At 70.7% G+C, this 55,048-nt stretch carries 58 protein-coding genes and 4 pseudogenes (2 of these 62 cut by a window edge); 37 read left to right on the plus strand and 25 right to left on the minus strand.

The features are described from left to right. On the minus strand, positions 1-322 hold the 5' portion of the coding sequence (locus G9272_RS42545; RefSeq protein ID WP_253268298.1) for a hypothetical protein. The gene continues 14 nt to the left of window position 1, outside the view; 322 of the gene's 336 nt are visible here — the first part of the coding sequence; its start codon is at positions 320-322; the stop codon falls past the left edge of the window. 4 nt (positions 323-326) lie between these two features. On the opposite strand from G9272_RS42545, the gene G9272_RS42550 reads away from it, so the two are divergent. The 3 genes from G9272_RS42550 to G9272_RS42560 all read left to right on the plus strand — a co-directional run bounded on the left by G9272_RS42550 (position 327) and on the right by G9272_RS42560 (position 1,816). Next, the gene (locus G9272_RS42550; RefSeq protein ID WP_367398577.1) at positions 327-578 is read left to right on the plus strand and encodes a cupin domain-containing protein; all 252 of its coding nucleotides are present in this window, start codon (positions 327-329) and stop codon (positions 576-578) included. A gap of 98 nt (positions 579-676) precedes the next feature. After that, positions 677-1,048: an iron chaperone gene (locus G9272_RS42555; RefSeq protein ID WP_171401537.1), complete on the plus strand. Its 372-nt coding sequence runs from the start codon at positions 677-679 to the stop codon at positions 1,046-1,048. Positions 1,049-1,237: 189 nt separating this feature from the next. Beyond that, entirely contained in the window at positions 1,238-1,816 is a 579-nt protein-coding gene (locus tag G9272_RS42560) for a dihydrofolate reductase family protein (RefSeq protein ID WP_171401538.1), read from the plus strand. A 164-nt stretch (positions 1,817-1,980) separates the two neighbouring features. On the opposite strand, the gene G9272_RS42565 is transcribed toward G9272_RS42560, so the two are convergent. After that, entirely contained in the window at positions 1,981-2,775 is a 795-nt protein-coding gene (locus G9272_RS42565; RefSeq protein WP_171401539.1) for an SDR family NAD(P)-dependent oxidoreductase, read from the minus strand. 965 nt (positions 2,776-3,740) lie between these two features. Between G9272_RS42565 and G9272_RS42570 the strand changes: the two genes are divergently transcribed. From G9272_RS42570 to G9272_RS42615, 10 genes and pseudogenes are all read left to right on the plus strand, one after another. After that, entirely contained in the window at positions 3,741-5,321 is a 1,581-nt protein-coding gene (locus G9272_RS42570) for an ATP-binding protein (protein WP_171401540.1), read from the plus strand. Continuing rightward, a complete protein-coding gene (locus G9272_RS42575) occupies positions 5,318-5,725 on the plus strand; it encodes a roadblock/LC7 domain-containing protein (RefSeq protein ID WP_020126464.1) in 408 nt (135 codons plus the stop codon). The genes G9272_RS42570 and G9272_RS42575 overlap by 4 nt, the downstream gene beginning before the upstream one ends. Further along, positions 5,722-6,069 (plus strand): DUF742 domain-containing protein, encoded by a 348-nt coding sequence (locus tag G9272_RS42580; protein ID WP_171401541.1) that lies wholly within the window; start codon positions 5,722-5,724, stop codon positions 6,067-6,069. The genes G9272_RS42575 and G9272_RS42580 overlap by 4 nt, the downstream gene beginning before the upstream one ends. After that, on the plus strand, positions 6,050-6,676 hold the full coding sequence (locus tag G9272_RS42585; RefSeq protein WP_437184350.1) for a GTP-binding protein: 627 nt from the start codon (positions 6,050-6,052) through the stop codon (positions 6,674-6,676). Before G9272_RS42580 ends, G9272_RS42585 begins: the two co-directional genes overlap by 20 nt. Next, complete coding sequence (locus tag G9272_RS42590) at positions 6,673-7,890, plus strand: cytochrome P450 (protein WP_171401542.1); 1,218 nt, start codon at positions 6,673-6,675, stop codon at positions 7,888-7,890. The genes G9272_RS42585 and G9272_RS42590 overlap by 4 nt, the downstream gene beginning before the upstream one ends. 2 nt (positions 7,891-7,892) lie before the next feature. Beyond that, the gene (locus tag G9272_RS42595; protein WP_171401543.1) at positions 7,893-9,128 is read left to right on the plus strand and encodes a cytochrome P450 family protein; all 1,236 of its coding nucleotides are present in this window, start codon (positions 7,893-7,895) and stop codon (positions 9,126-9,128) included. A gap of 766 nt (positions 9,129-9,894) precedes the next feature. Continuing rightward, positions 9,895-10,038: pseudogene (locus tag G9272_RS42600) on the plus strand (NF041680 family putative transposase); the annotation flags it as partial. Positions 10,039-10,138: 100 nt separating this feature from the next. Beyond that, positions 10,139-10,783, plus strand: coding sequence for an SMI1/KNR4 family protein (locus tag G9272_RS42605; RefSeq protein ID WP_171401544.1), 645 nt, complete (start codon positions 10,139-10,141; stop codon positions 10,781-10,783). 91 nt (positions 10,784-10,874) lie between these two features. Next, positions 10,875-11,246 carry a hypothetical protein gene (locus tag G9272_RS42610; protein WP_171394578.1) on the plus strand — a complete coding sequence of 124 codons (372 nt, stop codon included), beginning with the start codon at positions 10,875-10,877 and terminating at the stop codon, positions 11,244-11,246. 75 nt (positions 11,247-11,321) lie between these two features. Then, a pseudogene (locus G9272_RS42615) lies at positions 11,322-11,863 on the plus strand (aldo/keto reductase). 689 nt (positions 11,864-12,552) lie between these two features. On the opposite strand, the gene G9272_RS42620 reads toward G9272_RS42615, so the two are convergent. The 4 genes from G9272_RS42620 to G9272_RS42635 form a co-directional block, all read right to left on the minus strand. Beyond that, positions 12,553-13,731 (minus strand): NAD(P)/FAD-dependent oxidoreductase, encoded by a 1,179-nt coding sequence (locus G9272_RS42620; RefSeq protein WP_171401545.1) that lies wholly within the window; start codon positions 13,729-13,731, stop codon positions 12,553-12,555. 600 nt (positions 13,732-14,331) lie between these two features. Continuing rightward, complete coding sequence (locus G9272_RS45670; protein WP_171401546.1) at positions 14,332-14,886, minus strand: TIGR03086 family metal-binding protein; 555 nt, start codon at positions 14,884-14,886, stop codon at positions 14,332-14,334. After that, positions 14,883-15,449: an SRPBCC family protein gene (locus G9272_RS45675; protein ID WP_171401547.1), complete on the minus strand. Its 567-nt coding sequence runs from the start codon at positions 15,447-15,449 to the stop codon at positions 14,883-14,885. The genes G9272_RS45670 and G9272_RS45675 overlap by 4 nt, the downstream gene beginning before the upstream one ends. Further along, positions 15,446-15,808 (minus strand): ArsR/SmtB family transcription factor, encoded by a 363-nt coding sequence (locus G9272_RS42635; protein ID WP_171401548.1) that lies wholly within the window; start codon positions 15,806-15,808, stop codon positions 15,446-15,448. The genes G9272_RS45675 and G9272_RS42635 overlap by 4 nt, the downstream gene beginning before the upstream one ends. 594 nt (positions 15,809-16,402) lie before the next feature. Here G9272_RS42635 and G9272_RS45680 point away from each other — a divergent pair. Further along, positions 16,403-16,738, plus strand: a complete 336-nt coding sequence (locus G9272_RS45680) for a hypothetical protein (RefSeq protein ID WP_253268111.1) — start codon at positions 16,403-16,405, stop codon at positions 16,736-16,738. A gap of 298 nt (positions 16,739-17,036) precedes the next feature. On the opposite strand, the gene G9272_RS42645 is transcribed toward G9272_RS45680, so the two are convergent. Next, complete coding sequence (locus G9272_RS42645) at positions 17,037-17,735, minus strand: hypothetical protein (protein ID WP_253268287.1); 699 nt, start codon at positions 17,733-17,735, stop codon at positions 17,037-17,039. Positions 17,736-17,781: 46 nt separating this feature from the next. Beyond that, positions 17,782-18,600, minus strand: a complete 819-nt coding sequence (locus G9272_RS42650) for an acyl-CoA dehydrogenase family protein (RefSeq protein ID WP_437184351.1) — start codon at positions 18,598-18,600, stop codon at positions 17,782-17,784. A 72-nt stretch (positions 18,601-18,672) separates the two neighbouring features. Here G9272_RS42650 and G9272_RS42655 point away from each other — a divergent pair, with 72 nt between their 5' ends. Further along, a complete protein-coding gene (locus G9272_RS42655; RefSeq protein WP_171401551.1) occupies positions 18,673-19,299 on the plus strand; it encodes a TetR/AcrR family transcriptional regulator in 627 nt (208 codons plus the stop codon). Between the two features lie 89 nt (positions 19,300-19,388). Here G9272_RS42655 and G9272_RS42660 read toward each other — a convergent pair whose 3' ends face one another. Both G9272_RS42660 and G9272_RS42665 read right to left on the minus strand, forming a co-directional pair. Then, complete coding sequence (locus G9272_RS42660; RefSeq protein ID WP_171401552.1) at positions 19,389-19,547, minus strand: hypothetical protein; 159 nt, start codon at positions 19,545-19,547, stop codon at positions 19,389-19,391. 120 nt (positions 19,548-19,667) lie between these two features. Then, on the minus strand, positions 19,668-20,576 hold the full coding sequence (locus tag G9272_RS42665; protein ID WP_171402414.1) for a GlxA family transcriptional regulator: 909 nt from the start codon (positions 20,574-20,576) through the stop codon (positions 19,668-19,670). A gap of 130 nt (positions 20,577-20,706) precedes the next feature. On the opposite strand from G9272_RS42665, the gene G9272_RS42670 reads away from it, so the two are divergent. Further along, entirely contained in the window at positions 20,707-21,300 is a 594-nt protein-coding gene (locus G9272_RS42670; RefSeq protein WP_171401553.1) for an MBL fold metallo-hydrolase, read from the plus strand. Between the two features lie 146 nt (positions 21,301-21,446). Here the strand turns inward: G9272_RS42670 and G9272_RS42675 are convergent, their stop codons facing one another. Genes G9272_RS42675 through G9272_RS42690 form a run of 4 tightly spaced genes read right to left on the minus strand, consistent with a single transcriptional unit; the run spans position 21,447 to position 24,971 of the window. After that, the gene (locus G9272_RS42675; protein WP_171402415.1) at positions 21,447-22,070 is read right to left on the minus strand and encodes a response regulator; all 624 of its coding nucleotides are present in this window, start codon (positions 22,068-22,070) and stop codon (positions 21,447-21,449) included. Next, positions 22,067-23,266, minus strand: a complete 1,200-nt coding sequence (locus G9272_RS42680) for a sensor histidine kinase (RefSeq protein ID WP_171402416.1) — start codon at positions 23,264-23,266, stop codon at positions 22,067-22,069. The genes G9272_RS42675 and G9272_RS42680 overlap by 4 nt, the downstream gene beginning before the upstream one ends. Beyond that, positions 23,263-24,108 carry an ABC transporter permease gene (locus G9272_RS42685; protein WP_171401554.1) on the minus strand — a complete coding sequence of 282 codons (846 nt, stop codon included), beginning with the start codon at positions 24,106-24,108 and terminating at the stop codon, positions 23,263-23,265. Before G9272_RS42685 ends, G9272_RS42680 begins: the two co-directional genes overlap by 4 nt. Continuing rightward, positions 24,105-24,971, minus strand: a complete 867-nt coding sequence (locus tag G9272_RS42690) for an ABC transporter ATP-binding protein (protein WP_171401555.1) — start codon at positions 24,969-24,971, stop codon at positions 24,105-24,107. The genes G9272_RS42685 and G9272_RS42690 overlap by 4 nt, the downstream gene beginning before the upstream one ends. A 360-nt stretch (positions 24,972-25,331) precedes the next feature. On the opposite strand from G9272_RS42690, the gene G9272_RS42695 reads away from it, so the two are divergent. Beyond that, the gene (locus G9272_RS42695; RefSeq protein ID WP_301272177.1) at positions 25,332-26,189 is read left to right on the plus strand and encodes an oxygenase MpaB family protein; all 858 of its coding nucleotides are present in this window, start codon (positions 25,332-25,334) and stop codon (positions 26,187-26,189) included. Positions 26,190-26,288: 99 nt separating this feature from the next. Here the strand turns inward: G9272_RS42695 and G9272_RS42700 are convergent, their stop codons facing one another. The 3 genes and pseudogenes from G9272_RS42700 to G9272_RS45685 form a co-directional block, all read right to left on the minus strand. After that, positions 26,289-26,798 (minus strand): SRPBCC family protein, encoded by a 510-nt coding sequence (locus tag G9272_RS42700; protein ID WP_171401556.1) that lies wholly within the window; start codon positions 26,796-26,798, stop codon positions 26,289-26,291. A gap of 170 nt (positions 26,799-26,968) precedes the next feature. Further along, positions 26,969-27,289 (minus strand): hypothetical protein, encoded by a 321-nt coding sequence (locus G9272_RS42705; RefSeq protein ID WP_171402418.1) that lies wholly within the window; start codon positions 27,287-27,289, stop codon positions 26,969-26,971. Between the two features lie 189 nt (positions 27,290-27,478). Then, positions 27,479-27,598, minus strand: a pseudogene (locus G9272_RS45685) (LysR substrate-binding domain-containing protein); the annotation flags it as partial. A gap of 63 nt (positions 27,599-27,661) precedes the next feature. Here G9272_RS45685 and G9272_RS42715 point away from each other — a divergent pair. From G9272_RS42715 to G9272_RS42725, 3 genes are all read left to right on the plus strand, one after another. Further along, on the plus strand, positions 27,662-28,519 hold the full coding sequence (locus tag G9272_RS42715; RefSeq protein WP_171401557.1) for an alpha/beta fold hydrolase: 858 nt from the start codon (positions 27,662-27,664) through the stop codon (positions 28,517-28,519). 76 nt (positions 28,520-28,595) lie between these two features. Continuing rightward, positions 28,596-29,366, plus strand: a complete 771-nt coding sequence (locus tag G9272_RS42720; protein ID WP_171401558.1) for a class I SAM-dependent methyltransferase — start codon at positions 28,596-28,598, stop codon at positions 29,364-29,366. A 52-nt stretch (positions 29,367-29,418) separates the two neighbouring features. Next, a complete protein-coding gene (locus G9272_RS42725) occupies positions 29,419-29,961 on the plus strand; it encodes a GNAT family N-acetyltransferase (RefSeq protein ID WP_171401559.1) in 543 nt (180 codons plus the stop codon). A 272-nt stretch (positions 29,962-30,233) separates the two neighbouring features. Here G9272_RS42725 and G9272_RS42730 read toward each other — a convergent pair whose 3' ends face one another. The 3 genes from G9272_RS42730 to G9272_RS42740 are packed head-to-tail and all read right to left on the minus strand — an operon-like array spanning position 30,234 to position 33,792. Beyond that, entirely contained in the window at positions 30,234-32,528 is a 2,295-nt protein-coding gene (locus G9272_RS42730; protein WP_171401560.1) for an ABC transporter permease, read from the minus strand. Positions 32,529-32,530: 2 nt separating this feature from the next. Beyond that, on the minus strand, positions 32,531-33,280 hold the full coding sequence (locus G9272_RS42735; protein ID WP_171401561.1) for an ABC transporter ATP-binding protein: 750 nt from the start codon (positions 33,278-33,280) through the stop codon (positions 32,531-32,533). Then, a complete protein-coding gene (locus tag G9272_RS42740) occupies positions 33,277-33,792 on the minus strand; it encodes a PadR family transcriptional regulator (protein WP_171401562.1) in 516 nt (171 codons plus the stop codon). The genes G9272_RS42735 and G9272_RS42740 overlap by 4 nt, the downstream gene beginning before the upstream one ends. A gap of 124 nt (positions 33,793-33,916) precedes the next feature. Here G9272_RS42740 and G9272_RS42745 point away from each other — a divergent pair, with 124 nt between their 5' ends. The 7 genes from G9272_RS42745 to G9272_RS42775 all read left to right on the plus strand — a co-directional run bounded on the left by G9272_RS42745 (position 33,917) and on the right by G9272_RS42775 (position 41,733). Continuing rightward, positions 33,917-35,185 carry an ABC transporter substrate-binding protein gene (locus G9272_RS42745; RefSeq protein WP_171401563.1) on the plus strand — a complete coding sequence of 423 codons (1,269 nt, stop codon included), beginning with the start codon at positions 33,917-33,919 and terminating at the stop codon, positions 35,183-35,185. 224 nt (positions 35,186-35,409) lie between these two features. Further along, entirely contained in the window at positions 35,410-37,041 is a 1,632-nt protein-coding gene (locus tag G9272_RS42750; RefSeq protein ID WP_171402419.1) for a glycoside hydrolase family 13 protein, read from the plus strand. A gap of 55 nt (positions 37,042-37,096) precedes the next feature. Beyond that, positions 37,097-38,425: an ABC transporter substrate-binding protein gene (locus G9272_RS42755; protein WP_171401564.1), complete on the plus strand. Its 1,329-nt coding sequence runs from the start codon at positions 37,097-37,099 to the stop codon at positions 38,423-38,425. A gap of 6 nt (positions 38,426-38,431) precedes the next feature. Next, positions 38,432-39,790: an ABC transporter permease subunit gene (locus G9272_RS42760; RefSeq protein ID WP_171401565.1), complete on the plus strand. Its 1,359-nt coding sequence runs from the start codon at positions 38,432-38,434 to the stop codon at positions 39,788-39,790. Continuing rightward, positions 39,787-40,632: a carbohydrate ABC transporter permease gene (locus G9272_RS42765; RefSeq protein ID WP_171401566.1), complete on the plus strand. Its 846-nt coding sequence runs from the start codon at positions 39,787-39,789 to the stop codon at positions 40,630-40,632. Before G9272_RS42760 ends, G9272_RS42765 begins: the two co-directional genes overlap by 4 nt. 206 nt (positions 40,633-40,838) lie before the next feature. Continuing rightward, positions 40,839-41,201: a GNAT family N-acetyltransferase gene (locus G9272_RS42770; RefSeq protein WP_253268113.1), complete on the plus strand. Its 363-nt coding sequence runs from the start codon at positions 40,839-40,841 to the stop codon at positions 41,199-41,201. A 157-nt stretch (positions 41,202-41,358) separates the two neighbouring features. Next, the gene (locus tag G9272_RS42775) at positions 41,359-41,733 is read left to right on the plus strand and encodes a gas vesicle structural protein GvpA (protein WP_171401567.1); all 375 of its coding nucleotides are present in this window, start codon (positions 41,359-41,361) and stop codon (positions 41,731-41,733) included. Here the strand turns inward: G9272_RS42775 and G9272_RS42780 are convergent. Beyond that, positions 41,721-41,897 (minus strand): annotated as a pseudogene (locus G9272_RS42780) (dihydrofolate reductase family protein); the annotation flags it as partial. The gene G9272_RS42775 and the pseudogene G9272_RS42780 overlap by 13 nt on opposite strands. Positions 41,898-42,042: 145 nt before the next feature. Here G9272_RS42780 and G9272_RS42785 point away from each other — a divergent pair. From G9272_RS42785 to G9272_RS42795, 3 genes are read left to right on the plus strand one after another with little or no spacing between them, the layout of a single operon-like run. Continuing rightward, positions 42,043-42,894, plus strand: a complete 852-nt coding sequence (locus G9272_RS42785; protein ID WP_171401568.1) for an RNA polymerase sigma factor SigF — start codon at positions 42,043-42,045, stop codon at positions 42,892-42,894. Between the two features lie 42 nt (positions 42,895-42,936). Next, positions 42,937-43,359: a hypothetical protein gene (locus G9272_RS42790; RefSeq protein ID WP_171401569.1), complete on the plus strand. Its 423-nt coding sequence runs from the start codon at positions 42,937-42,939 to the stop codon at positions 43,357-43,359. Positions 43,360-43,376: 17 nt separating this feature from the next. Next, a complete protein-coding gene (locus G9272_RS42795; protein ID WP_171401570.1) occupies positions 43,377-43,745 on the plus strand; it encodes a low affinity iron permease family protein in 369 nt (122 codons plus the stop codon). Positions 43,746-43,886: 141 nt separating this feature from the next. On the opposite strand, the gene G9272_RS42800 is transcribed toward G9272_RS42795, so the two are convergent. From G9272_RS42800 to G9272_RS42810, 3 genes are read right to left on the minus strand one after another with little or no spacing between them, the layout of a single operon-like run. Further along, complete coding sequence (locus G9272_RS42800) at positions 43,887-45,245, minus strand: MFS transporter (RefSeq protein WP_171401571.1); 1,359 nt, start codon at positions 45,243-45,245, stop codon at positions 43,887-43,889. Positions 45,246-45,300: 55 nt separating this feature from the next. Then, positions 45,301-46,221 (minus strand): amidohydrolase family protein, encoded by a 921-nt coding sequence (locus G9272_RS42805; protein WP_171401572.1) that lies wholly within the window; start codon positions 46,219-46,221, stop codon positions 45,301-45,303. A gap of 5 nt (positions 46,222-46,226) precedes the next feature. Further along, positions 46,227-47,252, minus strand: a complete 1,026-nt coding sequence (locus G9272_RS42810) for an amidohydrolase family protein (protein ID WP_171401573.1) — start codon at positions 47,250-47,252, stop codon at positions 46,227-46,229. Positions 47,253-47,429: 177 nt separating this feature from the next. Here G9272_RS42810 and G9272_RS42815 point away from each other — a divergent pair, with 177 nt between their 5' ends. From G9272_RS42815 to G9272_RS42830, 4 genes are all read left to right on the plus strand, one after another. Further along, positions 47,430-48,098 (plus strand): response regulator transcription factor, encoded by a 669-nt coding sequence (locus tag G9272_RS42815; RefSeq protein ID WP_171401574.1) that lies wholly within the window; start codon positions 47,430-47,432, stop codon positions 48,096-48,098. A gap of 11 nt (positions 48,099-48,109) precedes the next feature. Further along, on the plus strand, positions 48,110-49,522 hold the full coding sequence (locus G9272_RS42820) for a sensor histidine kinase (RefSeq protein WP_171401575.1): 1,413 nt from the start codon (positions 48,110-48,112) through the stop codon (positions 49,520-49,522). Further along, the gene (locus G9272_RS42825) at positions 49,519-50,511 is read left to right on the plus strand and encodes a TAXI family TRAP transporter solute-binding subunit (RefSeq protein ID WP_171401576.1); all 993 of its coding nucleotides are present in this window, start codon (positions 49,519-49,521) and stop codon (positions 50,509-50,511) included. The genes G9272_RS42820 and G9272_RS42825 overlap by 4 nt, the downstream gene beginning before the upstream one ends. A gap of 82 nt (positions 50,512-50,593) precedes the next feature. Then, positions 50,594-51,514: a Clp protease N-terminal domain-containing protein gene (locus G9272_RS42830; RefSeq protein ID WP_171401577.1), complete on the plus strand. Its 921-nt coding sequence runs from the start codon at positions 50,594-50,596 to the stop codon at positions 51,512-51,514. A 123-nt stretch (positions 51,515-51,637) separates the two neighbouring features. Here G9272_RS42830 and G9272_RS42835 read toward each other — a convergent pair whose 3' ends face one another. Continuing rightward, the gene (locus G9272_RS42835) at positions 51,638-52,501 is read right to left on the minus strand and encodes a helix-turn-helix transcriptional regulator (protein WP_216377863.1); all 864 of its coding nucleotides are present in this window, start codon (positions 52,499-52,501) and stop codon (positions 51,638-51,640) included. Positions 52,502-52,632: 131 nt separating this feature from the next. Between G9272_RS42835 and G9272_RS42840 the strand changes: the two genes are divergently transcribed. The 3 genes from G9272_RS42840 to G9272_RS42850 form a co-directional block, all read left to right on the plus strand. Then, on the plus strand, positions 52,633-53,583 hold the full coding sequence (locus G9272_RS42840) for an NAD(P)-dependent alcohol dehydrogenase (protein ID WP_171401578.1): 951 nt from the start codon (positions 52,633-52,635) through the stop codon (positions 53,581-53,583). Between the two features lie 182 nt (positions 53,584-53,765). Then, a complete protein-coding gene (locus G9272_RS42845) occupies positions 53,766-54,044 on the plus strand; it encodes a hypothetical protein (RefSeq protein ID WP_171401579.1) in 279 nt (92 codons plus the stop codon). A gap of 205 nt (positions 54,045-54,249) precedes the next feature. After that, positions 54,250-55,048, plus strand: partial view of a PP2C family protein-serine/threonine phosphatase gene (locus G9272_RS42850; protein ID WP_171401580.1) — the 5' portion only. It continues 395 nt past the right edge of the window; the window shows 799 of its 1,194 coding nt (coding positions 1-799); it begins with the start codon at positions 54,250-54,252; its stop codon lies beyond the right edge, outside the window.

A 55,048-nucleotide genomic window follows, 5' to 3' on the forward strand; every position in this document is an offset into this window, starting at 1 on the left:
CGGCCGTGGGCTGCGAGGCGCGCGCCACGACGAAGAGGAACAGTCCGCAGGCCGCGACGAGCAGCCATCCTGGATGCGACGCGGCGGCGAGGCCGGTGGGGCCGGCGCCCGCGACCAGGCCCCCGGCGAGGGCGATACCGACCGCCGCACCGACCTGGCGCGCGGTGGAGGTGATCGCCCCTGCCACGCCGGCCCGGGAGAGCGGCAGACCGCTGACCGCGGTGTTGGTGAGGGGGGCGTTGGCGAAGCCGAACCCGACGCCGATCAGCAGGTGGGCGAGGAGGATGCTGACGCAGTAACCGGGCCGGGTCCAGGTCTTCAAGCAGGTGCTCGCGCACCGCGAACCGAGACTGGTGACCCACTCCGGCCACGAATGGCTCTACGTGCTCGCCGGCCGGCTCCGCCTCGTCCTCGGGGAGCGCGAGATCATCCTCCGGCCGGGCGAAGTGGCCGAGTTCGACACCGGTGAACCCCACTGGTTCGGCCCCGCCGACACCGAAGCGGTGGAAATCCTGCACCTGTTCGGCCCCCACGGCGACCAGGCCGTCGTCCGCACCGGCCCGACAGCGAACGACTGAAGGGCACCCCCTGGTGGCAGGCGGGGCCGAGTACGCCACCTGGCCACCGTGGACTCCAGTTGCCGACCATGAAGGGTGGGCGGTGCCACACTGGCGCCATGGGAAAGCCGCAGACGATCGATGAGTACATCGAGGGCTTCGCGGGGGAGGGCCGCGAGGTGCTGGAGCAGGTACGGGCGCTGGCCGTCGAGGCGGTTCCCACGGCGAGCGAGGCGATCAAGTGGGGCCATCCCGCGTGGGTTCACCCGTCCGGGACGATCCTGTTCATGGTCAGCGGCCACGCGAAGCACGCGAACGTCGTGTTCACCCCCAGCACCCGCGAGGCGTTCGACGCCGACCTCGCCGACTTCGCCACTGGCAAGGGCTCGGTCAAGCTCCCGTACGGCCGGCCCGTGCCGAGCGACCTGCTGCGCCGGATGATCGCGTTCCGGGTGCGCGAGCACGAGGACGACGGCGTGCTGTGGATGTGACGGCCGTGGAGGCGAAGCGAGGCTTCCGACGGGCGGCCGCTGTGAGTGGCCATCGAGCCCCTTGAAGGGGGCACCTCGGGCGCGGGCATGCGCGGCCGGACTCCAGGAGTCCAAGAGCGGCGATGAGTCTCGCCGTGGTCGCCGGTCTGTATTACCAACACGCGATCCACCGCACTCGAGGAGAACATCATGACCGCCACCTACACCTTCGACGTCTTCTCCAGCCTCGACGGCTTCGGCGCCGCGGGCGGCAACTGGACCGGCTACTGGGGCAAGCAAGGCCCCGAGCTTCTCGACCACCGCCTCGACCTGTACCGCGAGGAGCAGCGGATGGTCTTCGGGGCCAACACGTATCGGGCGTTCGCGCGGATGCTGGCCTCGAGCACCGAGGAGTCCGAGGTGCGTGACCCATGGGTCACACGGATGAGGAGCCTGCCGGCGACGGTGGTGTCGACCACCCTGGAAGGATCCCTCGACTGGCCGGATGCGAACGTCGTGAGCGGCGATGCCGTCGACGTCGTCGCTCGGCTCAAGGAGGAGTCCGACGTACCGTTGCGCTCGCACGGCAGCCTGTCGATGAACCGGGCGCTGATGGCCGCCGGTCTGGTCGACCGCGTCCAGGTGACGCTCTTCCCTGTGATCACCGGTCGGACCGGGCTGGACCCGATCTTCCAGGGTGCGGCCGACTTCGACCTCGAGCTGATCGAGCACCGGACGCTCGACGGCCACACCCAGGAGCTCATCTACCGGCCCACCCTGCATGTCTGAGTCCGTGCATGCACCCGGACCCGTCAAGCAGCCCAGCCTGACCGGAAGTTCCCGCTGACCGACACGCCGACCGATCTCATGACCGCCCTGGTCACGCGGCTGCTGACCGCCTCCTGATGCGTCGGGTCGTTCGACGAGCCGGCCGTTCCTGGAACCCCGCGTCGTCAGGGCAGGATCGAGTCGACGTATCCGCCGTCGACCCGCAGGGCGCCGCCCGTCGTGGCCGAGGCCTGGTCGGAGCTGAGGTAGACGACCATGTGGGCGATCTCCTTGGGCTCGATCAGCCGCTGGAGGAGGGACTGCGGCCGGTGCTTCCGCATGAATTCGCGCTGGGCCTCGTCCCAGGGCAGGTCGCGGTCGACGAGTTCGTAGACGAAGTCCTCGACGCCGCCCGTGTGGGTGGGGCCGGCGATGACCGAGTTGACCGTCACCCCCGTGCCCGCCGCCTGCTTCGCGAAGCCGCGGCCGACGGCGAGCAGCGCGGTCTTGGACATGCCGTAGTGGATCATCTCGGCAGGGATGACGACCGCCGAGTCGCTGGCGATGTACTGGATCCGGCCCCAGCCGCGCTCCGTCATGCCGGGAAGGTACAGCCGGGTCAGCCGTACCGCGGCCAGCACGTTCACCTCGAAGTAGCGCCGCCACTCCTCGTCGCTGATCTCCAGCGGGTCGGCGGAGCCGAAGATGCCGAGGTTGTTGACGAGGATGTCCACCTCCGGCAGGGCCTCCAGGACACGCCGTGCGCCCTCCTCGCTCGCCACGTCGGCGACCACGGGCACGAAGGAGGCACCAGGCACCTCCGCCGCCAGCCGCGCCACGCCCTCCGCGACCCGCTGCTCGTCTCGGCCGTTCACCCCTACACGGGCGCCGGAGCGCGCGAGCCCGGCGGCGATCGCCGCGCCGATGCCCTGCGTCGAGCCCGTCACCAGGGCGGTGCGCCCCGCCAGATCGATATGCATGTGGAACCAGTCCTCTTGTGCGTCTGTCCGTTCTGCGTGCCGGCACGTCTGTCGTCAGCCTGGCGGCAGGGCGATCGGCTCGCCACTCCGGCCGATGCCGACGGTCTCGGCTGCGTATGCCCACTCGGCGACGGGGGACACTCGGGTCGGACGCGTGTCGCGTGGGATCCGCGGCTCTCGGCCGCGGCGGCGGCAGTGGACGGATGCTCCGGCAGCAGGCAGTCCGCGAGCAGCATGACGAGGCTGGTGTGATCGCCGCGCCAGGCCGTGACGAGGTCCTGGGTCATGCGGATCGCGTCGTGGCGGTCGCCAGGTCAAGGCTGTGGAGCTGTTCGGTGAGCAGGGCCGTGCGTTCGGGTGCCCGGGCGTCCGGCACCGCGTGGAAGGTGCGCAGCCGAGACGTGGTCGGCGCGTGGACACGGTTGTGCCGCTCGAGGTCCTTGAACGCGGCGGCTGTCGCATGCCGGCGCGCCGGGTTTCCGCCGTGCTGCCTACATGACGTGAAGGAGCGTTGCCGCTGTGAGCGCGGTTGCGGGTGGTCAGGGGCGTGACGGAGTGAACGCAGGCGCATGCGTCGCACGATGTCGTCCTCGGCCGGAAAACCGAGGACGCCGCTGCTTGTCGGGCCGTATCCGTTTCGGAGGCGCGGGGCGCGCGACCTGTCGGTCAACGCCGACGGCGAGGTTTCCGGCCGGGCCGCGCGGCCGCACAACTCGCACAGCCCGCACAAAGAGTCTCTGGTCAGCCGGGGGAGGAAGCCGTCGAGTCGCGTCGTCCAGCGCCGACATACCGGCCCCCTCGATGGGGAGTTTGCGAACTGCGCTGGTCGAACACTGTTCGGGGTGATCGAAACTCTCGTATAGTGACGCCCGGTTGATCACCGACTACAGACTTCTGTGCATTATCTGCCCCTTAAGGACAACACAAGGGTCGCGTTCCCGAGCGGCCACCCGAGGACCTGAGCGATGACCGCGCCCGCCCCTTCCGGCGACCGATCCACCATCCGTTCGCTGCTTCCCCTACCCCTGCTGACCGCTGCCCTGTCCGCCCTTGCCGTCCTATGGGCCGTCACATCCGTACCCGAGTCGGCGCAGACGGTCGTGGGCGGCGGTGGCGCCACCGCCGCGGTCCTGCTGTGTGTGTCCGTCACCGTCGCCGTGCACGCCCGGCGCGCCGGGCGCTCCGTACGTGCCGCGCTGCGGACGGCGACCGCCGAGGCCGAGCGGGCCGCCCAGGAGCGCGACCTCCAGGCGGAGCGATGGCGCCGCGAACACCAACGGCACACCGACGCCACCGCACACGAACGAGCCCGGCTCGCCGAGGAGTTCACCAGGGAACGCGCTGTGCGTGCCCAGGAGACCGAGGCCGAACGGGCCCGGCTCGCGGCCGAGGTGCGCAGGCTCTCCGAGCAGCTCGACCGCGCCCTCGGCGACCGCGACACCGCGATCGCCGCGACCGCCAACGCCGCGGCCAGGATGCAGGCACTGGCCACCGGCACCCTGGCCGACCTGCGCGCCATGGAGGAACGGCACAGCGACGAGGACGTCCTCGCCGACCTGCTGCACCTGGACCACCGCACGGCCCAGGCCGGCCGTCTCGCCGACTCCGTCGCCGTCCTCACCGGCGCGCGTTCGGGACGCCGTTGGGCGCGCCCCATCGCCATGGAGTCCGTTCTGCGCGGCGCCATGGGCCGGATCAGCGGTTACCAGCGCATCCGCCTGCACTCCGTCAGTGACACCGCGGTGGCAGGACACGCGGCCGAGGGCGTGATGCACGCGCTCGCCGAAGTGCTGGACAACGCCGCCAACTTCTCGCCTCCCAATGCCGAGGTGCACGTCTACGTCGAGGAAGTGCCGGCGGGCGCCATCGTCTCGGTGGAGGACAGCGGGCTCGTCATGAGCGACGTCCAGCTGCGCCGAGCGGAAAAGGCCGTCTCCGGCGACGCGGGCGGACTCGGCGGACTCACCGGCACCCGGCTCGGCCTCGCCGTGGTGGGGCGCCTCTCGCGCAAGCACGGCATGAAGGTGTCCTTCCGGCCCTCCGCGCGGGGCGGCACCGGTGTGCTCATGCTCATCCCCCAGGACATCCTCACCCCGGCGCCGTCCCCTGCGCGACGCCCGGCGGACTCGCCCGCGCGCAGCGCCCCGACGCGCGCCCCGCAGCCGGACCCCGGTGCGCCCGCTCCCGCCGAGATCGCCGCGCCCTCGGAGCAGGTCAGGCCCCAGGAGACCGGCGTCGACGCCCCGCCGACAGGCGACGGGCTGCCCAAGCGCCGGCGCGGTCGCACCCTGGCCGCCGCCGAGAGCGCACGCGCCGCCGCCCAGAGCGCCGAGCGCCGCACGGATCCGCCCGAGGACATCCGCACCCGCGCCAACCGCTTCGGCGCCTTCCGCCAGGCGGTACGCGCCGCCGGCCCGGCGCAGCGCACGGGCGGGCACCCGCTGCCGGCCGTCCCCGACGACTCGCACGCCACGCCGTCCCCGCAGACCGAGACGGCTCCCGGCAGTCCCACCCCCTCGCACCCGGAAGGCGACACCACCTCATGACCGGCACGACCACCGCCGACGAGAAGCTCACCTGGCTCATAGAAGGACTCCTTGAGCGCACCCCGGGCGCCCGGCACGCTCTCGTGCTCTCCCGCGACGGGCTGAAGCTGTGCCGTACCCCGGAACTGACGGTCGACCAGGCCGACCAGCTCGCCGCCATCGCCGCCGGCATCCAGTCGCTGTCGCACGGCGCCTCGGTCGAGTTCGGCGACGGCAGCGGAGGCGTGCGTTCCTCGATGACCGAGTTCTACGGCGGCACGCTGTTCATCGTCGAGGCCGGTGAAGGCGCGCACCTGGCCGTGGTCACCACCGAGGAGGCCGAACCCGGACTCGTCGGGCACAACATGAGCGAGCTGGTGGAACAGCTCGGCGAGCACCTGACGGCCCCGCCCCGCACGGCGTGAAGCGCCCAGGCAGGGACGACGCCCCCGACCGGCTCTACACCCTCACCGGGGGACGCAGCCGCTCGGGGCCCGACTGTCCCTTCGACCTGGTGACGCTGGTGGTGGCCGAGAGCGACCCCACCGTCGGCATGCAGTCCGAGCACGCGGCGGTCCTCAGACTGACGCAGGCGCCCACCGCCGTGGTGGAGGTCGCCGCCGAACTGGGACTTCCCGTGAGCATCACCAAGATCCTGCTGTCCGACCTGCTCGCCGCCGGCCGGGTCAGCGCCCGTCACCCCCGCAACTCCGCCCTTCCCGATCCCGACGTCTTGGAGCAGGTGCTCGTTGGACTCCGCAACCTCTGACGTGCGCACCCCCCTGGGTGCCACCGCCGACAACGGTCTGAAGATCGTGGTCGTGGGCGGCTTCGGCGTCGGAAAGACGACCATGGTCCGTTCGGTCAGCGAGATCCGTCCCCTCAACACCGAGGAGACGATGACGAGGGCCGGCGAGACGGTCGACGACATCAGCGAGATCCGCGGGAAGACCGCGACCACCGTGGCCTTCGACTTCGGCCGGATCACCCTCGACGAGCGCAACGTGCTGTACCTCTTCGGCGCGCCCGGCCAGGAACGCTTCTGGTTCCTGTGGGACCGGCTGTTCTCCGGCACCCTCGGCGCGGTCGTCCTGGTCGACACCCGGCGCATCGACGACTCCTGGTACGCCATCGACCGTCTGGAGCGCCACGGCACGCCGTTCATCGTGGCCTGCAACGACTTCGGCGGCGCCCGCCACGCGCACAGCGACGTCCGCGAGGCCCTCGACCTCGATCCGCGGGTGCCCCTGATCGACTGCGACGCCCGTACCCGGGAGTCCAGCAAGCAGGTCCTCATCACGCTCGTCCAGCACATCCAGAGCCGGTACGCCGGGCAGCGGGCCCACGCCGCCGCTTCACCACGGGAGTTCGTGTGAGCACCGACGCCGTTCCGCTCAGCGGTCCGCGCTTCCAGACCGACCCCGCCCGGCTGTACCGGGAGATGCGCGCGCAGCACGGCGCCGTCACCCCCGTCCTGCTGGACGGCGGCGTCCCGGCCTGGCTCGTCCTCGGTTACCGCGAACTGCACCAGGTCACGGGCGACCCCGTCCTGTTCAGCCGCGACTCGGAGTTGTGGAACCAGTGGGACACGATCCCCGGCGACTGGCCCCTGCTGCCGATGATCGGCCGCAAGCAGCCGTCGATCCTCTACACGGTCGGTGAGCGGCACCGCGAGCGGGCCGCCATGATCAGCAACGCGCTGGAGGCGAGCGACCCGACCCGGCTGCGCCGCCACGCCGAGCGGTTCGCCGACGAGCTGATCGACGCCCTGTGCGCCGAGGGAACGGCCGATCTCGTCGGCCAGTACGCCATGCTGCTGCCCGTACGCGTCCTGGCGCAGCTGTACGGCTTCTCCGACGAGGACGGCCCGGGCCTGGTCACCGCGCTCAACGACATGATCGACGGCCGGGAGCGCGCCCTCGCCGGACAGAGCCATCTGGCCTCCTCCATGGGCGAGTTGCTCGCCACCCGACGGGCCGCGCCCGCCGACGACGTGGTCTCCCGCATGCTGGCCGACCCCGGTGGTTTCACCGACGAGGAGATCGCCCAGGACCTCATGGTGATGATGGCGGCCGGGCACCAGCCCACCGCCGACTGGATCGGCAACTCGCTGCGGCTGATGCTCACCGACGGTCGGTTCGCCGCCTCGCTCTTCGGCGGCCGCAACAGCGTCGCGGAGGCGATGAACGAGGTGCTCTGGGAGGACACGCCCACCCAGAACGTCGCCGGCCGCTGGGCATCGCGGGACACCCACCTGGGCGGGCAGCACATCCGGGCCGGAGACCTGCTCCTCCTCGGCCTCCAGGCAGCCAACTCCGACCCCCAGGTGCGTCCCGTCGGAGACGAACTCACCGGCGGCAACAACGCCCACTTCTCCTTCGGCCACGGTGAGCACCGCTGCCCGTTCCCGGCCCAGGAGGTCGCCGAGGTGATCGCCCGGACGGGGATCGAGGTCGTCCTGGACCGGCTGCCCGACATCGATCTCGACGTCCCGGCCGAATTTCTGACCCGCCGACCCTCGCCCTGGCTGCGCGGGCTGACGGAACTGCCCGTGCGGTTCACACCCACCCCTGCCCTGGGAGGCAACTGATCATGACGTCCGGAACCGAAGAGCTGCGGATTCCCCTGGATCCGTTCGTCACCGACCTGGACGGGGAGAGCGCCAAGCTGCGGGCGGCGGGACCGCTGGCCGCGGTCGAACTGCCTGGCGGCGTTCCGGTGTGGGCAGTCACCCGGCACGCCGAGGCCAGGGCCCTCCTGACCGACCCCAGGCTGGTCAAGGACATCAACGTGTGGGGCGCCTGGCAGCGCGGCGAGATCCCGCCCGACTGGCCTCTGATCGGCCTGGCCAACCCCGGCCGCTCCATGCTGACCGTGGACGGCGCCGACCACCGCAGGATGCGCGGCCTCGTCGCCCAGGCCCTCACCCCGCGCCGGGTGGAGGCGATGCGGGAGCGGATCACCGAGCTCACCGGGCGACTGCTGGACCGGCTGCCCGCCGACGCCGACGTCGTCGACCTCAAGGCGGAGTTCGCCTACCCCCTGCCGATGTACGTCGTCGCCGACCTGATGGGCATCGAGGAGAGCCGGCTGCCGCGGCTGAAGGTGCTGTTCGAGAAGTTCTTCTCCACCCAGACCCCGCCCGAGGAGGTCGTCGCGACCCTCGTCGAGCTGGCGGGGATCATGGCCGAGACCGTCGCCGCCAAGCGTGCCGAGCCCGGTGACGACCTGACCAGCGCGCTCGTCCTTGCCTCGGAGGACGGCGACCGGCTCACCGACGAGGAGATCGTCTCCACCCTCCAGCTCATGGTCGCCGCCGGCCACGAGACCACCATCTCCCTGATCGTCAACGCCGTCGTCAACCTCTCCGCCCACCCCGACCAGCGGGCACTGGTCCTGTCGGGCGCGGCGGACTGGTCCGCGGTGATCGAGGAGACCCTGCGCTGGTCGACGCCGACGTCGCACGTGCTGATCCGGTTCGCGACCGAGGACGTGCCGGTCGGCGACCGGGTCATCCCGGCGGGCGACGCGCTCATCGTCTCCTACGGCGCGATAGGCCGCGACGAAGAGGCGCACGGCCCCTCGGCCGGCGACTTCGACATCACCCGTGAGACACGGACCCGCCACATATCCTTCGGCCACGGCCCGCACGTCTGCCCCGGCGCCGCCCTGTCCCGTCTGGAGGCGGGCGTGGCGCTGCCCGCGCTGTACGCCCGCTTCCCCGGACTGGACCTGGCGGTGGCGCCGTCGGCCCTGCGCAACAAGCCGGTGGTGACCCAGAACGACCTCTTCGAGCTCCCCGTACGACTCACCTCATCGACGGTCTGAACCGCTCCCGAGGGCCACTTCCACACCCGTGCATCCGTACGGCCGTGATGCGAAGAAGAAACAGGTGACGAGCTCCCGTCCCGTGCCCCCCGAGCCGGGACGGGAGCCGTTCTGATTTGCCGGCGCCGTTCTCCCCGACCTCCACGCCCGCCTGCCCCATACAACCGGACTGACCACGACCGGGTTTCCCAACGACCATGGCGCGGAGAAGATACGGGCCCCCAGGGCGACGTCAACGGTTCGACGTCGGTGTGCCGACTGGCGTGTGGACGGGGAGCGCAGCGCCTTGGCCACCTTGCGGCCGGCACCGAGCATCCGCCGGATCGGCGCCGACTGGGAGTCGGCTGTACTGGTCGGCACCATGGGGATCCGCGTCGTGGAGTCGGCGCGGGCGCAGTTCAGCCGCCGAGCCGGCGCGTGGCTCCCTAGGTGAGAAGTGAGACCAGCCGGAAGGTGAGTTCTGACTCCGGTGGCAGGGTGGTGGTCGGAGTATCCGGGTGCTGGTCGGTCTGAAGGACGAAGAACAGGCGTGGCGGAAGACCGCGCCCGCGTTCACCATGCAGCCCACCAGGGCTTCGCCCTCTGCCATCTCGCCCTCAGCCGTCATGTCGATCACGCTACCGTCAGGTCGATCACGCGTGGGACGGTCCCGGAGTGCGCTTCGAACTAGGTCGCTCACCTGGACATTTACCGGACGCCGGGACGGCCTTCGCCTGATCATGTGCTCCGACCAAGGACACACGTGACCACGACGAAGGCCGTGAAGGTGAGTTTGCTGCCTGATCATGTTCCGGGGGAAGCGTTCGCGAAAGCGTCATGCTTCCGGGAGGACCTGTTCGACTGCCTCACCGCGCGCGGGGACGAACTGTTCGACCTCGCCGACGCGTTGCTGGGCCCAACTGCTTCGCCCAACTGCCCCCGGCCCCCGGCAGCAACCTGAAGGCGTACCTGGGCGAACGCGGCTCACCGACCGATGGTGCGATGCATTCTCGTCCCCATACCGTGGGCGAATGTCTGAACGAATTGATGAGGTCGAGCGGGTCGCCGCCGTGTGGCAGCAACTGACCGGCTGGCTGAAAGAGAACGCCCCCACCTCATACGCTTCCCTGCTACCGCCTGCTCCGGAAGAAGAAATCCACGCTGTCGAGGCCCACCTGATGCAGTACGTCGGGTACGGGTTACCAGCAGAACTGGTCGCTTTGTGGCGGCTGTGTGGCGGCGTGGAGCACCAGTACATCAAGGAGAACGAGGACGAGGGTGATGTCGGCTCCGGGGCGTTTCTGCCGGACGGGGTGCTGTTCGCCCCGGCCGAGGCGATACGGCCGCGGCTTCCCAGGTACGGTGAGCGCGACTACTGGGGCGGGGCCCAGGTGGTTCCGTGGCTCACGCGGGACGAGGCCGGCCCCGAGTACGGCCAGTACGTGTCAGCGGCCGGTGTTGGCCACTGGTCGACGATGGACGGGACAGTGGTGTCCGAGCCGCGCTACCCGTCGATGGCCGCCTATCTGGAGTCTGTCCACCGCACCCTGACTGTGGGGCCGGCCGACTTGATGGGGTCCGAAGTTCCCGGCATCGTGTGGGGCTGCCTGGTGTGGGAGGACCTCGAGTGCCCGGTTCTGGACGACGCTCTGAAGCACTGGGCGCCCATCCACTGAGCGAGCGGGCCCCGCACCTCGAAGGGTGGGGGCCCGAACAGCGAGTCTCAGTGCTGCTGCACAAGTACGCGGCACGATCCCCGAATACCTCATGCGCCGTACCGACGCCGTCGTCGGTCTGCTGGAACGCCTCATCGAGGACGGCTGCCAGGAGGCCGAGGCCGAGGCGGTCAGGGAGGTGTTCGAGGAGGTGGTGCGGAAGGTCGACGGGGGTGGGGATGGCGAGGCGGTTGTCCTTGCTCAGTCGGATGAGGGGGACGTGTCGCACCCCCGCCGGCGGCTCCCCCTGAAAACCGCGGTCTGCCGCCAGTATCGCGGGGCGAGCAAGCTGAATGTCGACGGCGGTGGCCAGACTGATCGGCCCCTCGCGACGGACCAGCGGTGGATTGCCGACGTCTCCGGCGTCTTCGCGCACCTGCGGGATCCGGCGCGTGGACGCCGGGACGCCGCGCACATTCAGTAACGGACGGAGCAGCACCATGAGCACCTCAAGCTGGGCGGCCTCGAAGTCTCCGGTATCGGCCTGGGCGCGATGCCCATGAGCGACTCCCTGTACACCGGCGTGGGGAAGGACGAGGCCGAGTCGATCCACACCGCTCACCGCGCGCTCGACCTCGGCGTGAACTTCATCGACACTGCCGAGGTATACGGCCAGTACACCAACGAGGAGATCGTCGGGCGGGCAGCAGCTGCGAGAGCATCCGGGTCGCGGTCGAGGGATCCCTCGAGCGGCCGGGCACGGACTACATCGATCTGTACTACCAGCACCGTCTCGACCAGGCCACGCCGATCGAGGAGACGGTGGGCGCACTGGTCGAGCTGATGGACGAGGGCAAGATCCGCGCATATGGCCTGTCGGAGGTGGGGGCCGACACGGTCCGCCGCGCGCACGCGGCGCACCCGGTGGCGCTACAGACCGGGTTGCACGCTTGGAGGTGCCGCAGGCTACTACGGAGCGGACATCCTCACCTACGGGTAAGGAATTCCATTCTCGGCCCAAAAGGCTCCCTACGAATGCGACGAAGGGTTCATCGATGGATGACGCAATACGAGGAGTGCGAACCTTTTCTGCGGTTTTGATCGTAGGAGGGATATGTGCGTGCGTTGCAGGGACGGCTACTGGCGATGCTGTGCCGCTCACCCTCGGAGTGATCGCCGCAGTCAGTGGAGTGGTTCTGGCGGTGTTCGCCTTCCTGGCCCATCGGAAGAATCGCTCCTGACGCGATGTTCGGCTTCGATTACCGCGACGCGAATCTCGGCCGCTTCACCCAGCCCGACCCTTCCGGTCAGCAACAGAATCCCTGCCTCTACGCCGAAGGCGTCCCCGTCAACCGCATCGACCCCATGACTGCTCGGCTTCTCGGATGTGCTGGACGTTGCCGCTGTACTGCCTTCCCTTCGTGCACTGGTGGGGCAGGACCGTCGGCAAGCGCCTCTTCGGGCTGCGGCCTTCTTGTCGATTCCGGTGCTGAACCTCTTGGCCGGTGCGATTCTGCTGATGCAGATGGCGAAAGACCGGGGGGACTTACCATCAGAGCAAGTACGACCGTGCGGCGCGCATCGTTGTAGTGCGGGACTGACTCTCCTGCCGAACTCGTCGCAGGGAAGCCCAGTACCTCCCTCGGCGCCTGCGGCGTCTCCGTCGCTGGCGCAATTTCGAGCAGGGCTGTAGACAGCCGTGCCCGGGGTGGAAGTTGAGCGTCATGTTGCCAGCGCCGTAACCAGGGCGGCAGGGCCCGAGATCATGGCGCTGGGAGCCTGTGCGCCTGTCATCCCGCGGGCTTGCGGGTGGCGCGGCCGCCTCTGGAGACGATGGTGGTGACGTTCATGCGCTTGCTGAGTCGGTAGGTCGTGAGCGGGCTGCCGCTGACCATCTCCTTGTACGCGACGGCGCTCCGGCCGGTGAGGTGCATGCGGCGGGGGGTTTCGTCGGCCTTGGTGAACTGGATGACGGCGTCACGGCGGCCGAGGCTGACCGGCTGGTGGAAGTAGCCGAAGCGGAACGGCTTGACGGCCTTGCCGTGCACGAGCCGCGCGATGGTGTCGGCGGTGTACTGGGCGGTGGGCAGGCCGCTCTGGCAGGTGCCGTGGATCTGTCCCCAGGCCAGCCGGACGGCGGCGGCGTCGCCGATGGCGTGGATCTCCGGGTGGGAAACCGAACGCAGGGTGGCGTCGACGAGGATGAGGCCGCGGTCGTCGGTGGCGATCCCGGCGGCAGCGGCGAGCGGCGACACCTTGACGCCGGTGGTCCACAGGCACGCGTCGGAGCGGACGAGTCGGCCGTCGGCCAGCTCGACGGCGTCGGGCAGCACCTTGGTGACGCGGTCGCCGGTCTCAAGAGTGACGCCGAGGCGGTCCAGCGCGCCGTGGAGGTAGGTGCGGGCCTTGGCGCCCATCATGCCGCCGGGCTCGTCCAGGCTGATCAGTGTGACGTCCAGGCCGGGGTGGCTCTCGGCGATCTCGGTGGCTGCCTCGATGCCGGTCAGGCCGCCGCCACAGACGGTGACCGTGCCGCCGGATGCGGCGACCTCGGTGAGCCGCGTGGCGAACCGGCCGGCGATCTCCGGGTTGTTGAGGGTGAACGCGTGGGTGTCGGCTCCGGGGACCTGGCCGGTGTCGGTCGAGCTGCCCAGCGCGTAGACGAGCGTGTCGTACCCGAGGGTCTCGGCGCCGTCGACGGCGATCTGCCGGGCCTCGGGGTCGATGGCGGTGGCGGTGCCCTGGACGAACGTGACGCCGGTCCCGACGAGCAGGTCGGGGATCTGATGGTCGGCCAGCTCCTGCCCGGCGGCGATCTGGTGCATCCTCAGCCGCTCGACGAACCGGCTCGACGGGTTGACCAGGGTGATCTTCACGTCGGTCCGGCGGGTGCGGTGGGCCAGCCGGATGGCGCTGAACAAGCCCGTGTAGCCGGCGCCGAGGACGACGATGTGGTGGCCGCTGTTCATCGGATCTCCCAAGGTCGGGCACCGGCATCGGTGTCGGTGACGCCCATGGGACAGGCAACCTGCACAGGACGTGACAGGCCGCAGATGTGATCCACATCACATCACGCGCGCCGGACTCCGCCGGCGACTCCCATGGAGGGTCCTCGACGCCGCAGACGGGCAGGTGCCCACGCCCAGCTCGACGCGCAGACCCGCCCTGGGTGTTCCATCCCGCGGTGATCTTCGGCGGGACCCCGACCTCGACTGCGGCCGACTGTCAGGCGAATCCGGAGGTGCGCCGTTCCAGTGCAGGTCAGCTAGCCGCCGGTCTCGGGAGGGCAGCCGGCGGCCCGGGCCTTCAGGGAAGTCGGGGGCATCCCAGACGCCCCAGAACTCGGTGTGCCGAGCACCTCCCGGGCGGCCTACAAGTAGCGGGGCCACGCGTCCGCGGCCTCGTCGAGCGCATGGTCACTCTCGGCGGGGTCGGTCCTCGGGCAGTGGCTTCCAGCCGGGCAGCGCACCAGACGTCGATACGGCAGTGCTTTCAGGCCGGTTCATGGTCATCGAACTGCCGAGGTACCACGCAGGCTGAACTCGATTCGGCGGTCCCGGGCGCGTCGCTCAGGGCGTGCGCCCGATGAAGGCGAGCAGGCGCGTCTGCACGTCGGCGCTCTCGGGAATCTCGACCTTAGGTCCGTACTGCCCGCTTTTGCGGAGCACGTCGTCCAGCGGCAGCATCCCGTCGAGCAACCGGGCACACCTGACGGGGTCGAGGGTCTCCTCCTGGCCACTGGCCCGCGCAAGGTCCCAGGTGTGCATGAAGACGTCGGCCGTATAGAAGCGGTCGACCGCCTGGTCGAGCGGAACCCTGCCGATGTGGGGGTTCGACAGGACCTTGCCCGCTGTGGCCGGGTCGTCGAGCAGCGCCTGCACCCCGTCGCAGTGGACCGTCCAGGCCGCGACCGGATCGTCGTCGACCGAGGGCCCCTGGGGAAGTTCGACGCCGGCACCGGACTTCAGGAAGGCTGGGAACCATTCGACGAGGTGGCGCACCACGTCCCGGGCGACCCATCCTTCGCATGGCGCCGGGTTGTCCCATGCCGCCGGGCTCACGCCGCGCACGCGCTCCGTGAAAGCTCCTGCGATGATTCGGTGTTCATCGGTTGCGCTCGTCATGGGTTCAGGCCCCTCCCGTCGGTCCGAAGCTCCTCTGCGGAGTCGGTGCTGTGGTCACCCTTGCCGTCCTCACGGCCCGCGAGCAGTTCGTCGAGCCGCTCGTATCCCTGGCGGACGCCGTCCTGCATGCCACTCTTGATGATCGCGTCGCGGGCCTCGACGGACTCCATGACCGATGTCGTGGTGACGCGGGTCCGGCCGCCGAGGTCCTCGAAGACGGCCTTCTCCAGGCTGACGCTGTCCGGGAAACCGTCGTAGGCGAAGGTCTGCACGATGCGTTCCTGGGGGCGTACCTCGTGGAACACGCCGCGGAAGCCGTACTCGGTGCCGTCGTCCTCGAGATGCACGTAGCGGTACGCGCCGCCGCTGCGGGCGTCGTACTCGTCGATCCGCATGGTGAGCCGGCGAGGGCCGAGCCACCGGACGAGGAGGTCGGGGTCGGTATAGGCCGTGAACACTCGGTCCCGCGAGGCGTTGAACTCGCGGGTGATGACAATGGTCGGCAGCGCCGGGTCGGCCTCGATCCTCGTCTCGAGCCGGCCATGGGCCTCTGTGGTGCTCATGATGCTTCCTCCCTGGGCATGTCGTCCTGCGCGGGCCGTTCCTCCATCTGCTCGAGCACGGCGTCCAGTCGACGGAAGCGGTCCTCCGCCTCGCGGCGGTACCGCTCGATCCACTTCGTCATCAGGTCGAACACCTCACCTTCGAGGTGGCAGGGCCGCCGCTGGGCGTCCCTGGTGCGGCTGACGAGGCCGGCATCCTCCAGGACCTTGATGTGCTTCGACACGGCCTGGACGGTCACGTCATAGGGCTCGGCCAGTTCGTTCACCGTGGCGTCGCCACCGGCCAGCCTCGCGACGATGTCGCGCCGGGTCGGGTCGGCCAGCGCGGAGAACGCCCGGGACAGTCGGTCGTCGACCACTCCCACCTCCCATGTTCAACTTCTCGGTTGAATAACCGTACGATCGAGCCCGCGGCTTTGTCAACCAATCGGTTGAGTAAGCGCGGAACGCCCTGCCGATCACGCCCCCGCATGTACGTTGATCCGATCGGCGATAGCCGCGGCTCTGCATCGTGCGCCGATAGAGAGGGAGAGGGGGCCATGACGAGCGGGCATGAGACTCACGGGGCAGCCTTCGGCCCGCGGCCACCGCAGACGCGCGCCCTGACCCGTGAGGCCGGGCAGGCACGGCAGCTCCTGGTCGCCGGGGAGTGGCGCCCTGTCGCGGCGGACTCCGAAGCAGCAGCAGCCGTCCTGGACCGCCTCGCGGCCCCGCTCCCGGCCCGGCGGGCAGCGACCGCACGAACGCCGGCCACGGACCGGGATCGGCGACTCCAACGCCTCCTGCGCACTACCCTCCACCACCTCGACGCAGGCACCGTCAGCCCGCCCGCAGCCGCCCTCTTGGCCGCCGTCGCCCGCGCTTTCCTGCCTTGGCACGCCACCCCGAACCCACCGAGCGCAGCGGCGGCCCCGAGATACGGGACCCCGGCGGGGACGGCAGACGGCCTGGCCGTGCCACCGACAGAGGCCGGCGAGGCCCGGCTCCCCGATTTGATCGCACTGTTCGCCGTGCTGGCCTCGACGAGCCTGCCAGGGACCGTCCCGCTCACGCCCCCGGTCGAGCCCTGGCAGGTCCGGTACGCGGGCCGCTTCCGTCGTTATGGCAGACCCGCTTTCGGGGTGTGGACGGCTGAGACCGTCGCCTGCCCGGCGTGCGGGGGACAGGCCGGCCCGTGGACCGTGACCTGCGACTGGCGCCTGATCTCGCTGGGCTGCCCGTGCGGGGCCGTGTCCCACGAGCACGGCCTCGCCCTCTCCGAAGTCTGGCTTCTTCTACCGGACATGTGACCAGGCGTCGTGGCCGACCGCCCGCACAACGACGCCCAGTCACAACCAGGCGGTTGGAAAGGGATCCCTGTCTGTCGTCAAAACCTGTCAGCAATCACCGTCGGATCCGATTGGATTCGGCCGCCGAGAACCCCCGGATTGCGCGGTTCATTTGGATGCGTCGCCCGTCTGTCGTCAAACGATCGTTTGCTGACAGGTGCTCGCTGATGAGAGTCGATGCGACCGGCGCTTCTCGTAGCCCCGCCGGGCCACTCCGGCGGTGTCGTGCAGCGGGTGGAACGGGGCCAGGCGGTCAGCGTCAGTGGGAGGCCCCACCACGTCCCGCGACATGCCCCTGCCCTGGATACAGCTGCTCGTACACGGGCGCGAACTCGAACGGGTACCCCACACAGCTCTCGCCCGCGAAGCATTGCACGGCGTGGCGCCGCATCCGGGGTCCGTAGGTCGCGTGGTCGATGAGGTCTGTGTAGGTCTGTCGCTCGCCCAGCTCCAGGAGGCCCGCGGTGTCGGCCAGGTAGACGTCGAAGCCCGGGTACATGATGCCGAGGTAGGGCATGTCGTCCAGGTCGAGCGCGAGGACCGGGTACTCGCCCTCCTCGTCGGGCTCGGTTACGGCCAGGATCCGTCGTGAGTCCGACCCACCGGGCAGGACGAAGCACTCCGGGAAGCGCCTGGACAGCCACGCGAACGGCTCTGCCCAGAAGCCGCCCATCTCGTCCCCGACCACCTGGTCGATCGACCTCGGCGCGAATCCGCCGTCCGGGGTGAACCATCCGTATCGCTCCAGCAGGCTGGTGTCGTACGACAGCCAGGAGCGCAGGCTCGGCGGCAGCGGGCGCCCTGACGGGAACACGGCCCTCGCGAGTACCTCCTCAGGCATCGGTCTGGCCTCGCCGCCTTCCACCCAGGGCACGTTCACGTGCGGCAGCAGATGCGGCAGCGCGCTCGCTCCAGGATCGCTGCGCACGACCTCGACGACCTGTTTGGTCAACGGCACTCCGTGCATGGGACTTACCTCTCGCTCGTGTGACCAAGGGATGCGCTCAAGAGATGAAGGGGCTGGCCCGGCCTGCGAACCGTTGCTCCACGGTCGGTATCGCCCGCCTGCGCAACCTTAGAGAGCGGCTACCAGCGGTGCTGGGCGACCGTCGGCCTCGAGGCGTCCGGGGCCGGGCGGACTCAGAGGCCGTAGCTCTTGCCGATGATGTCGCGCTGGATCTCGCTGGTGCCTCCGTAGACGGTGGAGACGACGGCGGCGCGCAGATGGCGTTCCATGCCGTACTCGGTGGCCTTGCCAGCAGCCGGGCACACTCGATCTCCGTGGCGAGATCCGCCACGCGGTGCCGCAGCGCCTGGAAGGAGCCGACCGTCCGGACGAACTGCTCGCGCCCGCGTACGTAGGCGACCGCGTCGTCGAAGGCGTGGCGGGCCAGGCCCAGCATGTTGGCCGCCGGGAAGAGCCGCTCATGGTTCAGCGCCGCCATCAACTGGCGCCACCCGGAGTCGACTTCACCGACGACCGCGTCCGCGGGCAGCCGTACGCCGGTGAGGAACACGTCGTTGACCTCGCGGCAGCCCATGGTCTCGATGCCCCCGACCTCCACTCCGGGCGTGTTCATGGGGACGTGGAACATCGTGAGACCCTCGTGCCGGTCCCCACCCGTCCGTGCCACCAGCAACATGCTCTCGGCGACGTGGGCGTTCGAGATCCAGGTCTTCTGACCCTCGACGAGCCGACTCCCGTCAGGCTGCCGCTCGGCGCGGCAGCGCAGGGCGGCCACGTCGGAACCGGCGCCGGGCTCCGACATGGCGACGGCCGGCACATGGCCCCGCGCGGCGCCGCCGAGCACCGGGGGACGCACGATGAGATACATATGTATTGCCGATGTTTCACCGTCTCTACGGATCGGTGTACGGGTACCGTGAAAGGCACCATGAAGCCATCTGCGAACGACTCCCTGCTGGCCCGGGCCATCGCCCGGCCGGCGACAGAGGAAAAGCTGGCGCGGCAGATCCTCGACGCCGCCCTGGAGCAGTTCACGACCTTCGGTCTGCGCCGTTCCTCGGTGGAGGACGTCGCCAAACGGGCCGGCGTCTCGCGCGTCACGGTGTACCGCCGCTTCCAGAGCAAGGACGGACTGGTCGAGGCGTGCCTGCTGCGCGAGGGCAGCCGCTTCTTCCAGAAGCTGGACGCCGCCGTCGCCTCGCTGCCGACGATGGAGGACCGGGTCGTGGAGGGCTTCGTGGTCGCCCTGCGATACACCAGGGCCCATCCGCTCTTCGGCGGGCTGCTGCGGCTCGAACCCGAAGTGGTTCTCCCCTGCTTCACCGTGCAGGGCGGCGCCTCCCTCGCCGCCACCACCGACTACCTGACCGCCCATCTGCGACGCGCTCAGCACACCGAGGGCCGCGGCGAGACCGACCCCCGGCCGGTGGCGGAACTGATGGTGCGTGTCGCGGTCTCCTTCCTCCTCAACCCGGCCGGCTGTATCGAGCTGGACGACGAGGAACAGGCCCGCGCCTTCGCCCGCAGATACCTCGCGCCGCTGCTCGACGCCTGACCGTGCCGCGCGCGGTCAGCGCCGGGAGTGCAGCCACCGCATGAGCGCGACGGCCTTGGCCTTCGTCGCGGCGGGGGTCGCGAACGACGTCAGATCGACCGGCGGAGCGAAGCGCCGGACGCGCGCAGCCGGCAGGCGAGCGCGGCACCGGCGCGACCGCTGCCGCCGCCGAGGGCCGCGCCCGCCCCTGCCGCCAGCGCGTCGTGCACATGCCGCCGCACCGGCGCCGTCTGGTCCGGCATCGTCATCGGTGCATCGCCGCCGCCCCGGAGCTTGAAGACAAGGGGAGTTGCGACACCCGAGCAGATCCGCGCTCCCCATGGTGAGACCTCGGGAGTTGGAGATCGCCATCTTCGACGGCCGTTTCGTTACGGCGTGTTGGTGAAGGAGCGGCGGTAGGAGCGGGGCGGCACCCCCCGGCGGCGCACGAACTGTTCGCGCAGGACGGCCGCGCTTCCGTATCCGACGCGGCGGGCGATCTCCTCGACCGGCAGGTCCGTGGTCTCCAGGAGCTCCTCGGCGCCGCTCAGCCGCAGGCTCCGCAGCCAGGCGTGGGGGGTGGTGCCGGTCGCGGCGGTGAAGCGCCGGGCGAAGGAGCGTTTGCTCATCACGGCGCGCCGGGCCAGTTCCGCGACGGGAAGCGGCTGGTGGAGGTTCTCCCGGGCCCACGCGAGTACCTCGGCGAGACGCTCGTCGCGGCAGTCTTCGGGGACGGGGGCGGCCAGGTACTGCGCCTGCCCGCCGTCGCGGTGGGAGGGCAGCACCACGTCCCGGGCCACGGCGTTGGCCATCGAGGCTCCGTACTCCCGCCTCAGCAGGTGCAGGCAGAGATCGAAGCCCGCGGCGGCTCCCGCGCCGGTGATGATGCGTCCCTCGTCGACGTAGAGGGCGTCGGGTTCGACGGTGGTGGTCGGGTGGCGGTGGGCGAGCAGTTCGGCGAACCGCCAGTGGGTGGTGGCCCGCCGGCCGTCGAGCAGTCCGGCGGCGGCGAGCGCGAAGGCGCCGACGCAGTGGGCCGCGACCAGTGAGCCGCGCTCGTGTGCGGCCGACAGGGCATCCAGTACGGCGGGAGCGGGCGGTGTGCGGAAGCCGGTCCATGGCAGGGCGATCACCAGATCGGCGGAGGCGAGCCGGTCCAGGCCGTGCGTGATGGTGAGCGGTACGCCGAAGTCGGTGGGGACCGGCCCGGGCCGGTCGGTGCACAGGGCGAAGTCGAAGCCGGGCAGTGCCGCCCCGTGCGGGCCGAAGACCTCGGTGACGATGCCGACGGCGAGCATGCCGACTCCGGGTGGGGTGTACGCGGCGACGGTCACGAAAGGAGGCACACGTGCAGTGTGGCACTAATCCTGCGATCAGCGGCAACTATGCCACTCGTGAACGACCGGCCTGCCCGGAAGGATTGAGGCCATGACAGACGCACCGCTCGGCCGCAGCGCCGTGTACACGATCCTGACCACCGGATACGTCGGCTCCACCGGCCCCGGAGTCGCCGCCACCGTCTCCTACATATCCGACGCCGACCGGCATGTGATCTTCGACCCGGGCATGGTGGCGAGTCGCGACCGTATCCTCGCCCCGCTCGAGGAGTTGGGGCTCGGCCCCGACGACATCACCGACGTGGTGCTCAGCCATCACCACCCGGACAACACCATGAACGTGGGCCTGTTCGGACGGGCCCGGGTGCACGACCACAAGGTGGAGTACCTCGGCGATCAGTGGCGGAACCGGGACGCGGAGGGCTACGAACTCACCCCGTCGCTACGGCTGATTCGCACCCCGGGCCACAGCGCCGAGGACATCACGCTGCTGGCGGGCACGGAGTCGGGCGTGGTCGCCTTCGCCGGTGACCTGTGGTGGCACGCGGACGGTCCGGCGGACGATCCGGTAGCCCCCGACCGTGAGGTGTTGCGCACCTCCCGGCTCCGGGTGCTGACCGCCGCGGACCTGATCGTGCCCGGCCACGGCGGCCCGTTCAGGGCCGACGACACCACGCCACGCTAGCCGCTCGGTCCGGAGACGGAAGGACAGCGGCTTGCCCCATGCGGGCGATGTGGTCCAGGCCCGCTCTGTCGCTGTCCGGGTCGTCGAGGAAGGTGTCCTCGTGCCGCCGCCCCAGCAGACCGCGTTGTCGACGCACGGGGGAGACGTCAGTCGAGAAGGCCGTAGCGCATCGCGCTCGTCACCGCCGCGGTTCGGTCGTCGACACCCAACTTGCCGAAGACCCGCAGCAGATGGGTCTTCACCGTCGACTCGCCGATGAACAGGCGGCGGCCGATCTCCGCGTTCGTGCACCCCTCCGCAACCAGCCGCAGCACCGCCGTCTCCCGTTCGGACAGCCGCGGGCGTTCCGGTCGGGTGCGCAACTGGTCCACCAATCGGGCCGCCACCGTCGGCGCGAGCACCGTCTCGCCCCGCGCGGCAGCCCGTACCGCATTCGCCAGTTCGCTCCGTGGCAGGTCCTTCAGCAGGTAGCCCGCCGCCCCCGCCTCCACGGCGCGCAGGATGTCGCGGTCCGTCTCGTAGGTCGTCAGGACGATCACCCGGCAGGGCAGCCCCGCCGCGCTCATCCGCACGATCGAGTCCACACCCCCGCCGTCCGGCATCCGCAGGTCCATCAGCACGATGTCGGGGCGCAGCTCCGCGGCCAGCGCCTCGGCCTGCGGTCCGCTCGACGCGTCGGCGACCACCTCCAGGTCCTGTTCGGCGCTCAGCATGGCCCGCAGACCCTCCCGTACGACGGGATGGTCGTCGGCCAGGACGATCCGGATCACCATGGGCTCCTCGGGGGCGATACGGGCAGGCGGACGGTCACGGTGGTGCCGTCGCCGGGTGTGCTGTCGACGGAAGCGGTGCCGCCCACCTCGGTGGCCCGGGCGCGCAGTCCCGCCAGACCGTAGCCTCCCGTCACCGTGTGCGGGTCGAAGCCGCAGCCGTCATCCCGTACGGACACGGTGAGGGCCTCGTCGGCGTACGTCAGGGTGATGCCTACTGTGGCCGAACTCCCCGCGTGTCTACGGGCGTTGGCCAGTGCCTCCTGGCAGGCGCGCAGGGCCACCACCTCGGGGCCGGCCGGCAGCGGACGTACGGGACCGGTCATCCGCAGCTCCGTCTCGTGGCGTGCGGCCAGCCGGCGCAGGGCGTCCGGCAGCGAGGCGCCGTGCAGGTCGGCGGGCGCGCCTCCGGCGACCAGGGCGCGCGCCTCGGCGAGGTTCTGCCGGGCCGTCTCGTCCATCAGGGCCAGGTGTCGTCGGGCCTGCGCGATGTCGTCGTCGAGCTCCGCCTCGACGGCCTGCACCAGCATCAGCAGACTGGTGAACCCCTGGGCGAGGGTGTCGTGGATCTCCCGGGCCATCCGCTCCCGCTCGGCCAGCGCGCCGTGCGCGGCCGACAGCCGGGAGATCTCGTGACGGCTCGTGTCCAGCTCCGCGATCAGCGCGGCCCGTTCCTGGCTCTGCTCGATGATGCGGATGATCCAGGTGCCGACGGCCATCGAGAAGACGAAGGTCACCACCGCGAACATCCCGTTGAAGAAGACGGCCTCGTCGTCGGGCCACCACACCAGAGCCCACCCGACGACGGGCACGAGGTTGATGACGGCCACCGCCACCAGCGCCCATCGGATGCGCAGCGTCATGAAGCACTGGGGGACGAGCGCGAAGGTCATCAGCCGGGTCTCGCCCACGAGGATCGCCGACGGCAGGAACAGCGCCATCGCCGCCACCAGGTAGCCCAGTGCCCGCCGCGGGTCCGGCGGATCCTCCCGCAGGAGGGGGCGCCCGACCCACACGAACAGCGGGATCAGCAGAACCAGCAGCGCCGCCGCGACCAGCCTGACCGGCCGCCCCGGATGCCCCGTGCCGAGCACGAACACCAGGGTGGCCAGCCAGACGAACGCGAAGTACCTGTCCCAGATCCGGAACGACCGGTCCCAGGTGTACGCGCCCCCGGCCCGCTCCGGCCCGTTCATCCGTCGCGCCGGTTCTTCCACCGGAAGGTCAGCAGACACAGCAGCAATCCTCCGACGCACCAGGCCCCCAGCACCAGGGCGACCCGCCCGAATTCCCAGCCACCGGTCTGCTCCAGGACCTGTGCCGACTCCGGAAGGAACACCCCGCGCAGCCCCTGGCACATCCACTTCAGCGGGAACAGGGCACCGATGTTCAGCATCCAGCCGGGGATGGTGTCGATCGCGATGTACACCCCCGAGATGAACTGCAACACCAGGAAGGGGAGTACGACCACCGAGGTGGCGCTCTTGCCGGACTTCGGGACGGAGCTGACGGCGATGCCGAGCAGCGCGCACGCCGTGAGGCCCAGCACGAAGATCCAGGCGAAGTCGAACAGGCGGCCCGGGTCCGTGGGCAGATCCACGTCGTAGAGGGTCGCGCCGACGAGCAGCAGGATCGCCGTCTCCAGCAGCCCGGTGACGAGGACCAGCCAGATCTTGCCGAGGAAGTACGCCGCCGGCGGCATCGGTGTGCCGCGCAGCCGGCGCAGCACCTTCTCGTCCCGTTCGATCGCGATCGAGATGCCGAGCGACTGGAAGCTGGTGGACATGATGCCGGCGGCCATCATCGCGGGGACGTAGAGCTGCGAGGCGGTGATGCCCGCCCCGCGCACGTCGTCCCGGAAGATCGACGCGAACAGGAACAGGAACACCACCGGAAAGGCGAAGGTGAACAGCACCTGGTCGCGCTGCCGGAAGAACTGCCTGAGCTCCAGGACGCCACGCCCCAGACCCAGTCGCCATGCTCCGGGCAGCCGGTCGGCGTGCGCCTTCGTGCGGGTGCGTACGACGGTCGTGGTCATCGGGCGTCCTCCTGTCCGGTCAGCCGGAGGTAGACGTCCTCCAGCGTGGGGCGGCTGATCCGCAGCCCCGGTATCTCGCCGTCGAAGCGCCGCATGAGCTCGGCGACGGTCCGGGTGGGCGTGTCCGTGCGCTCCACGCGCGTGGCGCCGTCCGGCTCGGTCCACTCCACGGTGGCCCCGGTGCCGTACCGCTCGCGCAGGGCCTTCGGTTCGCCCTCGGCGACGACCCGGCCGCCGGCGACCACGGCCAGCCGGTCGGCGAGCGTCTCCGCCTCCTCCAGGTAGTGCGTGGTCAGGAGGATGGTGGTGCCCTCGTCGGCCAGTTTGCGGATCAGGTCCCAGAACTGGCGCCGGGCCGCCGGGTCGAAGCCGGTCGTCGGCTCGTCCAGGAGCAGGAGCTCGGGGTCGCCGATCACCCCGAGAGCCACATCCAGCCGCCGGCGCTGCCCGCCGGACAGTGCCTTGATCCGGCTGCCGGTCTTCGCCTCCAGACCCACCAGGCCGATGACCTCCTCCGGGTCCCGTGGCCTCGGGTAGTAGCGGGCGAAGTGCCGCACGGTCTCGCCGACCGTCAACTCGGCGGGCGCGGATTCGTCCTGCCAGACGATGCCGACCCGCGCGCGCCACGCACGCGTGCCGTGCGCCGGGTCCGCGCCCAGTACGGACACCTGGCCCGCGTCCCGGGAGCGGTTGCCCTGGAGGATCTCCACCGTGGTGCTCTTGCCCGCCCCGTTGGGCCCCAGCAGGCCGAACACGTCACCTCTGCAGATGCCGAGGTCGATGCCGTCGACCGCGGTCACGTCGCCGTACCGCTTACGCAGTCCCCGTACGTCCACCACGAGTTCGTTCGCGTGTGTTGTCATGCCGATCAGACTCGGCGGGAATCGAACGCTCCGGTACGACCGTGCGTACCTCCTCGTGTCCACCGAACGGTGGACACGCGCGTGCGGCGCCTCAGTCAGTGCGTGCACCGCTCGATCACGTGTCCGGTATGTGCATATCTGTGCCTCATCGTGTTTTCCTTGACTTCAGGAATGAATGCCCGGGATCCCGGATCGGGGGTGCCATCGAAAGAGTCAAAGATACAAAAACTATTTTCTTGTTTCACAAGCGCGTCAATACTCCGGGAACGACGGAGGGGCGGAGGCGTCATGACCGGCGTACCGCACACGTCAGACCAACCAACTCAGCTGGAATCAAGGGACGTTGAGGTACCCGCACAGATCCGCGCGCCGCGCAGGGGAGGGGTCGTCTGGCGCTGTTTCGGCGACGCCCGCGCCATTCTCATGGGACCCCAGCTGCTGCTTCTCCAGGTCTCACATCCCGTGGTCGGGGCAGGCGTGGCCGACCACAGCAACTTCCGCGCCGAGCCCTGGCCCCGCCTGATCCGCACCCTGCTCTCGCTCACCACGGTCGTCTACGGCGGTCAGGAGGCGGCCACCGCCGAGGCGCGCCGCCTCCTCCATGTGCACAGCGGGATGAAGGGCACCGACTCGCACGGCCGCCGCTACCACGCCCTGAACCCCGAGGCGTACCACTGGGTGCACGCGACCCTGGTCAAGGGCCCTGTGGACGCGCAGCGCCTGTTCGGCAAGGGCATGACGGCCGGAGAACTGGACGAGTACTACCGTGGGATGCGGGACGTGGGCCGCGTATGGGGCCTGAAGGAGCATCACCTTCCGCCGGACTGGCCGTCGTTCCTCGACTACTACGACGAAATGGTCACCCACCGACTGGAGTTCAACCCGTCGGTCCAGGACGTCCTCGACGAACTCGCCCACCCGGCCAAGCCGTTCCGTCGACTGCCAGGTCCGCTCTGGTCGCCGTTCGCCCGGCTCGCCGCGCACTACGCCCTGCTGGTCACCGTGGGCACCCTGCCCCCCGTCCTGCGCGAGCGGCTGCACCTGACCTGGAGCCCCCGGCAGGAACGCGCCCTGCGCCGCTTCGCCCGCGTCGTACGCCTCCTGATGACCCTCGTGCTCCCGCCGTTGCGGATCTCCTTCTCCCTCGCCATCGCCTACTGGGCCACCCACCGGCCCGGCACCGACCCCGCCACCCGTCGGCCCCTGGGGGCGTGGTGACGTGAACGCCGCTCCGAACTCCCCACGACCGCCGTCCGCGCCTGAGCCCGGCCCCACCAGCGCGCCGCCAGGGGACGGCAGGGGGCCGGGCCGGCGGGGTCAGGAAGCGGACTCTGCCTCGAGTTCCCGCTTCAGGTTGCGCAGCGTCCTGGCGATGTTGTCCGTCTGGAAGTCGGCGAACGTCCGGCCGCCGGTGGCGACCCGGTCGAAGGCATGGGCGACGGCCGACGGCCAGGCCCGCCGGTCGTCCGTCCAGGTCTCCGTGACGCGGGTGGCCCCGCCTTCGGGTTCGAAGCGGTACTCCCAGGTGGCGATCGGACCTCGCAGCCGCGGCCGGTTCAGCCCGATAGCGTGCACCCGGAAGGCGAAGCGGCGTCCGGAGTCCGCCGCCGTCACCGTGCACCGCGTGACCCAGCGGAACGCCCCCCGCTTGTTCCGGCCCTCGAACGTGGTCCCCAGCGGGGCCGACGTGTCCGGTGCCGGCACGGTGGCCCCGAGGTTCTCCGGACTCCACCGTCCCATCTGGGCGGGCCGGCTGACCGCCTCGTAGGCCACCTCCGGCGGGACCTCTATGACGATGCTGTCGGACACGGTGAATCTGCGGACCACGACGATTCCAATCTCCGGGAACGCGCAGCCTACTCGCGAGTAGCAAGTGCGTGGAACGCACTGGAGCCTGCGCCGAACGGCCTCCCCCGGATGCGTGACGCCGTCGCCGGTACTGGCGAACGTCGACAGGCAAGGAGAACGGTGGGGCGATCGACGTCAGGCGGGGGGCGTCATGCGGGGTCGCAACCGTCCAGGAAGCGCAGCAGTACGGCGGCCTCCGCGCGGAGCAGCGCGGCTCGGTCGGCGTGCGCGGGCGAATTCAACCGCGCTGCGACCTCCAGGCGCTCGGCCGCCTCGGCGCGCACGACAGCCACCACACCATGCTCGCTCAGCTCACGCCGCGCCGCTTCGGTGGCGCCGGCACCGACAGGCGACTGCTCGAGGGCCAAACCACGGAGCTCGGCTTCGTGCACGGGCACCGCCTCGGCGTTGTCCAGCGCAGCAAGCGTGGTGCGCAGGGCGCTCACCGCGGCCTTGTCGCGGGCGCGCATCGCTTCCGGCAGCGCTTGACGCATACGAAGACGAAGAGACATGTCGGCGACCTTATGGCGACACCCCTGGACCCACAACGCGATATACGTGCGGCGGCGGCTCCGACGCCGCTCGCGTGGCGGGAGTGCCGGCTCGAGCTCGTGGACGCACAGCGACGCATCGGAGCCGACGTCGGCACTGCGGACGGCGAGTTGCGGCAGGACCGCCGAACCCATGCCGGCGTGCACCATCGACAGCACGGTTTCGTTGCCCGCGGTGCGGCACACGATGTGCGGCCGCACGCCGTGGTGTGCGAGCGCCTGCTCCATCCGGGCCTGGTCACAGATCGGCGTCGCTTTTGGCGATGGACTGCTGGGTCTAGCGTGGTGTTCATGACCGCTCACCTCTCACACAGCGAGAAGCTCGTCGAGATCGACGATGTCGAGCTGTGCTTCGAGACCTTCGGTGACCCCGCGAACCCGGCGATCCTGCTCATCGACGGTGCGACCGCCTCGATGCTGTGGTGGGAAACCGAGCTGTGCGAACAGATCGCGCGCGGCCACCGGTTCGTGATCCGCTACGACAACCGGGACACCGGCAGATCCACCAGCTACCCGCCGGGGCGGCCGGGCTACACGTTCACCGACCTGGCCGGGGACGCGCTCGGCCTCCTGGACGCCCTGGACGTCGAGCGCGCACACATCGTCTGCCGGTCCATGTCCGGCGGGATCGGGCTCATCATCGGGGTGGACCACCCCGACCGGGTGGAGTCACTGACCTTCGTCTCCACCTCCACGGGCGAGGACGGACTCCCGCCGTCGTCGGACGAGCTCGCCGGCGGTACCCCCGCCGACCCGGACCCCGCCGATTCGGTCGCGGTGGTGGACTTTGTCGTCGCATGGGCGAAAGCGTGCTCGGGCGGCTCGCCCTACTTCGACGCGAGGGCCACGCGTGCGCTGGTCGAGCGGGACGTGGCCCGCACTCGCGACATGGCGTCCACCCTCGTCAACCACTACGCGATGACCTTCGACGGGTCGTCCCGCGATTTCGCCTCCATCAAGGCGCCGACCCTGGTGGTGCACGGTGACCACGACCCGGTCTGCCCGCTCCCGCACGGACATGCGCTGCGCGACGCGATTCCCGGCGCGACGCTGCTGATCCTGGAAGGCGCCGGGCACGACGTGCCGAAGCCGCTGTGGGACGTGTTCGTCCCGGCTCTGCTCCAGCACACCGGAGGCGGCCGACCATGACCCGGTGGCGGTCGGCGCTCCGGCGCGAAGGCCCGGTCGGTATCGGTATCGGTATCGAGAGGATGCGGTGACGGTCATGTCCGACCTGTTCGACTACGACGCGGAACTGCGCCTGCACAACGAACACTTCCGCACCGCTGCCCGCGTCGGCTCTGGCGACCGTGTGCTCGACATCGGCTGTGGCACAGGCCAGTCCACGCGCGAGGCCGCCCGCGCCGCCGTCACCGGCAGCGCGCTGGGCGTCGATCTCTCCGCTCCCATGCTCGAACGGGCCCGCCGGCTCAGCGACGAGCAGGGACTGGCCAACATCACCTTCCAGCAGGCGGACGCCCAGGTTCACCGCTTTCCACCGAAGCGTTTCGACCTCTGTATCAGCAGGTTCGGAACGATGTTCTTCGCCGACCCGGTCGCCGCGTTCACCAATATCGGACGGGCTCTGCGCCCCGAGGCGCGCCTGGTGCTGCTGGTCTGGCAAGAGCGCGACCGCAACGAGTGGGCCACCGCGATCCGCCAGAGCCTCACCGCCGCATCAGTCACACCCCACGGTCCGGACCCCTTCTCACTCGCCGACCCGACCGTCACGGAAGGCATCCTGGCAGCGGCCGGCTTCGCGGAAGTCGGCTTCACCGACGTGCACGAGCCCGTCCACTACGGCCCGGACAGCGCCACCGCCTTCGATGCCGTGCTCCGCCTGTGGGAATTCAAAGACCTGCTTGCCAACCTCGACGCCACGGCGGCCGAGCAGGCGCGCATGCGGCTACGCACCGCCCTCGACGCCCACCACACCGACGGCGGCGTGTACTTCGACTCGCGGGCCTGGATCGTCACAGCGCGCCGCCGTCACTGACCGGGTTCTAATTGGTTTGCCGTCGGAGAACCCGGTCCGATAGGAAGTTTGCATGCTTCGAGGCAACAAGGTCGGGCTCAGGGCCCGGCACGAGGACGACATCCCGATCCTGCGGGCCGAGCTCTACGACGACGTGGTCAACGCCTCGCGGGCCGAAGGCCGGCCGTGGCGGCCGATCACGCCCGGCTCCAAGGACTCGCGGCTCGTGGTGGACGACAAGGAACAGGGGCATGTCCCGTTCTCCGTCGTGGAGTTGGAAGGCGGCACGCTGGTCGGCACGGCGACGCTGTGGGGCATCGACAACCACAACCGGTTCGCGCACATCGGCCTCGGGCTGCTGCCGTCCTCTCGCGGCAAGGGCTACGGCACCGACGTGGTCGGGGTCCTTTGCCACTACGGTTTCATCGTGCGCGGCTTGCAGCGGCTCCAGATCGAGACGCTGGCGGACAACGCCGCGATGCTGCGCTCCGCCGAACGCAACGGCTTCGTCCGCGAGGGCGTGCTGCGCTCCTCGGCCTGGGTGATGGGCGAGTTCCTTGACGAGGTGCTGCTCGGTCTCCTCGTCCAGGACTGGAAGCCGGACTCGCGGGGCTAGCTGGTCGCCGCCCGAGTCGAAGTCCCCGGCGTCGGACCAGGCCGGGCCGTCCGGCGGCCCGGCCCCCTCTCGGGCCGGGCGGACCGAGGGGGCGAGGGCCGTCACAGCGACGAGGCCGGCATCAGCAGGTGGAGAGAGAAGACGTGGCCGGGCGTCACCCCTTGCCGGATCAGGTACTCGCCCCTGGCGTGCATGCGTCCCCCGGTTCGTCAGCCACCCCGGTACACGGCGTGCCCAGCGCCGGAGCACCTGAAAGCCATCCGACTCCCGGGCTAAGCGACCGCGCTCATCGTGTCCGCGAGTCGGCGCCGGGAGGCTCGGGTCGCGGGGAGCGCGGCGAGCGCCAGGGCGCCCAGCAACGCCGCCGCGCCGAACGCGGACAGTGCGACGAGGGACGGCGCCTGCGCGATTCCGGCTCCGATGCCGCTCGACCGGCCCTGGGCGTCGATCAACCAGTGGGAGAGGGGCAGGCCCAGTGCCAGGGCGACGGCGACCGCGGCCCCTACGGTGCAACCCGTGGCCGTGACGGTGATCGCGGTGATCTGCCGTGGCGACAGCCCGATCGCCTTGAAGGCGAGCAGATCCCGTTCGCTCTCGCGCAGCGCACCGCCGATGCTGGTCAGCAGATCGACGAGCCCGATGAGCGCGAGGACGCCGAGCAGGCCGACGACGACGCTGCGCAGCGGCGACAGACCGTCGGCGGGGTTGGTCACGGTGTGCACGTCGAGCCGGCCACGCCCGGCCGCGGCGCTCAGCTCGGCGGCGACGCGGTGCGGATCCGCGCCGTCCCGCAGCCGCACCTGGTACAGCGTCGGCCGGAGTTCCGCGTCGTTCTCCCGGAGGGTGTCCAGCGACGTGGAGATGACCCGGCCGGCGTTCTCCGGCTCGATGCTGCGGCCCACGATGTGGAGGATCTGGGGCCGGCCGCTCACCGTCATGCGTACCCAGTCGCCGACCCGGACGTCCAGCAGGTCCAGCAGTCCCTGCCCGGCCACCGCCTCGTCGGAACCGTGCGCGGGGCGCCCCTCGGCCAGCGTGTAGGGGTACGGATTCGTGCGCGTGCCGAGGCCGCGCAGGGCGATCGTCGCCGTCTGGCCCGGCACCAGGGCCGCCACCTCGACGCCCGGATAGGCGTCGGCGACCTCGGGACGCTGCGCCAGAAGCGTCCGGGTCGCCGCGTCGCTCAGGCCGTCGTCGGCACGGACGGTGAGCGCGGCCGCCAGCCCCGTCTCCTCCGGCTTGCTGTGGAAGCGGTCGATGGTCGTCCACGCGCTCATCGCCACCACGATCAGCGTCAGCGGCAGCGCGAGGCGAGCGATCGTGGCCAGTGAGCGCGGGCGACGCGTGAACGCCTGGTGCCAGCCGAGGACCAGCGCGGGCGGCAGCCGCAGGCCGAGCGCACGGCGCGCCGGGCCCGACAGACGTCCGCCGGCGGGGGCGGCGGTCCGGGGCACCGGAACCGGCGGCACCCGCCCCGCCCGCCAGGCCGCGAGCCCGGTGGTCGCGCCGATGAACAGCACCACTCCCACCGGCACCACGACCAGGGTCGCCGCGTGTCCCGGCAGCCTCTGCCACACCCCGACCGCGTCTCCCAGCCGGCCCGGCAGCCGACTGCCCAGCGCCTGGGTGAGCGCCGCCGCGGCCGTGGCGCCGAGCAGCGCGTAGGCGAGATGCTGGAGCAGGAAGACCCGCATGACCTGGCCCGGTGTGAAACCGATCGCCTTGAGGATCGAGATGTCCCGCAGATGACCTCGGATGCGGGTGCCGATGGCCCCGTGCACGGCGAGTCCGGCGGCGACGAGCGCGCCGAGACCGAACAGGCCCAGTATCTGGCCGAGCAGCCGGTCGTCGCCCTGTGCCTCGGCTCGCGCCTGCTGCCAGGTGGCGACCTCGCGCACGGCACCGGCGCCGAGCACGGTGACGGCGCGCTGGACGGCGTAGTCGGTGTCCCCGGGATCCGTCAGGCGCAGCCCGATCACCTGGCCGCGGTCGGAGCCGGTGCGCGGCACGGCGGAGGGCAGTGCCCAGGCCAGTCCCGACTGCTCGCCCTGGCGGTAGCGCGGCTCGGGGCTGTCGGCGACGCCGAGGACGGTCAGCGTCGAGGCGCCGCCGGGCAGGGTGAGCACATCTCCGGGCTCGGCCAGCAGCGCCCGGGCGAGGCTGCTCTCCAGCACCACACCGTCGGGCGCCGCCGGGTCGAGCCAGCGGCCGGAGACGAGCAGGGGGCGTCCGACGGCGGGCTGCTCGGTGGTGCCGCGCAGTTCGACGGAGGCGCGGGCGCCGCGGGAGGCGACCGTGGCGGAAGCGGTGGGGTAGGGGCCGGCGACGGACTCGACGCCGGCCAGCCCGGCGAGCTTGGCCGCATCGGCCGAGGGGCCGGTGTGGATCGACACATGTGCGCCCCGGGACTGGGTGAAGACACGTTCCCAGGGGTTCGTCGCGTACCCGAAGAGCGCCGCCGCCAGCAGCAGGGAGGTGACGACGCCGACGGTGGCGAGCACCAGGAACAGCGCCTCACCGCGATGTGTCCGCAGGTCCGAGTGCGCCCAGCGCAACGTGGCTCGCATGGTCAGTCCTTCAGTTCCAGCACCGCGGATATCCCCTTGCCGGGGGACGGCGTGCCGTCGAGCGCCGCGTCGTCGGCGATCCTCCCGTCGAAGAAGCTGATCACCCGGTCCGCGGTGCTCGCCATGCGCGCGTCATGGGTGACCAGGAGGATGGTCTGGCCGCGCTGGTGGAACCGGGACAGCAGCCGGGTCACCTCGCGGGTGCCCTTGCTGTCCAGGCTGCCGGCGGGCTCGTCCGCGAGCAGCAGGGGCGGATGGTTCACCAGGGCCCGGGCCAGCGCCACCCGCTGCTGCTCGCCACCGGACAGCTCGCCGGGCATGCTCCGCTCCTTGCCCGTCAGGCCGAGCTCGGCCAGCAGCTCCTCCCGCTCCGCGCGGGCCCGCTTGGGGGAGACCCCGGCCAGCAGCGCGGGCAGTTCGACGTTGTCGGCGACGGACAGGTTGGAGACCAGGTTGAAGAACTGGAAGACGACGCCGATACGGCGCCGCCGCGCCACGGCCCACTGCGCTTCGCTGTAGCCGTCCGTGCACACGCCGTCCAACCAGATGCTGCCGCTGTCCGGCCGCTGGAGGCCGCCCAGCAGATGCAGCAGCGTCGACTTCCCGGCGCCGGACGGACCGGTGACGGCCACGAACTCGCCCTGCCGTACGCACAGGTCCACCCCCCGTACGGCATGGGCTGGTGCCCCCTCGCCGTGGTGGGTCTTCACGAGGCTCTCGGCCCGCAGCGCAGGAGTGGCGGTGTCTTTCACTCCGGCTCCTCCAGTTCTTCCTGGCAGCGCTCCAACCAGTCGAGGTCGGCTTGCAGGTGCAGCATGGCGCCCTCGATGAGCAGCCGGGCCGTCCGGTTGTCGCGGTTCTCGCCCGTGACGAGCTTCGACAGGGTGCGCATGGTGTTCAGGTAGTGGCGTCGTTGCTTGTTGATCAGGGCGACCTGGTCGGCGAGACCGGTCTGCGGGGCCAGCGCGAGCTTCATGAAGAACTCGTCCCGCAACCGCGGCTCGTCCGCCGTCTCCTCGTACCAGACGCGCAGCGCTTCCTGCCCGGCGTCGGTGAGGTGGTAGATCTTCTTGTTGGGCCGACTCGACTGCTCGACCTCCTCGCCCTCGATCAGCCCCGTCTTCTCGAGGCGGCTCAGAGTCACGTAGATCTGGCCGATGTTCGGCTGAGGGTACGCGGCGCCCAAGAGTCGCTCAAGGTCCTGCTTGAGCTCGTAGCCATGGGCCGGGCCGCGCGCCAGCAGGGCCAGGAGGGGCAGGCGCACTCGTGCTGTCCTCCTCGCAGCCTCGTATTGTGGTCCAGGCCCTAGTATCGCCCATACCTAACGGGTATACATAGCCTCTGACTCCGGGCGAGGGTGCCCGGCGCCGGTGTACTGGGAGGAACCTATGCGGTGGATACGTGCCGCCGGTAGGGGCCTCCTCGTTCTCGCCGTCGTCCTGGCCGGTTACGGCGCGTCCGGCGCCCGGGCGGCCGGTGGCCTGGAGGGCCGCGGACCGCTCACCCTCGCCACCGCCGGCGACCTCACCGGCTACCTCGGCCCGCTGCTCCAGGGCTGGAACCGCGCCCACCCCGGCGAGAAGGTCACCCTCGTCGAACTGCCGGACTCGGCGGACGAGTCGCGCGCCCAGATGATCACCGATCTGCGCGGCGGCGCCCGCAGCCGGTTCGACGTCCTCAACATCGACGTCGCCTGGACCTCGGAGTTCGCCGCCGCCGGCTGGATCCGCCCGCTGCCTCGAGACCGCTTCCCGTTGGGCAGCTTCCTCCGCCCGGTCGTGGACACGGCGACGTACGACGGCCGACTGTACGCGGTCCCGTACGTCACCAACGCCGGGCTGCTCCTCTATCGCAAGGACGTCCTCGCCGAGGAGGGCGTCCCGCCGCCCCGCACCTGGGCCGAACTGGAGCGGGCCGCGAAGACCATCGCGCCCCGGCACGGACTCGACGGCTACGCGGGGCAGTTCCTGCCCTACGAGGGCCTCACCGTCAACGCGGCCGAGGCCGTGTACTCGGCGGGCGGCACGATCCTCGGCGACGAGGGCGATCGCGTCACCGTCGGCTCGGCCGCCCGTGAGGGCATCGGGTTCCTCGCACGCGGCGTCCGTGACGGGTGGGTGCCGAAGGAGGCCCTGACCTACACGGAGGAGGAGTCCCGGCAGGCCTTCCAGGACGGACACCTCCTCTTCCTGCGTAACTGGCCCTACGCGTACGTCAGCGCCTCCGCCGCGGGGTCCCCGCTCGCCGGCAAGGTCGGCGCTGTACCGCTGCCGGGGCGCGACGGGCCCGGGACCAGCGTGCTCGGCGGCTCCAACCTGGCCGTCAACGCACACGCCGAGCACCCCGACACCGCCGCGCGTCTGATCGCGTACCTCACCAGCGAGGGCGTCCAGCGGCAGGTGCTCACCCGGGGCGCGCTGCCGCCCGTGCGCGCGGATCTGTACGAGGACCCGGAACTGGTGAGCCGGTTCCCGTACCTGCCGACCCTGCGGGCGAGCGTTCTGACGGCCGCACCGCGTCCCAAGAGCCCCCGCTACGACCAGGTCAGCATGGTGGTGCAGGCGGTCGTGCACGACGCGATGTCCGGGCACTCGACGCCTGAGGCAGCGGTACGGCGGCTGGCCAGGGAGCTGGCGGACATCTCCCGCCGCGGCTGACTTCCCTCAGCCGACATCGACCTTCCCTAGTTACATGTTAGGTAACGCCGACGTATCAACCGGGTGCGATTTGTCCCGGTAACTTCACTTCTGCCACCCCCGCTCATCAGATGACTGCTGCCTGTTCGTTGACACCTCCGTGAAACGCCTACATAACATGCATGCATAACAGTCAGCCCGCACAGACAGGCCAACGGGTGAGCTCCCAGCACATCGACACGCGCATCGACACGCACCACTGGTGGCGTGAGGCAGTGATCTACCAGGTGTACGTCCGCAGCTTCCTGGACAGCACCGGCGACGGCGTCGGCGATCTCGCCGGAGTCCGCGCCGGACTGCCGTATCTGAAGAAGCTGGGTGTCGACGGGATCTGGCTGAGCCCCTTCTACCCCTCCCCGCAAGCCGACCACGGCTACGACGTCGCCGACTACTGCGACGTCGACCCGCTCTTCGGCGACCTCGCCGAGTTCGACCGGCTGGTGGCCGCCGCCCGGCGGCTGGGCGTCAAGGTGCTGCTCGACATCGTCCCCAACCACTGCTCCAGCGAGCACCCCTGGTTCCGCGAGGCGCTGGCCTCGGCACCGGACAGCCCCGCCCGGGCCCGCTTCCACTTCGCCGACGGGCGGGGAGCGGACGGCGCCGAGCCGCCCAACAACTGGCACGCCATGTTCGGCGGCCCGGCCTGGAGCCGGGTGACCGAGGCGGACGGCCGCCCGGGCCAGTGGTACCTGCACATGTTCACGCCCGAACAGCCCGACTGGAACTGGCGCGACCCCGAGGTCGGCGCGTACTTCGACCGTGCGCTGCGGTTCTGGCTGGACCGGGGCGTCGACGGCTTCCGCATCGACGTCGCCGCCGGCCTCTTCAAGCACCCCGAGCTGCCCGACTCGCCCGATCCCGAGGCCGACGCCCGCACCCGCGACTCCGTCAACCCGCTCGCCTGGAACCAGCCCGAGGTGCACGACGTATGGCGGCGCTGGCGCTCGGTGTGCGAGGAGTACGCGGCACACGACGGCCGCGAGCGGCTCCTGGTCGGCGAGGTCTCGGTCCCGACGGCCCGTGAACACGCGCTGTACGTCCGCCCCGACGAGCTGCACCAGGCCTTCTTCTTCGACCTGCTCAGCGCCTCCTGGGACGCCGAGGCCTTCCGCAAGGTCATCACCGAGGCCATGCAGGACATCGCGGGAACGGGGTCGACCGTCACCTGGGTCCTCAACAACCACGACCAGGTCCGCACGGTCACCCGCTACGGCGAGCCGGCCGTCGAGGGCAGCGGCCTCGGCGCAGCCCGCGCCCGCGCCGCCGCCCTGCTGTTGCTGGCGCTGCCCGGCGCCGCCTACATCTACCAGGGCGAGGAGCTGGGCCTGCCCGAGGTCGTCGACCTGCCCGACGACGTGCTCACCGACCCGATCTTCCGCCGTACCGGCAGCCGCGCCCGGATCCGGGACGGCTGCCGGGTACCGCTGCCGTGGTCCGGGCAGGCCTCACCGTTCGGCTTCACCTCCGGCGTCGACGGGACCAAGCCCTGGCTGCCGCAGCCCGAGTACTTCGCCGAGTACGCCACCGATCGCGCCCTCGCCGACACCCGCTCCTTCTGGCACCTGTACCGCGACGGCCTCCAGCTGCGCGCCACCCTGCCCCAGCTGGGCGAGGGCACGCTGCGCTGGCTGGACGCCCAGCCCGGCGTCCTCGCCTTCGCCCGCGGCGACGGCCTGGTCTGCGCCGTCAACTTCGGAACGGCGCCCGCTCCGGCGCCCGTCCCCGGCATCCCCCTGCTGTCCAGCGGCCCCTGCCGGGCCGGGGTGCTCCCCGGCTCCACGGCCGCCTGGTGGATCGGTGACGACACCGACTCCTGAGCACGACCACCTCCCGACCCGCCGCCAACTCCCCTTCCACGAACGGACATCGACGATGATGCGACGACGTACCACCCTGCTCAGCGGCTGCACCGCCCTCGTCCTGGCACTCGGCGCGACCGCCTGCGGAGGCGGCGACCCCGTCTCCGCGGGCGGCGGCGACAAGGCGCTGGGCGGCCAGACGGTCACCGTGGCCGGCGTCTGGTCCGGCGCCGAGCAGAAGAACTTCCAGAAGGTGCTGGACGCGTTCACCGAGAAGACCGGCGCCAAGACCCAGTTCGTCTCCACCGGCGACAACGTCTCCACCGTCGTCGGCAGCAAGATCGAAGGCGGCAACGCCCCCGACGTCGTGATGGTCCCGCAGGTCGGCGTGCTCCAGCAGTTCGCCGGAAACGGCTGGCTCAAGCCGCTGTCGTCGACCACCCAGAAGTCCGTCGCCGCCGACTACGCGACGGTCTGGAAGGACTACGGCAGCGTCAAGGGCACCCTCTACGGCCTCTACTTCAAGGCCGCCCACAAGTCGACCGTCTGGTACAGCCCCGCCGCCCTCGACCAGGCCGGCGTCCAGCCGCCGAAGACCTACGACGAGTTGCTGAAGGCCGGGCGGACCGTCTCCGACTCGGGCCTCGCCGCCTTCTCCGTCGCGGGCCAGGACGGCTGGACGCTCACCGACTGGTTCGAGAACGTCTACCTCTCCCAGGCCGGCCCCGAGAGGTACGACGCCCTCGCCGCCCACGAACTGAAGTGGACCGACCAGAGCGTGGTCGACGCCCTCACCACGCTCGGCAAGCTCTTCCAGGACAAGCAGCTCCTCGCCGGCGGCCAGAAGGGCGCCCTCAACACCGACTTCCCGGGCTCCGTCGAGAAGGTCTTCGGACCCGAGCCCGAGGCGGGCATGGTCTACGAGGGCGACTTCGTCGCGGGCGTCGCCAAGGACCAGTTCGGCCGGAAGATCGGCGAGGACGCGAACTTCTTCCCCTTCCCGCCCGTCGGCACCGGCGAGGCACCCGTGGTCAGCGGCGGTGACGCGGCCGTCGTCCTCAAGGACGGCAAGAACACCAAGGCCGGCATGGCGCTCCTGGAGTACCTGGCCACCCCGGAGGCCGCCGCCGTATGGGCCGAGACGGGCGGCTTCCTCTCCCCGAACAAGAAGCTCGACCTCGCCTCCTACGGCGACGACGTCACCCGCACCACCGCCAAGTCGCTCATCGCCGCCGGGGACTCCGTCCGCTTCGACATGTCCGACCAGGCCCCGGCCGCGTTCGGCGGGACGAAGGGTGCCGGCGAGTGGAAGATCCTCCAGGACTTCCTGCGCGACCCGTCCGACCCGAAGGCCACCGCGGCGCAGCTGGAAACCGCCGCGGCCAAGGCCTACAAGGGCTGACCGGCGATGACCGCCACGCTCACGAAGACGGCCGCACCACCCGCCGCCGCGAACGTCGCCCGCAAGCGGCGCGCCCGGCGGCGGGGCAGGACCGTCGCCCTGCTCTTCATCCTTCCCGCGCTGCTCCTGCTCGGCGCCCTCGTCGTCTACCCCGTGCTGTTCTCGGTCGGCCGCAGCTTCTTCGACGCCTCCGGGACCCGGTTCGTGGGCGGCGACAACTACACCGAGATGTTCCGCGACCCGGCCACCCTCAAAGCCGTACGCAACACCGCGATCTGGGTGGTCGTGGCGCCGACCCTGCTGACCGGCCTGGGCCTCATTCTGGCTGTGCTCGTCGAGAAGGTCCGCTGGGCCACGGCCTTCAAGCTGCTGCTCTTCATGCCCATGGCCGTCTCGTTCCTGGCCGCGGGCATCATCTTCCGGCTCGCCTACGACGAGGACCCCGACAAGGGCGTCCTGAACGCGGCGGCCGTCGGCGTCCACGACGCCTTCCAGGACACCTCCTCCTACCCGACCGCCCGCGCCCGTGACGGCGAGGGCATGACCCAGGGCGCCGACGGCTCGTACCGCACGGGCACGACCGTGTCACCGGGCGACACGGTCGCCCTCGGTCTGGTCGGCGTCGCGCCCAAGGAACTCCCGGCGGACGCGGAACCGGCCTACCCGGCGGCCGCCCGTAGAGCCGGCCCCGACGAACTGCGCGGAGTCGTCTACCTGGACTTCACCCCCGGCGGGGGAGGGGAACAGGGTGCGGTGGACCGTCAGGAGAGCGGGCTGCCGAAGATGAAGGTCGAGGCGGTGCGCGACGGGAAGACCGTCGCGAGCACCACCACCGCGGCCGACGGCTCCTTCCGCTTCCCCGGCCTGGAGACAGGCTCCTACACCGTCACCCTGCCCGGTTCGAACTTCGCCCCGCCCTACGACGGCGTCTCCTGGCTCGGCCCGGCACTGGTCACCCCGGCGATCATCGGCGCCTACCTGTGGATCTGGACCGGCTTCGCGATGGTGCTGATCGGCGCGGGACTGTCCACGCTGCCGCGTGACTCGCTCGAGGCGGCGCGGATGGACGGCGCCAACGAGTGGCAGGTGTTCCGCCGGATCACCGTGCCGCTGCTGGCGCCGGTGCTGACGGTGGTCTTCGTGACCCTCGTCATCAACGTGATGAAGGTGTTCGACCTCGTCTACATCATCGCGCCCGGCCCGGTGCAGGAGGACGCCACCGTGCTGGCCACCCAGATGTGGCTGGTGTCCTTCGGCGGCGGCAACGACCAGGGACTGGGCAGCGCCCTCGGCGTTCTGCTCCTGCTGCTGGTGATCCCCGCCATGGTCTTCAACGTCCGTCGTTTCCGAGGGAGTCAGCGATGAACCTCAGTGCGCTTCGGCGCGGGCTCGGCAACAGTCTGGTGCAGGCCGTCCTCGTGGTCGTCGGACTGCTCTGGCTCACGCCGCTCGCCGGACTGCTCGTGTCGTCCCTGCGGTCGGCGCAGGACACGGCCAAGGGCGGCTGGTGGACCGCGATCACCAGTCCGGGGCAGCTGTCCTTCGACAACTACACGTCCTTGCTGGGCAACGCCGGGATGACGCAGGCGTTCTGGAACACCGTGCTGATCTCGGCGCCGACGACGTTCCTGGTGGTGGCGATCGCCGCACTGGCGGGGTACGCCTTCGCCTGGCTGGACTTCCCCGGCCGTGACGCCCTCTTCCTGCTCGTGGTCGCGCTCCTGGTGGTGCCCGTGCAGATCGGCCTGCTGCCCGTGGCCAAACTCTTCGGCCAACTGGGGCTGTTCGGCACGATTCCCGGCGTCGTCCTCTTCCACGTCTCCTACGGACTGCCGTTCGCGATCTTCCTGCTGCGGAACTACTTCGCCGAGATACCGCGGGAGATGCTGGAGGCGGCCCGCATGGACGGAGGCAACGAGTGGCGCATCTTCACCCGGCTCGTGCTGCCGGTGGGACGGCCCGCCCTGGCGAGCCTGGCCATCTTCCAGTTCCTGTGGGTGTGGAACGACATGCTGGTGGCGCTGCTGTTCGCCGACAGCTCGTCACAGCCTCTGACCGTGGAACTCCAGTCGCAGATACGGCAGTTCGGCAGCAACATCGACGTGCTCGCGCCGGGCGCGTTCCTGTCCCTGATCGTGCCGGTGGCCGTGTTCTTCGCCTTCCAGCGGCACTTCGTACAGGGGGTCATGGCGGGGTCCGTGAAGTAGGCCCTGCGCCGGCGTCGCGAATGCGTTCACGGTGTGGTGACATGGGGGCCGTGGTAACGGGCACACGCGATGGAATGCAGGGAAACCAGACGTATGCCATGAGCGACGCGCACGGCCGACCTGGACCACGGGAAGGCACCTCACCACGGCGGGCCGAGGGAAGGCACCGGCGCATCGGACGACGAGGGGGCCGGTGGCATCGCAGGATGCTGGCCTATCGCGACGTCGATCTGCTGCCGTCCTCCTCCCTGAAGGGCGGCGCGGGCGAGGAGTGCCTGCTGCTGGTGCACATCCGCAAGGTGGTCGGGCGGGTGACCTATCGAGCGTGCGACGAGTGCGCCGAGGGTGTGATCACCGATGTGGTCCTGGACGAACCGTTCCGCGACTGCGGGCTGGGCACCAGGGCGCTGTCGCACCTGCGCTCCAAGTATCCGGACGTCACCTGGCGCACCACGCTCGACCGCCGTCTCACACGCGATCTGCTGCGCCGGATGCGTATCCCCAGGGCGGCCGTGGGAGGTAACTGCTCCCACGGCCGGCCCGGCGTCATGGCCCCCGCCGGTATGTGAGCGGTCGGTGCGCGGTCGCCGTCAGGTCCGCCTCACCGAAGAGTCGTACACGCGTTTGGCCGCGGGTTGTGCGGCTACTTGCACAGGGAACCTGCGTCGCGGCGAGGGACAGCGCCGACGGAACCACGCAGAGACGAGGGCAAGGGGGTCGGTCGTCATGACCGTCGCGACACAGCAGGGCGGCGGGGGAGGCTCCAGTGGCCTCTACGACGTTCTGGAACTCATTCTCGACCGCGGGCTGGTGATCGACGCCTTCGTGCGCGTCTCCCTGGTCGGCATCGAAATCCTCAAGATCGACATACGGATCGTCGTCGCCAGCGTCGACACGTACCTGCGCTTCGCCGAGGCGTGCAACCGTCTCGATCTGGAGGCGGGACCGCGCAAGCCGGCCGGGCTGACGGAACTCACGGAGAAGGTCACCGAGTCCGGCGCCCGCGGCAAGACCAAAGGGGCGCTGTCCGGCGCCGCGGAGACGATCTTCAGCGCCTATCAGCAGGCCCGTGACGAGGGCCAGAGGCGTCAGAGGTCGTAGGTCAGGTGCGTCGCGGTCGATGTCGAGGTCACGCTCCGCTGCGCCAGCGTGCGCGGCACACCCCCGGTGAACAGTGGCGTCCCGGCGCCCAGCAGCGTGGGGACGAGATACAGCGTCAGCACGTCGACCAGCCCGGCGGTGAGTGCCGAACCGATCGTGGCGCCCGGTCGGGCGCGAAGCGCCGGACGGCAAGCTCCTGCCCGCCCGCCCAGGCACTTCCTCCGGGCATGTGCATGTTCCGGGGGTGACGGGGTAGACGCGGCCACATCAGCTCGAACGCAGGGTACCGGCAGGGTGGGGAGATCACAGATGACGACGACGATCGCGCAGGCGGCCGAGGAGCAGACGACAGCGGCACTGCCGGAAATCCCCGAACCGGGCAAGATGGCGCCCAAGGACGCCCGCACCCTGTCGAAGCTGTTCTTCGCGAAGCTGGCGGTGCTCGAGGAAGGCACGCCCGAGTACCAGTACGCGCGCAACACCCTGATCGAGATGAACATGTCCCTGGTCCGCTTCGCGGCCGGCCGGTTCCGCAACCGGGGCGGCGCGGACGGGATGGAGGACATCGTCCAGGTCGGCGTCATCGGGCTGATCAAGGCCATCGACCGGTTCGAGATATCCCGCGAGGTGGAGTTCACCTCCTTCGCCATCCCGTACATCGTCGGCGAGATCAAGCGTTTCTTCCGGGACACCTCCTGGTCCGTACATGTGCCGCGCCGCCTGCAAGAGGCGCGCGTGCAGCTGGCGAAGGCCACCGAGGAGCTCCAGAGCCGCATGGGCCGGACCCCCACGGTCAAAGAGCTGGCGGAGCTGATGGACCTGACCGAGGAGGAGGTCATCGAGGCCCGGCTCGCGTCCAACGGCTACAACTCGGCCTCCCTTGACGCCACCATCGGCGGCGGCCCCGACGGCGAGACAGCACTGGCGGACTTCATCGGGTCCGACGACGCGGCCATGGAACTGGTGGAGGACTTCCACACGCTGGCGCCGCTGCTCGCCCAGCTCGACGAGCGTGAACGGCACATCCTGCACTGGCGGTTCGTCGAGGAGCTGACTCAGGCGCAGATCGGCGAACGGCTCGGCTGCTCGCAGATGCACGTGTCCCGCCTGCTCTCCGGCACCCTGAAGCGCCTGCGCAGGGGCATGCTCACCACCCACTGAACCGATGCCCGTGGTCCGGGCATGTACCAGAGAGGACCTGTGGTGAGCGAAAGCGGTGCCGCCCTCCCGCCGATCGACGCGCATCTGGAGATCCTGCTGCGGCTGGTCGACGCCCAGCCCGATGCCGCCCTCAAGATCTGTCTGACCACGCCCGGTGGAATCGTCGCCGGGAACCTGGTCGGCTCCCGCACCTGGGCCGACCGGTGGGAGCACGTGGTGTCGACGGCCACCGGAGCGGAAGACGAAGCCGACCACATGGCACACCTGGCGCACACCGTCCGGGCCGCCCTGAAGGAGGCCGAGTCGGAGCCGGGAACGGGCGACGGGCTGCACGCGTTCATCCACCTCGTCGACGTCACGTTCCTGTCCGTGCCCGGGACCGCGACCGCTCCGCTGTGGCGTGGACGGCTGGGCGATGTCTCCGGCTGGGCCCTGGGGGCTCCTGCCGACCGGCCGGTCTCGTGAAGACCGCTGGTGACCTGATGGCACCTCAGCACCCCGCGCACCGGGACGGCGACCGGCCGGGCCGGTTCACGCGCCTGGCCGAACACGCCTCGAACTTCACCAGCTCTCCCGCCTTCTTCGGCGTGTGCCTCGTTCTGGTCGCCGCCGCGATCACCGCGCACGCGCTGAAGCTGCCCACGCCGTGGCTGCTCATGGTGGGCGAGGCGATGTCCGCCGTCTCGCTGCTGCTCCTGGCACTGCTCAAGAATTCCGAACGGCGAGCCGAGCACGCCATCCAGCGCAAGCTCGACGCCATCGCCGCCGCGTTGCTGGAGATCCAGCGGCGGGAACCGGGAGCGGCGAGCGAGGAACTCCGCCAGGCCATCAGGATGGAGAAGCAGACCTGACCCCGAACGGAACGTCCACCGGCCGCGCCCGGCGCTGATGAACCGCGAAGAGCGGCCTTGGTGGCCGCTCTCCCGGAACGACGGTGGGCGGTCGCTTCGGCGATGGGCCCGAACCGCCCGCCTGAGGCGGGCCGGCCCGCCTCAGGCGGGGAGGCTCATGCGTTGCCGTTCCGCCTCCGCGAGGCGTGCCGAGCGGGTCAGGGGGCCGAAGACGGCCAGGGCGATCGCACCGAGCAGCCAGGTGCCGGCGATGAAGTAGAAGACGCTCTGATAGCCGTGGCCGTTGTAGAGCGCCGCGACGATGAGCGGACCGGCGGCGTTCGACAGCCGGCCGAGGCCGTAGGAGACGCTCGTTCCCAGGGAGCGGCTGCGGGTGTCGAAGAGCTCGGGGGAGTAGGCGTAGGCGAGGGCGGTGTAGCCGCGCTCGAAGAGGTTCACCAGGAAGCCGAACACGATGATGAGGACCGGGTTGAAGGTGAGCCCGTACAGCAGACCGCACAACGCGATCACCGTGCCGAAGGCGACCAGGCACCACTTGCGCTCGAAGCGGTCGGTGACCAGGGACGCCAGATAGCAGCCGAGCGGTGCGCCGACCGTGGTCAGGGCCACGTAGAAGACGGACTTCTCGACGCTGAAGCCCTCCTTGGCCAGCAGGGTGGGCGCCCAGCTGGAGTAGCCGAAGAAGCCGATGGTCTGCGTCATCCACAGCACCGTGAGCAGCAGCGTCGGGAACAGGTACTTCTTCTGGAGGAGCAGCCGCAGGGGGGCCTTCGTCGACGGCGTTTCGTCGACCGGGGGCGCGGGCTCGGGAAGGGGGCCCTTCTCCGCCGCGACGCTCGCCTCGATCTCCCGGAGGACCGCGTCCGCCTTGGCGTGTTCTCCCCTGCTCTCCAGCCAGCGGGGCGATTCCTTGAGGTGCCGGGTGAACAGCACGAGCAGGATGCCCAGCGAGCCCCAGAGGTAGACCAGCCGCCACGACCAGTCGTTGAGCGGTACGACGGCGCTGGCGATGAGGTTGGTGACGGGCGTTCCGCAGATGCCGATGACGATGGCGTACGCCTGGTACTTGCCGCGGATCGCCGACGGGTACATCTCGTTGACGTAGACGACGCCCACGACGGTCATCGCCGACAGCCCCGCCGAGGTCAGGACGCGGAACACGCCCAGGGACACGAGGTCCCAGGAGAAGACCGCCGCGAACGAGGAGATGCCGAAGAACAGCGTCGTCCACAGCAGTGCCCGCTTGCGCCCCCACCGGTCGGCGATGGACCCGGCGACGATCGCCCCGAGGAACATCCCGACGAACGAGAGCGAGGTGACATAGGCGACCTGGTCCACCGTCAGGCCCCACAGCTTGATCAGTTTCGGCGCGGTGGTGGCGAAGCTGTTGATGTCCGCGAACTCGAAGAAGTAGGCGAAGGCGACGGCGAGCAGAGTGACTTTGTGGAACCGGGAGACCGGAAGCCGGTCCAGCCGGTTCAACGCGTTGGAGTGTTGCATGAGCGGCCCTTGTCGAAGTGGAGGGAAATACGGGGGAGTCGGGGAGTCGGGGACGTCAGACGCTCTCGCCGGGCCAGTACAGGCCCATCGGGTTGGCGACGAGGAGCTTGTGCCGTTGCTCAGCGGTGACCGCCACCTGCGGCAGGTGATCGACGAGGAGTCCGTCGTCGGGCATGTGGCCGGTGAGGTTGGGGTGAGGCCAGTCGGTGCCCCACAGCACCCGGTCGGGGAACTCCTCCACGACCCGGCGGCCGAAGGGGACGACGTCGGTGTAGGCGTGCCGTTCGCCGTCCAGCGCGGCGGGTCCCGTCACGCTCAGGCGCTCGGGGCAACTCACCTTCACCCAGACGTCGTTGCCGTCGACGAAGCGCAGGAAGCGGGTGAACTGCGGCCCGTCCACCGGCTGCGTCACGTCCGGTCGTCCCATGTGGTCCACCACCAGCGGAACGGGCAACGACCCGAAGAAGCCCTCCAGTTCGGGCAGGTCGACACTCTCGAAGTAGAGGACGACGTGCCAGCCCAGCGGAGCGACCTTCTTGGCGATCGTGTGCAGGTCGTCCTCGGGCGAGGTGTCGACCAGACGCCGTACGAAGTTGAACCGCACTCCGCGCACGCCCGCCGCATCGAGTTCGAGCAACTCGCCCTCGCTGATGTCCGGGCGGACCGTCGCGATGCCGCGCGCCCTGTTGCCTGCGGCTCGGACGGCGTCGACCATGGCGCTGTTGTCCGCGCCATGACAGGTGGCCTGCACGATGACGTTGCGGGCGACGCCCAGGTGGTCGCGGAGCGCGAACAACTCCTCCTTGCCGCCGTCGCAGGGCGTGTACTTCCGTTCCGGCGCGAAGGGGAAGTCGGCCTGCGGGCCGAAGACGTGACAGTGGGCGTCGACGGTCCCCGGCGGCAGCCGGAAGGCCGGTGTGGACGGGTTGCGGTACCAGTCCAGCCAGCCGGGGGTCTTGGGGGAGAGCGGGGTCATGTCTCTCACCGCCCCTGGCGCTTCAGCAGTGCGTCCAGGCGCGGGTACACGGCGCGGGCGTTGTGTTCCTGGATCGCCGCCAGGTCGTCCGCCGGCAGCTTGGCCGCCTCCGCGTAGCGACGGGTGTCGTCGAAGTGGTGGCCGGTGCACGGGTCGATGTCGCGCACGGCGCCGATCATCTCCGAGGCGAAGAGGATGTTGCGGGCCGGGACGACGTCGTAGAGGAGATCCGAGCCGGGCTGGTGGTAGACGCAGGTGTCGAAGAAGACGTTGCCCAGGACGTGTTCCTCCAGTGGAGGCTTTCCGAGCGCCATCGCCAGGCCCCGGAAGCGGCCCCAGTGGTAGGGGACGGCGCCGCCGCCGTGCGGGATGACGAAGCGCAGGGTCGGGAAGTCGGCGAACAGGTCACCCTGGACCAGCTGCATGAACGCCGTGGTGTCGGCGTTCAGGTAGTGCGCGCCGGTGGTGTGGAAGGCGGGGTTGACGCTCGTGCTGACGTGGACCATCGCCGGGATGTCGTACTCCACCATCTTCTCGTAGACGGGGTACCACGACCGGTCGGTGAGCGGCGGCGCGGTCCAGTGACCGCCCGAGGGATCAGGGTTCAGGTTGAGAGCGACGGCGCCGTACTCCTCCACGCAGCGGGTGAGTTCCGGGACGCAGGTCGCGGGGTCGACGCCGGGAGACTGCGGAAGCATCGCAGCGGGCACGAAGCGCTCCGGATACAACCGGCTCACGCGGAAGCAGAGTTCGTTGCAGATGGCCGCCCAGGCGGCGGAGGTCTCGAAGTCCCCGACGTGGTGCGCCATGAACGACGCGCGGGGGGAGAAGACCGTCAGGTCGATGCCGCGTTCGTCCATCAGCCGCAACTGGTTCGGCTCGATGGTCTCGCGCAGCTCGTCGTCGCCGATACGCAGGTCCGCGCGGGCGGGGGCGGCCGAGGGGTCGGTGAGGGAGGCGATCTGCCGGTTGCGCCATACCTCCAGGGCCGGCGGGGCGGTCGTGTAGTGACCGTGACAGTCGATGATCATTACGGCGTCCTTCTCAGGCTGCTGGGTGCCGTGCAGCCTGGCTCCGCCCCGCACCGGCGGACGAGAGGGCGGAACACAGAACTAACCTCCCCTTAACACTCCGGCGGGTGCACCGCCGGTGTGGTCTACATTCGGCTGGAGGCAGTGGCCGGGAGTGGCCGAAAGGAGGTGGTCAGGGTGCAGATCCTGCTGGCCGAGGACGACGACGGCGTGGCCGCGGCGCTCGTGGAGGTCCTGTACGACCATGGTCATGTCACCCGGCGGGTCCGGTACGGCAGGGATGTGCTGACCTACCACCGCAGCTCCGACCTGCTGCTTCTCGATCTGGGCCTGCCCGACACCGACGGTCTGGACGTCCTACGCGCCTTGCGTGCCGTGAGCGACATGTCGGTGGTGGTGCTCACCGCCCGCGGCGACGAACGCTCGGTCGTGCGCGGACTGCGGCTCGGCGCCGACGACTACCTCGTCAAGCCGGTCCGTCTCGCCGAGCTGCTCGCCCGGATCGACGCCGTCACCAGGCGGAACGCGGCGAAGAGCGCCTCCTCCGTACGGACGGCCCGTGCCGGTGACGTCGAGGTGGACCTCGACGCGCGCCGGGTCCGGGTCGCCGGGGCGGAGATCGAACTGACCACCAAGGAGTTCGACATCCTCGCCGTGCTGGCCGGGCGTGCGGGAACGGCGGTCAGCCGCGAGCAGCTCCTGGACGAGGTGTGGGGTGACGCCCGCCACGCCGTGTCCCGGTCCCTCGACGTCCACCTCACCCAGCTGCGCGCCAAGCTGCGCCGCCCGGAGCTGCTCACCACGATCCGGGGCTTCGGCTACCGCTTCGGGGACCTCGAGGACTGAGGGGACGACGCGTGCGCACCCGGGTCCAGGCCGCCCTCCTGCTGTTCGTCGTGATCGCGGTGGCCGCGTTCGCCGTACCGCTGCTGCTGTTCACCGCGTCCGACCGCACCCAGCAGCTGGTCCTCGCCCGCAGCGCCGACCTCGACCGCTTCGCCTCGCTCATGGACCAGGCCGCGTCCACCGGCGACACCTCGGCCGTCGCCGCCGAGGCGCGCCGCTACACACAGCTGTACGGCGAACCCCTCGTCGTCACCGACACGCGCCGCAACCCCGTCGTCCAGACCGGTGGCATGCGGGCCGCCGACCCGGACGTCGCGCGGCTGCTCGACGCGGCGCTGCGCAACCAGACGGCGCATCCCACGGGGGCGCTGCGCCCCTGGTCGCGGGGGTCCCGGATGTTCGCCGAGCCCGCGGGCACCGGAACCCGGGTCTCCGGGGCCGTCGTACTGAGGGCCTCGGTCGGGACCGCGGCGGAGGACATCACCCGGCGCTGGGCCGCCGTCGTCGCGGGCGCCGCCCTGGTCGCCGTCGCCTGCACGGTCCTCGCCCGGGCCGCGACGGGGTGGGTGGTCAGCCCGCTGCGCCGCCTCGACCGTGCCGTCGGCCAGCTCGCCGCGGGACTCCCGCCCGAACAGACCCGGGCCGGCGGCCCGCCCGAGCTGCGCCAGCTCGCGATCGGCTTCAACCGCATGGCACGTACGGTCACGGCGGCCCTGGAGCAGCAGCGCAGGCTCGTCGCCGACACGTCCCACCAGATGCGCAACCCCATGGCGGCGCTGAGGCTCCGCGTCGACGCCCTGGACACCCACCTGCCCGCGTCGGCGAGCCGCACCTACACCGGGGTCACCACCGAGCTCGACCGCCTGGAGACCCTCCTCGACGACATGCTGGCCCTCGCCGCCGCGGAACACCGGGCCGGGGAACTGACGGTGACCGACGGCTCGGACGCCCACTGCGACCTCACGGCCGTGGCGGCCGCTCAGCACCGCCTGTGGGAGCCGGTCGCCCACCGCGCCGGAGCCCGCCTCACGCTCCGGGCCGCTCCGGCCCAGGTCATGGCCGCCTGCACGGACCGCGAACTCGCCCAGATCACGGACATCCTCGTGGACAACGCCATCAAGTACGCGGGCCCGGGCGCCGAGATCTCGCTGAGCTGCACCACCGAAGGCCCGCTCGCGGTCCTCATGGTGACCGACGACGGCCCCGGCCTGGGCACGGAGGAGCTCGCGCTCGCCACCACCAGGTTCTGGCGTTCGGGCCGGCAACGACAGGACGGCACAGCGGGTACGGGACTGGGCCTGGCCATCGCCGAACAGCTGCTGGCGGGGCGGGGCGGCCGACTGGAGCTGGAACCCGCGCGACCGCGGGGGCTGCGGGCCAGGGCGGTCGTGCCGCGCGCGCCGGGCGACGGGGGCGCCCCATGACCCGTCCCGTCGACCGCCGCGCCCTTCTCCACGCCGCCCTCGGCACGGCAGCCGTCGCCGTCCTCGGCGGCGCGCTCACGGCCGACGCCTCCCGGCAGCTGCCCGGCCCCAGCGGTGTCCTGCGCGTCGCCACCGGAGAGCCCACGGCGTTCTACGCGGCTTTCGGCCGCCTCCTCGCCGCAGAGCTCGAAGCGGCGTATCCCCGTCTGAGCTGCCGCGTCCGCACCACCGCGGGCAGCGTCACCAACATCGAACTGCTCCGCGACCGCCGCGCCGACCTCGCACTCGTCCTCACCGACACCGCGCTGGCGGCCCAGGGCACCGACCTCTTCCCGCACCCCGTGCCCCTGCGCGCGCTCGGCAGGGTGTACGAGACCTACCTCCAGTTCGTCGTCCGCGCCGACTCGCCCGTACGCGCGGTGTCCGACCTGGCCGGACACACCGTCTCGCTCGGCGCCACCGGATCGGGCGCGGCCGAACTCGGCGAACGGATCCTGCACGCCGCGGGGCTTTCCCCCGGCACCGACGTGCCCGTCAGCCATCTCCCGCTGGCCGACGCGGCCGACGCGGTGCGGACGGGCTCGGTCGACGCGCTGCTCGTCGCGGGCGGAGTACCGCTGCCCACCCTGTCCGACCTCGACGACCGTGTCGGTCTGCGGTTCCTGCCGCTGGCCGGTCTGCTGCCCCGGCTGCGCGGCCGCGACGGCCTCGCCGGGTCGGGCCTGGAGGAGGTGTCGTTGCCGCAGGGCGCGTACCGGTCGGCGGGCGGAGTCGGCACCATCGGAGTGTCCAACCTGCTGGTGTGCCGCCCCGACCTCCCCCGCGGCGTCGCCGACGCGCTGACCCGCCTGCTGGTCCTGCGGGCGAGCGCCCTCGTTCCCGGCAACGCCGTCGGCACCCAGTTCCTCGACGTCGGCAGCCTGATCGGTACGGGCGGCATCGCACTGCACCCCGGCGCCGTCGCGGCGTACCGCTCACTGCACGGCTGAGCCACTTCGTACGCCGTCTCCCGCCCGGCGCCGGCGCGTCCTGTCGATGTGGACTGCCCCGAACCTCGGCCAGAATCTCCCCATGACCATAGAACTCCACGCGGACCCCAGCCTGCTCACCGCCTTACGCCCGGTCCACGCCGGCCGCCACGTCAACACATACGACCTGCTGGCCCGCATCAGCAAGGACCAGCGGGTTCAGGAGTTCCTCGCACCGTACGACCTCACGACACAGGTGGTCCGCAGGGGCGTCGCGGCGATCGACGACGAACCCGGTGAGGTCGAGGTTTCCCTGGCCGGGCAGGCGGACCGCTCGCTCACGCTCAGCACGGCGGGTGCGACGGCGCTTGCCCGGTGTCAGGAGCGGCCGTCCGTGACCGGTCAGGGCGCGGAGCGCACGCCGGCCGATCTGCTGGCGGCACTCCTGGGCGACCCGTCCTGCGGGGCAGTCGGTTACCTGAACGAGTGCGGGGTGGACGTCATCACACTGCGGCAGGCCGTACGGTCGGGACAGCCCCCCGCCCAGGAGGACACCGTCCCGCCGGAGCTGCACTCCACCCGCGACGCCCTGGTGGGCCGCCGCCGCTACAAACCTCGTGGACTCGGGCAGTTCTGGACGACGCTCCTCGTCAGGACGACGCCGTTCAACGCGGCGACACACCCGGTGCTGTGGGCGCGCCTGGAGGCCGGGGAACTCGCCGGGCAGCACGGTGGGAAGGTCCGCACCGACGACGTCCTCCTGGGCATGTTGCGGACGTACGCGGTCGCGCGGGCCTATCCGCACCTGACGAAGGACGCGAAGGGCGACTACGACGGGGGCAGGTCCCTGGCCGAGGTCGGGGTGGAGCACGAACAGGTGCGCGCGGTGATGGCGAACACCGACGCCGGCGGTACCTCCGAGCTGCTCGACCGGCTGCTCAGCGAGCCGGGCAACCGGAGCGTGCGGTTGTTGGCGGCGCTCGGCGTGGATCCAGCCGATCTCCCGGGCCGTGCCGGTCTCTGACCGGCCCGGCGCAAGGCGGTTCGGGACGGCGGCAGGGCGCGAGTCGCCTGCGGCCGCCGTCCCGATGCCGCGGACGGGATTCGCGCCGTCCGGGAGGGCACACGGGGTGGATCGTGCTTTGGGTCAGCGGGCGTTGAGCAGGCCGGCGAGCAGTTGGAGCCGCTCGGCGTCGGGGCCGCCCTCGACGGCGGTGTAGACGATCAGCATCGGGCCGGGAGCGCCCGGCAGCGGGTAGGCGTCCCAGTCCAGGTTCAGCTCCCCGACCAGGGGGTGGTTCACGCGCATCCGGCCACGCGTCGTCTCCGCCACGTCGTGGCGGGCCCACAGCGTCGCGAACTCGTCGCTGCGGACCGCGAGTTCACCGACCAGCTCCGCTGCGCGCGGGTGCCCCGGATCGGCGGCGACCTGGGCGCGCAGCATCGCGGTCAGCTCGGCGACGGTGGCGGCCCGCTCCGGGCAGGTCTGGTCGGCCTCCGGGTGCAACAGGAGCGACAGCAGGTTGCGCTCCGTCACCGGGAGCCGGGTGAACTCGCCCAGCAGCGCGCCGGCCAACGGGCTCCAGGCCAGCACGTCCAGGTAGCGGCCCACGACCAGTGCGGGCGAGGGCATCGTGCGCAGCAACCGCTGTGTGGTGTCCGGTACTTCCTCCGGTTCGTACCGGCGCGGGGCGCGGGCCGGTGTGCGCGCGGCGGCGGCGAGGCTGTGCAGGTGCCGGCACTCCTCGGTGGAGAAGTTCAGGGCGCGTGCGAGGGCGTCCAGGACCTGTTCGGAGGGCCGTACGTCGCGTCCCTGCTCCATCCGCTGGTAGTAGTCCGAACTCACCCCCGCCAGCAGGGCCAGTTCCTCACGCCGCAGCCCGGCGACACGCCGCCTCGGGCCGGGTTCGAGGCCGACGTCCTCCGGGCGCAGCCGGGTCCGGCGGGTCCGCAGGAATTCGGCGAGTTCGCGTCGGGGCTCGTCGGTCAGCGCGAAGGGGTCGTCGGTCACGGCGCCAGTATGCCTCGGGCACCGCTCGGGAGGGTGGGTCTGCCAGTCCCAGGAAAAGGCGAACGACCGTGATGTCGCGAGCGGGGGCCACTATCGGTTCCACACCCGACGACCACGGAAGGAACAGCGACATGAAGGCCGCTCAGATCACGAGTTACGGTGCACCGGACGTCCTGCGCATCAACGATGTCGACCGCCCCGCGCCCGGTGTCGGCGAGGTCCTGGTGTCGGTCGAGGCGTCCAGCGTGAACGGACACGACGTGATCGTCCGTGCCGGGGAGTTGAAGATGGTGTCGGGGCGCCGCTTCCCGATCGGTGCGGGGCTGGACTTCGCGGGCGTCGTCGTCGGGACCGGCGCCGATGTCGAGGGTTACCGGGCCGGTGACCGGGTGTGGGGCACGGTGCATCCCCGGCAGCGGCACTCCACCGCGGGGGCGGCCGAGTACGTCGTGGTCCCGGCCGACCGGATCGCGCCCGCCCCGGCGGACCTCTCGCCGGTCGACGCCGCCTCCCTGGTCGTGGCGGGCGCCACGGCGCTCATCGCACTGCGCGACAGCGTGCACCTCGCGGGCGGGGAACGGGTCCTCGTACGAGGCGCGGCCGGGGGAGTCGGCACAGCCGCCGTGCAACTGGCACACGCAACGGGCGGGCACGTCACCGCGCTGGCGCGCGACCGCCACGCCCGACTGCTCACCGACCTCGGTGCCGACGAAGTCCTCGACTACGGCTCCACCACCTCGGACCAGATCGGACCGTTCGACGTCATCGTCGACACCGTCGGCTCGGAACTGCACTGCTACCGAAGCCGGTTGGCCAAGGGCGGCCGGATGGTCACCGTCGGCCTGTCGGCCGGCGCCTTGGCCGCGATCGCCGCGTCGAGCGTGCACGGCTCCCGCCGAATCCGCACCTTCAGCGCCAATCCCGACAGCGCCGTGCTGCGCGATCTGGCCGACCATGTCACGTCGGGTGCGCTGCGCCCGGTGGTCGACAGCGTGTACCCGCTCGCGGACATCGCCGCGGCGCACACGGCATTCGAGCGCGGCGGAGTCGTGGGCAAGCACGTGATTGCGGTGTCCGCGTAGCTCGGGGCGGCAAGTCGCACGCCGGCCCTTGCCATGGTTCCCCGAAAGGTGCCAAGCAGCCATTACCGAACAGGACGCGCCTACGTCGCGCCGTATCCGCTGCCCCCCGGCGGGACTAGGCTGTGGGGTGAGGCCCCAGTCCCCGGTATCGATGCTTCGTCCTGCTCCCGGGGAGGCCCTCCGTGTTCGTCCTGCTCCTCATCCTGACCGCGGTCCTGTTCGGCGTCGGCTTCCTGCATCCCATCTGGTGGGTGGCTGCGGCGGTGTTGGTCTTCGCCGCCACTCGTCACGGCCGCGATCGCGGCGGAGGCCGGAGCCGTGGTGACGGTTCGGATCTCGGGGAGTATCGGGACTACGAGGAGCGCCGGGATCGTGTGGAACGCTGGGACCGCCGCTACAGCCGCCAGAACCGGGCGCGCTGGAGGCGTGAGGACCGTCGTGACGGCGAACACCGCAGGTGAACCGGGGAGCCTGTCAGGCCCTTCTGTTGGGCCACCGGTCGATGTAAGGCGTGGTTCCGTTCTGGTCGTGGTGTTCGGCCCGGCTCACCGCCTCCGAGGCACTGGCCACCGACCCAACCCGCTGTCCTGACCAGGCAAGATGAGGAAATTGGGTGATGTTGCGGAGACTCGGGGAAGAAGGTGCGACAGCCGATAGGAGGTTGTCGTGGAGGGTGGAGATCTGGAACTGGGCGAGTTGCTGGCCGCCGCGGAGGCGGCGCCGCCCGGTGAGTCCGTCGACGTGATAGCGCACGATCTGCAAAAGCGGTTCGGTGCGGAGCGTGTGTCCTTCCTGTTCGTCGACCTCATCGGTCAGCGGCTGGTACGGCTCGCCGCGGCCGGCGGTGAGGTCGCGGACCAGGCCGAGCCGATCGACCTGCACGGCAGCGTCTACGACAGCGTTCTGCGGAGCCAGCGCCAGCATGTGGAGCCGGACGGCCAGGGCGGACGGCGCGTCATCACGCCGGTCACCAACCGTGGCGACTGCATCGGCGTCCTGGAGGTCAGCCTCCAGTCCGCCGACGACACCGTGCTGCGCCAGGTCCGCGATGCGGCACACGCACTGGCCTACATCATCGTCACGGACCGCCGCTTCACCGATCTGTACCACCTGGGCCGGCGCACCACCGAAACCAGCCTGGCCGCGGAGATCCAGCACCAGCTGCTTCCCTCGGCGCCCTGCTGCGAGGCGGCCCAGTTCACCCTCGCCGCCGGGCTGGTCCCGGCCGACGACATCGGTGGCGACACCTACGACTACACCCTCGACCGCGACACCCTGCACCTGTCCATCACCGACGCGATGGGCCATGACACGAACTCGGCCCTGCTGGCCACTCTGCTCGTCGGGGCACTGCGCCGGGCACGCCGCAGCGGCTGCGACGCCCTCAAGCAGGCCCGCCACGCCCACGAGGCCCTGCTGAGCCACAGCCGCGGCCTGGCCACCGGACAGCTGCTGTGCGTCGACC

The organism is Streptomyces asoensis, from assembly GCF_013085465.1.
Lineage (GTDB): Bacteria > Actinomycetota > Actinomycetes > Streptomycetales > Streptomycetaceae > Streptomyces > Streptomyces cacaoi_A.

Bases quoted from the DNA above. Each gene is read 5' to 3' on its own strand.
- G9272_RS42770 (WP_253268113.1), top strand. From the start codon at position 40,839: ATGCTGGCCTATCGCGACGTCGATCTGCTGCCGTCCTCCTCCCTGAAG.
- G9272_RS42810 (WP_171401573.1), bottom strand. From the start codon at position 47,252: ATGATCATCGACTGTCACGGTCACTACACGACCGCCCCGCCGGCCCTG.
- G9272_RS42830 (WP_171401577.1), top strand. From the start codon at position 50,594: ATGACCATAGAACTCCACGCGGACCCCAGCCTGCTCACCGCCTTACGC.
- G9272_RS42730 (WP_171401560.1), bottom strand. From the start codon at position 32,528: ATGCGAGCCACGTTGCGCTGGGCGCACTCGGACCTGCGGACACATCGC.
- G9272_RS45675 (WP_171401547.1), bottom strand. From the start codon at position 15,449: ATGAGCACCACAGAGGCCCATGGCCGGCTCGAGACGAGGATCGAGGCC.
- G9272_RS42670 (WP_171401553.1), top strand. From the start codon at position 20,707: ATGACAGACGCACCGCTCGGCCGCAGCGCCGTGTACACGATCCTGACC.
- G9272_RS42825 (WP_171401576.1), top strand. From the start codon at position 49,519: ATGACCCGTCCCGTCGACCGCCGCGCCCTTCTCCACGCCGCCCTCGGC.
- G9272_RS42685 (WP_171401554.1), bottom strand. From the start codon at position 24,108: ATGACCACGACCGTCGTACGCACCCGCACGAAGGCGCACGCCGACCGG.
- G9272_RS42745 (WP_171401563.1), top strand. From the start codon at position 33,917: ATGCGGTGGATACGTGCCGCCGGTAGGGGCCTCCTCGTTCTCGCCGTC.
- G9272_RS42805 (WP_171401572.1), bottom strand. From the start codon at position 46,221: ATGACCCCGCTCTCCCCCAAGACCCCCGGCTGGCTGGACTGGTACCGC.
- G9272_RS42555 (WP_171401537.1), top strand. From the start codon at position 677: ATGGGAAAGCCGCAGACGATCGATGAGTACATCGAGGGCTTCGCGGGG.
- G9272_RS42760 (WP_171401565.1), top strand. From the start codon at position 38,432: ATGACCGCCACGCTCACGAAGACGGCCGCACCACCCGCCGCCGCGAAC.
- G9272_RS42620 (WP_171401545.1), bottom strand. From the start codon at position 13,731: ATGAACAGCGGCCACCACATCGTCGTCCTCGGCGCCGGCTACACGGGC.
- G9272_RS42765 (WP_171401566.1), top strand. From the start codon at position 39,787: ATGAACCTCAGTGCGCTTCGGCGCGGGCTCGGCAACAGTCTGGTGCAG.
- G9272_RS42655 (WP_171401551.1), top strand. From the start codon at position 18,673: ATGAAGCCATCTGCGAACGACTCCCTGCTGGCCCGGGCCATCGCCCGG.
- G9272_RS42795 (WP_171401570.1), top strand. From the start codon at position 43,377: ATGGCACCTCAGCACCCCGCGCACCGGGACGGCGACCGGCCGGGCCGG.
- G9272_RS42660 (WP_171401552.1), bottom strand. From the start codon at position 19,547: ATGACGATGCCGGACCAGACGGCGCCGGTGCGGCGGCATGTGCACGAC.
- G9272_RS42575 (WP_020126464.1), top strand. From the start codon at position 5,318: ATGACCGGCACGACCACCGCCGACGAGAAGCTCACCTGGCTCATAGAA.
- G9272_RS42840 (WP_171401578.1), top strand. From the start codon at position 52,633: ATGAAGGCCGCTCAGATCACGAGTTACGGTGCACCGGACGTCCTGCGC.
- G9272_RS42715 (WP_171401557.1), top strand. From the start codon at position 27,662: ATGACCGCTCACCTCTCACACAGCGAGAAGCTCGTCGAGATCGACGAT.
- G9272_RS42570 (WP_171401540.1), top strand. From the start codon at position 3,741: ATGACCGCGCCCGCCCCTTCCGGCGACCGATCCACCATCCGTTCGCTG.
- G9272_RS42665 (WP_171402414.1), bottom strand. From the start codon at position 20,576: ATGCTCGCCGTCGGCATCGTCACCGAGGTCTTCGGCCCGCACGGGGCG.
- G9272_RS42785 (WP_171401568.1), top strand. From the start codon at position 42,043: ATGACGACGACGATCGCGCAGGCGGCCGAGGAGCAGACGACAGCGGCA.
- G9272_RS42775 (WP_171401567.1), top strand. From the start codon at position 41,359: ATGACCGTCGCGACACAGCAGGGCGGCGGGGGAGGCTCCAGTGGCCTC.
- G9272_RS45670 (WP_171401546.1), bottom strand. From the start codon at position 14,886: ATGACGAGCGCAACCGATGAACACCGAATCATCGCAGGAGCTTTCACG.
- G9272_RS42610 (WP_171394578.1), top strand. From the start codon at position 10,875: ATGCGCCGTACCGACGCCGTCGTCGGTCTGCTGGAACGCCTCATCGAG.
- G9272_RS42565 (WP_171401539.1), bottom strand. From the start codon at position 2,775: ATGCATATCGATCTGGCGGGGCGCACCGCCCTGGTGACGGGCTCGACG.
- G9272_RS42560 (WP_171401538.1), top strand. From the start codon at position 1,238: ATGACCGCCACCTACACCTTCGACGTCTTCTCCAGCCTCGACGGCTTC.
- G9272_RS42705 (WP_171402418.1), bottom strand. From the start codon at position 27,289: ATGCGCGCCCGCGACAAGGCCGCGGTGAGCGCCCTGCGCACCACGCTT.
- G9272_RS42605 (WP_171401544.1), top strand. From the start codon at position 10,139: ATGTCTGAACGAATTGATGAGGTCGAGCGGGTCGCCGCCGTGTGGCAG.
- G9272_RS42680 (WP_171402416.1), bottom strand. From the start codon at position 23,266: ATGAACGGGCCGGAGCGGGCCGGGGGCGCGTACACCTGGGACCGGTCG.
- G9272_RS42725 (WP_171401559.1), top strand. From the start codon at position 29,419: ATGCTTCGAGGCAACAAGGTCGGGCTCAGGGCCCGGCACGAGGACGAC.
- G9272_RS42800 (WP_171401571.1), bottom strand. From the start codon at position 45,245: ATGCAACACTCCAACGCGTTGAACCGGCTGGACCGGCTTCCGGTCTCC.
- G9272_RS42720 (WP_171401558.1), top strand. From the start codon at position 28,596: ATGTCCGACCTGTTCGACTACGACGCGGAACTGCGCCTGCACAACGAA.
- G9272_RS42595 (WP_171401543.1), top strand. From the start codon at position 7,893: ATGACGTCCGGAACCGAAGAGCTGCGGATTCCCCTGGATCCGTTCGTC.
- G9272_RS42755 (WP_171401564.1), top strand. From the start codon at position 37,097: ATGATGCGACGACGTACCACCCTGCTCAGCGGCTGCACCGCCCTCGTC.
- G9272_RS42690 (WP_171401555.1), bottom strand. From the start codon at position 24,971: ATGACAACACACGCGAACGAACTCGTGGTGGACGTACGGGGACTGCGT.